The sequence below is a fragment of the Acidovorax sp. sic0104 genome, assembly GCF_019219095.1.
In the GTDB taxonomy this organism is placed as follows: domain Bacteria; phylum Pseudomonadota; class Gammaproteobacteria; order Burkholderiales; family Burkholderiaceae_C; genus Acidovorax.
In genome coordinates, this window is the sequence record NZ_JAHUWH010000026.1 from 1 (window position 1) to 55,615 (window position 55,615).

Here is a 55,615-nt window from a genome sequence, read left to right on the forward strand (position 1 = left end):
CATTGGCTGCAGTGGTGAAGGTGACGTTGCTGCCCGCGACAAAGGTGTTGATGTTGCTGGCCGAACCGGTCAGTGTCAGGGCCGTGGCTGTGCCGCCCACGGTCACACCGCCGCCGCTGGTGGCCGCCAGCGTGCCGCCGGACACCGACAGCGTGGCAGTCACGCTGCTGCTGCCCGCATCCACATCCGAGAAGCTGATGCCGGTCAAGGCGGTGGCCACATCTTCCGTGACGGAAATGGTCGCAGGCACTGTGGCCACAGGGGCGTCGTTGGAGGGCGCCACCGACACCGTGGACGCGATGCTCAGCGATGTGGAGTTGTTGCTGGCCCCGTCGTCAGTGACCTGGGTGATCGTCACCACGCGGTTGGCGCTGCCCGGGTTGTCGCTGGTATTGCCATAGGTGATGCCGTCAATCAGCGTACCCATCTGGGTTGCATCACGGCCCATGCCAGCCACGGTGACGGTGGCCGTGCCAGCGGCCACCGCAACACTGTAAGTGCCGCCCCCGGCCAATGACCCTGAGTTGTTATGGCTCAGCCCCACGCTGGTGCCACCGATGGTGAGGCTTTCCGCCGCGCCATTGCTGACGCCGCTTACCGTGAACGTGACGCTCGTGAAGGTTTGGCCGCTGTCGTTGGCGTTGGCCGTGACGCCATTGAACACATCGACAGCGCTGCCGTTTTCGGTGAAGGCCGGGTTGACGGCGGTGGCCGAGAGGCTGGGAGCGACGGCGGGGATGGGCGCGAAGTCGAGGTTGTCGAGTTCAATAACCAACTCGGTTCCTGAGAAGGTGAAGCTCGTGATGCCCTGCGCCGCCGCATTGCCGGTCCCATTGAACTGGACGATAAAACCACCGTTTGTGGGTGAATATGTCCCGATCGTTTCACCCCGGTTGTTCGTCAAGGTGACGTTGGAAGACGGGGCAGGTCCGCCGATGGCGGCACCGTTGTAGATCATGAAACTGATGCCCGCGAGGCTGAACGGGCTGCCATCGACCGCCGAGATGGTGAGGCTGGACAGCCCGTACTGGCTGTTGTTACCTGCATCCATGTCGAGAATCAGTTCGTTGGTGCTGGTGCCCTGGGGGTTGCTGAGCGTGCTTCCCTTAACGATCTTGCTGCTGTAGGAACCACTGCCCACCAGCACATAGCGAAGCCCGTCCAGATCGAAGGTGTTACCGGACAAGACCAGATCCGTCGCGTTGTCGTCGAAATTCTCATCCATCGGAATGGCCATGGTGTACACCTCTTCATCTGTAAAAAATGGGCTTTTCAGCTTATCCAGCCATCGCGGAAAGCTACTGAATTCATAGCTACAAAGAGCCTGTTCAATCGCAGCACGCACCATATGTGTGCCTCGGACACCAACGCTTTTATCAGACCGTTGCCAAATGTTAATAAAAATTTGCGCTGCTCGGCATTTGATAGCTCCGGCCTATTGATTGATTTGCATGCAAATCAGTCACAACTCAAGCACCCGGATAAGCAGATTCGCTTACTAGGGTTTTTACCGGCCTCGTCCTACAATCGCGGACCCTTACAAAGCTGACAACCCGCCGCAGCCCGCTGCAGCACGGTTTTTTGCCCCCATCCTGACGACCGACCGAGTTGGAGACCTTGAATGCCCGAGAACACCACGGCCCAGAACAACAACAACGAATCCGACAAGCGCGCGCAGTTGCGCCGTGCCGCTCTCGAGTACCACGAGTTTCCCAAGCCCGGCAAGATCGCCATCGCAGCCACCAAGCAGATGGTCAACCAGCACGACCTGGCGCTGGCCTACTCGCCCGGCGTGGCTGCCCCCTGCGAGGAAATCGTCAAGGACCCGGCCAACGCCTTCCGCTACACGGCGCGCGGCAATCTGGTGGCCGTGATCACCAACGGCACCGCCGTGCTGGGCCTGGGCGACATCGGCGCGCTGGCCTCCAAGCCGGTGATGGAAGGCAAGGGCGTCCTGTTCAAGAAGTTCGCGGGCGTGGACGTGTTCGACATCGAGATCGACGAGAAGGACCCCGCCAAGCTGGTGGATGTGATCGCAGCGCTGGAGCCCACCTTCGGTGCCGTCAACCTCGAAGACATCAAGGCACCTGACTGCTTCTATGTGGAGCGCGAGCTGCGCAAGCGCATGAAGATCCCCGTCTTCCACGACGACCAGCACGGTACGGCCATCACCGTGGCGGCAGCCATGGTCAACGCCCTCAAGGTGGCGGGCAAGAAGATCGAGGACGTGAAGCTGGTCACCAGCGGCGCGGGCGCGGCGGCGCTGGCCTGCCTGAACCTGCTGCTCAAGGTGGGCGTGCAGCGCAAGAACGTGTTCGTCACCGACCTGGCGGGCGTGGTGTATGAAGGCCGCGAAGAGCTGATGGACGACGACAAGCGCCAGTTCATGCAGAAGACCGACGCGCGCAAGCTGGCCGAAGTGATTGCCGGCGCCGACGTGTTCCTGGGCCTGTCGGCCAGCAACGTGCTCAAGCCCGAGATGGTGGCCACCATGGCCGAGCGCCCTGTGATCTTCGCGCTGGCCAATCCCAACCCCGAAATCATGCCCGAGCTCGCTCACAGCGTGCGCAGCGACATCATCATGGCCACGGGCCGCTCGGACTACCCCAACCAGGTCAACAACGTCCTGTGCTTTCCGTACATCTTCCGCGGCGCGCTGGACAGCGGCGCCACGACCATCACCGATGAGATGGAAATCGCCGCGGTGCACGCGATTGCCGAGCTGGCCCAGGCCGAGCAAAGCGAAGTGGTGGCCGCAGCGTACGTGGGCGAGAAGCTGTCGTTCGGGCCCGAGTACCTGATCCCCAAGCCGTTCGATCCGCGCCTGATGATGAAGATCGCCCCGGCCGTGGCCCAGGCAGCTGCCGACAGCGGCGTGGCGCAGCGCCCCATCTCCGACATGGACGCGTACCGCGACCGTCTGCAGGCCTTCGTCTACGCTTCCGGCACGACGATGAAGCCCATCTTCGACGCGGCCCGCACCGCCGCACGCAAGCGCGTCGCGTATGCCGAGGGCGAGGAAGAGCGCGTGCTGCGCGCCGCGCAGATCGTTGTGGACGAGCGCGTGGCGCGCCCCACGCTGATCGGCCGCCCGGCCATCATCGCCCAGCGCATCGAGAAGTTCGGCCTGCGCCTTAAGGAAGGCGTGGACTACGACGTGGTCAACACCGACTTCGACCACCGCTACCGCGACTTCTGGCAGACCTACCACCGCATGACCGAGCGCAAGGGCATCACCCAGCAGGTCGCCAAGATCGAGATGCGCCGTCGCCTCACGCTGATCGGCGCGATGATGCTTCACAAGGGCGAGGTGGACGGACTGATCTGCGGCACCTGGGGCACCACGGCCAACCACCTGCTGTACATCGACCAGGTGATCGGCAAGCACGCGGGCGGTGCCGACAGCACCGAGCAGGACGTGCCGGTGTACGCCTGCATGAACGGCCTGATGCTGCCCGGCCGCCAGGTGTTCCTGGTGGACACGCACGTGAACTACGATCCCACGCCCCAGGAGCTGGCCGAGATCACCGCGCTGGCCGCCGAGGAGATGATGCGCTTTGGCTTCAAGCCCAAGGCCGCGCTGCTGTCGCACTCCAACTTCGGCACCAGCAACAACCCCAGCGCCGTCAAGATGCGCCAGACGCTGGAATTGCTGCGCCAGCAGGCGCCGTGGCTGGAAGTGGACGGCGAAATGCACGGCGACGTGGCGCTGGACGGCAAGGCCCGCGCGGCCGTCATGCCCGGCAGCGAACTGACCGGCGATGCCAACCTGCTGGTGTTCCCCAACATCGATGCCGCCAACATTGCCTACAACCTGCTCAAGACGGCGGCGGGCGGCGGTATCGCCATCGGCCCGGTGTTGCTGGGCGCCGCCAAGCCGGTCCATATCCTGACGCCGAGCGCCACCGTGCGCCGTATTGTGAACATGACGGCGCTGACCGTCGCCGATGCCAACGCGTTGCGATAAGTCACGAAACGATAGCAAGCGCTAACTCATTGCGCTTGCCACCCCCTTTAGCGTCTGCCCAATCTTTGTGCAGACGCTTGCTTTTTGGGGGCTGTTGAGTCACACTAGCGGGTCGAAATTTCGGGTTAACCCGTAGTTTCTGAAAGGTTTCGTTGATGCTGAAGGCTGTAGGCACCCGGGCGCGCAAAGCAGGGGTTTTGTGTGTGTTGGGTGTTGTGTTCGTGCTGTCCCCGGTTGCGGGGCACGCCCGGAAATCCCCGTCCACAGACGGGTCCATCACCCCCATTGCACTGGCCGAGCTGCCGCCCCAAGGGCGCGCAACCTATGCGCTGATCCATGAGGGCGGGCCGTTTCCGTACGACAAGGATGGATCGGTCTTCGGCAATCGCGAGCGGCTGTTGCCCGCCCACAAGCGGGGCTACTACCGCGAGTACACCGTCAGAACGCCAGGATCGCGCGACCGGGGAGCCCGGCGCATAGTGTGTGGCGGCGCGCCCCGAACCCCGGATGCGTGCTACTACACCAGCGACCACTACGCCAGTTTCCGCGAGATCGCCAAATGACCCCCGTTGCGGCGCACGCCTGCCAAATGAAACTTGGCAACCTGCACCGTATCCCATTGAATTCCCCCATCGCAGGCCGGCCCTCGCAGCCCCGCGAAATGCCAGAAGTTTGTGGACTTTATAAAGAAAGAGTAGCGGAGATGCAGACGCCACTTCGTAAAGACCTGGAAACGCCACTGCGTGGCGTGCGCACCAACATCGTGCAGTCGATCCGCGCCTTCCGCGTGCAGGATCTGCAGGATGCAGCCACCTCCATGGGACACCATTTCTTGTACGCCAACCTGGCCCACGCGCAGTCCAAGCAGGATGTGCTGGATCTGATTGCCGGGCAATTCACCTTTCCGTCGCACTTTGGCAAGAACTTTGATGCGCTGTACGACTGCATGACGGACCCGTTGCACAAATCGGGCCCGCAGCCGGGCTTCATCGTGGTGCTGGAGCAGATCCCCGCCACGGGCAAGTTCGACAAGGAAGCGCGCGAGCAATTGCTCGACATCTTCCGCGACGCAGCCGACTACTGGGGCGACCGCAAGATCCCCTTCCGGTGTTTCTATTCTTTTCTGTAGCCCGTTCTGCATCCACCAGCCAAGCAGAACGGGCGAATGAGGCTACCGATACCGCCAGCGGCGTCGAAGGCATCGAGATCACGGCTGCCGCCGACGCGACGGCCGAGAAGATGCCCACGGACAAACTCGTGGACGTCTCGCCCATGGCCTTGCGCATGAGCAGCCCCTTCAATTCGGGGTACTGGCTCAGCGCAGCCTGAATCCGGTACATCCCCCGGAGGCGCTGCGCCTCGGTGCGTCCGCCAGAGGCGGCCGCTCTTCGTGGCCGTCCAACCCTGCGCAGGCAGGCATGGAGCCTGCGGCCTCAGCCCCTTCTCTCGAACGGCTGCGCCGTTCGGGAAGGGGGACGACACCGGTGGACTGGCAAAGTCAGATCCACGGTGTCACTTGTCTGGGGCAGCGCCAGTTGCGGGGTCAGTGACGGTTCGAATCGGCAGGAGTGATTGCAGCGTGGCCTGATTCAGACCTGTCGATGCGCGAGCGACGGGTGATGGCAACCCGGCATTTCGCACTTGGCACGTTGCATCGCCTCGGGAAAACGCAACGCGGGCCAGTCTTCCCTCCGCTCGGCACGCGGGCCGCTTGAGGCGCCCAGACTCTCCCCAATACTGATCAAATTGGCCGCTATTGCTTTCCCAGCAAGCACCAGCAGCTATCAATCTAAGAGCACGCCTGTGCCAGAGCCACGTACTCGGCCACGGGCACTTCCTCGGCCCGGCGCTGGGTGTCGAAAGTACCGGCGAACTGGCGGGCTTCGAGCCAGCGGCCCAGCGTGTGGCGCAGCAGCTTGCGGCGCTGGCTGAAGGCGACCTGCACCAGTTCTTCCAGCAAAGGCACCGACAGTGGCGCGGGCTCGGCGTGGGGAACCATGCGCACCACGGCGCTGTCCACGCGCGGGGGCGGATCGAAACTTTCGGGCGGCACGAACAGCACGTTCTCCATGGCGTAGCGCCACTGCAGCATCACCGACAACCGGCCGTAGTCTCCCGTGGCGGGGCTGGCCACCATGCGGTCGATCACTTCCTTTTGCAGCATGAAGTGCTGGTCCTCGATGACCTGCACGTGCTCGAGCAGGTGGAACAGGATGGGCGTAGAGATGTTGTAGGGCAGGTTGCCCACCACGCGCAGGCGCAGGTCGGCTCGGCCAGCCTTGGCGCGGAACTCCTCTGCCAACTGCGTGAAGTCGACCTTGAGCACGTCGGACTCGATCACGTCGAGCTGTCCGTGCAGCCGAAGGCGCAGGGCCAGGTCGCGGTCGAGCTCGATCACGGTCAGCCGGCCCAGACGCTCCACCAGCGGCTGCGTGAGCGCGGCGAGGCCCGGCCCGATCTCGACCATCGGGTCGCCCGGCCGCGGGGCGATGGCATCGACGATGCCGTCGATGATGCCGTGGTCGGACAGAAAGTGCTGCCCGAAGCGCTTGCGGGGTATGTGTTTCATTGCCACAGCCGCATCACTGGGGCGGCTCGCGGTACTCGACGTAGGCGCGGCCACGCAGCTCCTGCGCCCAGGTGGCGTAGGCCTCGTCGAGCTTCTTCTCGCGCACGGTGTCGCGCGCCATCTCGCGCTGTTCGCGCTGGGTGAGCTTGGCCTCGCGGCGCTCCAGCAGCTGGATCAGGTGCACGCCGAAGCGCGAGACCAGCGGCTCGCTGATGTCGCCGGGCTTCAGGGCATTCATGGCCTGCTCGAATTCGGGGACGTAGCGGCCGGGGTTGGCCCAGCCCAGGTCGCCGCCTTCCTTGGAGCTGCCGTCCTGCGAATGCTCACGCGCCAGAGCCGCGAAGTCGGCCTGCCCCGCCAGCACGCGGCGGCGGTAGTCGGCCAGCCGCGCGGCGGCCGCGGCTTCGGTCAGCTGGGGGCTGGTGCGCAGCAGGATGTGGCGGGCATGGCTTTGCGTCACGGTGGTGGGAACGCCTGCGGTGACGCGTTCGACGACCTTGAGCACGTGAAAGCCCGCGGGCGAGCGCACGGGCCCGACGATGCCGCCCACCGGCACGGCCAAGGTGGAGTTCACGAACAGCTCGGGGTAGCGATCGGCCGGGCGCAGGCCCAGCAGGCCGTTGTTGCGCTGGCCTTCGGGGGCATCCGAGAGCTCGCGCGCCACGGCGGCGAAGTCCTCGCCGGCGCGCACGCGGTCGGCGGCGCGCTGGGCACGTGCCTGGCGCTCCGCCACCTGCACGGGGCTGGCGTTCTCGGGCACGACGACCAGCACGTGGCCCAGGTTGATTTCCATGGATGCGACGTCCGTGCCCTTTTGCTGGTCGCGCAGGTACTGATCGATGTCCAGGTCGGTGACCTTCACGCGGGCTTCCACCTCGCGCTCACGCAGGCGCTGCTGCAACAGCTGGTTGCGCAGTTCTTCGCGGAAACGGTCGCGGCCCATGCCGTCACGGCCGAGGCGTCGGTACAGCTCGTCGGTGGTCATGTTGTTCTGTCGGGCCACGCCCTGCTCGGCCTGCGAGACGGCGAAGTCGTCGACCTTGATGCCGGACTCCTTGGCCTGCTGAAGCTGTGCACGCTCGACGATGAGGCGCTCGAGCACCTCGCGCGCCAGCACGTCGCGCGGGGGCACGTTGCCGCCCTGCTGCGCCAATTGCGCCTCCGCACGGGCCAGGCGGGAGCGCACTTCGTTGTTGGTGATGGGCTCGGAGTTCACCACCGCGACGATGTAGTCGGCCGCCCGCGTACCGGCGCTGGCGGTGCTGCCTTCCGGCGGCAGGGTCACCGAGGGCGCCGCCGAAGGGCGCGACAGCCCCATGCCCGCAGGCGCGGCACCCGAAGGCCGCAGGCCCTGCGCGGCGGCGCCTTGCGCCATGAGGGAAACCAGGGCGGCCGCCAAGGCCAGTGCAAATGCTCGTTGGTTCATGGTGTGGAGCGTGTGAGGTACCAGGCGCCGACAGCGCCTAGTCGTAGTTGGTGAAACGGCTGGGCGTACTGACCTGCTCGCGCAGGTACTGATAACGCGGCACATGTTGCTTGAAGGTCTCGAGCGGGCTGGAGCCCAGGCTCAGGCGGGAGAAGCCCACGAATTCCACCTGGAAGAGCAGGCGGGTGTTGGCCGTGGCCACGCCGCTTTGCAGGCGTTCGAGCACCACACGGCCGATCCAGCAGCAGCTGTCGTATTCCAGGCCCACCACGGTGTCCACGAGTTTGCGGTCCTGCAGGCTGTAGTTCAGTCGGCCCACGGTGTACCAGCGCCCGCCGCCCTGGCCTCGGCCCGGGCCCAGGTCCTTGCCTTTGTCGCCCCACAGGTCGTTCAACGGCCACTGCCAGCCGATGTCGATCTGCTCGCTGGTGCCGCGCTGCAGGCGATAGGCCGCACTCACGGTGCGGTAGTTGCCTGGGCTGTAGCGCGCGCCGATGGTCGAGCGGATGGAGCGGCCGGTCTTGGGGTTGTACTGCACGGTGGAGTCAAAGCCCCACTGCGGCGTCCAGGTGATACCCGCACCCAGCAGCACGTCCGAAAGACGCTCGCTCACGGGCGCAACCCCCGGCAGCGTCACCTGCTGGTCGGAGAAGCGCACACGCTGCGCGATGCCGAAGCGCGCGGCCTCGGCGCCGGAGTTGGGGTCCAGCAGGCGGGTGCTCACGCCCAGCGTGAGCAGGTTGTTGTCCGCGATGCGGTCGTTGCCACCGAAGGCGTTCTCGGTGTAGATGGTGGCGAAGTTGAAGTCGTTGGCGGCCGTGTCGTACACCGGCAGGCGGCTCTGATCGCGGTAAGGCGTGTAGGTATAGAAAGCGCGTGGCTCCAGCGTCTGCAGGAAGGCACGGCCGAAATACGAGGTGTCGCGCTCGAACACCAGACCGCTGTCCAGGCTGAAGGTGGGCAACGTGCGGCTGGCAGAGCGACTGCCGTTGGTCAGCGCGGTGTCGAACTGGTACGTGGTGGCGTGCAGCTGCAGGCGCGGCGTGACGAAGCCTCCGGGCGCGAGGAACGGCCGGCTGATCTGCGCCATGGCGTACGCACGGTCGGCGTTGGGCTGATTGGTCAGCGCGCGGGCCGCTTGAAAGCGCGTGGTATCGAGTTCGACCGTGGCGTCGAAGCCGCCGCCCAGCTGCGAGGGCATGTAGCGCCACTGCATCTGGGGCATGCGGTCATACGGCGGCACGATGGGCGAATTCACGTCCTGCAGCGTCTGCCACTTGAGGGTGCGCACCGCGGCACTCATGTCGTTCGCCGCCCAGGACAGGCTGGCATCGCCGGGAAGCAGGCGCTGGCGCAGCGGCTCGGAGGCCCGGCCAAAGTCGCGCCAGTAGTTGTCATCGCTCACGCGGTTGACATTGATGTTGAGCCCCACGCCGCCGATACCCGTGTCCAGCAGCCCCTGGTGCTGGCCCGAAAAGCTCCAGCGCATGCGGTCACGCAGGCGGTCGCCGGGCATCACGTCGCCGCTGATCTGCCCATGGTAGGTGGGCTCCAGGTAACGGAACTCGCCGCCCAGGTTGGCGCCGCGCTTGGTCATCAGGGCCGCACGCAGCGTGGCGTCGCGGTTGGGGGCGATGTTCCAGTAATAAGGCTGCGAATAGGCCACGCCATCGCGGCTGTCCAGGCCGATGGTGGGCGGCAGCAGACCCGACTTGCGCTTGTCCGACAGCGGGAAGGTGATGTACGGGATGGGGAGCAGGGAGACGCCCTTGAACTCCAGCACCGCATCCTCGGCCGTGCCCACGGACTCTTCGTTGTCGATGCGGATGGTGGCGGCCCGCAGCACCCAGTCGGGCTGCCAGTTGGCCTCGTCGTCGCGCTGGCAGGTGGTGTACGTGGCGTTGTGAACCACCGCGCGGTCCTTGTCGATGAAGTCCACGCGGGTGGATTCGCCGTGCGCCTGGGTGGCCAGGAAGCGGTAGCGCGCGTCGCTGAAGAAGCCTTCGAACGCATCCACACGCAGCTCCAGCGCCGTGCCCTCGTACACATTGCCCGCGCGGTTGATGCGCACCTGGCCCCGGGCCTTGGCCAGGTCCTGGGGCACGTCGTAGTCCAGCCGGTCGGCGCGAATCACGGTGTCCCCGCGGCGCAGCTCGGCATTGCCTTCGATGACCGCATTCAGGTCGGTCTGGCCACTGATGTGGTCGCCGCGCACGAACACCGGCAGCTGTGTGCGCACGGCGTCCGGGATCTTTTCCTGCAGCAGGGGCGAGCTGCGCAGCGCGGGTGGTTCGTCCCAGGCGCTGGGCGATGCGGCCGTGCCCGCCTGCGCCAGCGCTGAAAACGGCAGCCCGCACCAGGCAAGGGCCACACCGTAGGCGAGGGCGCGGGGGACGGGCGGACGCAGTCGTGCGGCCTTTGCCGTGGCGGGCCGGGTCCGGATGGAAGGGGTCTGCACGGAAGGGGGCTGGCTGCGTGGCACGGAGGGGCGGTGGGCAGAGGGCTGTGAAAGAAGGCCGCTCCAGGCAGACCTGGGAGCGGTTTGTAAAATCGGATTATCCATGAGCCACCCATCCTCTTCATTGCCCGCCGCCGCCGCTGCCTCTGCAGCCGGCCCGGCCCCCGCTGCCTTTGCCGTGACATGGCCCGATGCGGCCCGCCAGGCGGCCTTCGAGGCCTGGCTTGCGCCGCTGGCAGGAACCCACCAGTTGCTGCCCCATACCCTGCGCCCCGCTTCGGCGGACGCCAGCTTTCGGCGCTACCTGCGCATCGACAGCGCCACCGGTGCCAGCCGCATCGTCATGGACGCACCGCCCGACAAGGAGAATTGCAGCCCCTTCGTCCACGTCCAGGGCCTGCTGGCCGCCGCGGGCCTGCACGTGCCGCAGATCCTGGCCTGGGACGAGCCCGGCGGCTTCATGCTGCTGTCCGACCTCGGCCACCAAACCCTGATCGAACTGCTGGACCCCGCCCGACCCGACCAGGCCTTTGCGTGGTACCAGCAGGCCACCGATGTGCTGCTGGACTGGCAGATGGCCTCGCGGCCCGGCGTGCTGCCCGCCTACGACGAAGCCCTGCTGCGCCGCGAGCTGGCGCTGTTCCCGGACTGGTACCTGGCCCGGCACCGCGGCGTCACGCTGGACGCCACACAGCAGGCCACTTTGCAGGCAGCGTTCGATGCCATCGTGGCGCATAACCTTGCCGCGCCCAGCGTGTACGTGCACCGCGACTTCATGCCCCGCAACTTCATGGCTCCCCCGGGTGCGCAGGGGCAACTCGCGGGCAGCCTCGCCACACCTGCAGACGGCCCCCTGGGCGTGCTGGACTTCCAGGACGCGGTCTACGGCCCCATCACCTACGACATCGCCAGCCTGCTGCGCGACGCCTTCATCAGCTGGGAAGAAGAGTTTGTCATCGACATTACCGTGCGTTACTGGGAAAAGGCGCGCAAGGCCGGCCTGATGGGCGCCAACAGCGCCAGCGGCTGGGGCAATGACTTCGGCGAGTTCTACCGCAGCGTGGAATGGATGGGCCTGCAGCGTCACCTGAAGGTCGCGGGTATCTTTGCGCGACTGACCCTGCGCGACGGCAAGCCCAAGTACCTGGCCGACACGCCGCGCTTCATGGCCTACATCCGCGCCACGGCCAACCGCTACCGCCAGCTGGGGCCTCTGCTCAAGATGCTCGACCAGATCGAGGGCACGGAGCCGGCTGTCGGGTTCGCCTACGGGCGCATGTAGGCTGGCCGAGCACCCCGAACAAGCATCAAATCAGCCTTTGGCGCTTACACAGCAAGCGCAAGAAGCTACCAAATAGATAGCATATGCCCCGCTTTCACTGCCCGGAAGCCCTGATCACCGGGGCCGAACTGGACCTGCCCCCCGGCGCCGCGCGACACGTGCAGGTGCTGCGCCTGCAGCCGGGGGACGGCATCACGCTGTTCCACGGCGGCCAGCGCGCGCAAGACCCGGGCGGCGAATTCGACGCCACCGTGCTACGCATGGGACGCAGCGATGTGCGCGTGGTGGTGGGCGCCCACCACGCCATCGAGCGCGAGGCGCCGCGCGCGGTGCACCTGCTGGCGGGCATCACCGCCAACGACCGCATGGACTGGCTGGTGGAAAAGGCCACCGAACTGGGCGTGGCCAGCATCACCCCGCTGACGGCCGAGCGCAGTGTGCTCAAGCTCAAGGGCGAGCGCGCCGACAAGAAGATCGCCCACTGGCAGGCCGTGGCCGTGGCCGCGTGCGAACAATGCGGGCGCAACCGCGTGCCCGTGGTGCACGATGCGGTCGACCTGGCCGGATGGGTGCGTGCGCAGGGCCTGACGGCAGGCGTGCCGGATGCCTCTGCCAGTGCGCCACAGCGGCTGCTGCTGTCCCTGCGCGCCGGCACGGCACCGCTTCGCAGCGCGGTGGAGCCTCATGGTGAACGGGCGGTGGTCTTCCTTTCGGGTCCGGAAGGCGGGCTGAGCGCCGCCGAGGAAGAGCTTGCGCTGCAGCACGGATTCGCGCCCACCACGCTGGGCCCGCGCGTGCTGCGCGCCGAGACAGCTCCGCTGGCCGCCCTGGCCGCGCTCACGCTGTAGGCCTGAACGCGCACCCTGCGTCATCCTGCCCTGCGGGCCTGTACGCCCCGCAGGCCGGGGCCTAGAATGAACCGGCAACGAACCCGCCGCAGGCACTGATCCTCTCCGGACTGTTTGTTGCACCGTGCCTGGCGCGGTCCTTGGGTCCTGTCAGGAGCTTCGATTTGCGCGCACCGTCACGCTGGAAACGCTTGAGGGATGTGGTTCTCTCCACCGACCCCCGTCGCCGCACGCTGATGAGCGTTGCCCTGCTCGCGCTGGTGCTGATGGGCGCCAGCTCGGGCGTGATGCTGCTGGTGGCAGCTGCCAGCGACTCGGCGAACGCGTCCGCCGTGCGATGGTGGGCAGCCATCTCGGTCGGAGGACTTGCCGTGATGACGGGCTTCATCCGATCCGGCCAAACCTCTCGCCTGGCCGACCCGTCCCTGACAGTGCCGCAGATGGTCTGGACCATCACCAGCGGCGCCGTGGCGTATGTGCTGGCAGGCGAAGCGCGCGGCATCGTGCCCAGCGTGCTGGCGATGATTCTGTTCTTCGGCACCTTCGGCTTGACAGTCGCCGAGGTGATCGGCATTGGCGTGTATGCGCTGCTGGCCTTCAGCTGCGCCGTGGCGGCCACCACGCGGTTCAGCACCTCGCCGTTCGGCTACCTGGACACCGCCTATGCGCTCATGGTGCTCATCGTGCTGGGCGGCAGCATCGCGCTGAACCTGCGCATCCAGCGCATCCGGGCGCGGCTGAGCGAGCAGCGGCAGGCCCTGGCCCAGGCACTGGCCGTGAACCGCGAGCTGGCCACCCGGGACGATCTCACCGGCCTGCCCAACCGCCGCGCCATGCAGGACCTGATGAACCTGGAGCACCGCCGCAGCCTGCGCAGCGGCCGCCCGCTGCTGATCGCGGAGCTGGACATCGACCACTTCAAGCGCATCAACGACAGCCACGGCCACGCCACCGGCGACCGGGCTCTGCAGGCCTTCGCCGGCGTGGTGCGCGCCAGCGTGCGCGACACCGACGTGCTCGGCCGCTGGGGCGGCGAGGAATTCCTGCTGATGCTCTCGGACACCGACCCCGACGACGCGCGCGAGCTGCTGGAGCGTGTGCGCCTGGCCGTGGCCGCGATGGAGATCCCGCACCCGGAGGGCAGCCTGCACATGACGCTCTCGGCAGGCCTCGCACTGCACCTGCCGGGCGACACGGTGGAGCTCACGCTTGAGCGCGCCGACCAGGCGCTGTACACCGCCAAGTCGCTCGGGCGCAACCGCATCGTCGTAGCCCCCGCAGGCTCGCGTCTGGGCAAGGGCCCCGGGCAGGCGCACGGCGTGCGCGCCTGAGGGCACCGGGAGGCCACGCCTCATTCTTCTCTCTCGTCGAGCCTGTTCTGCGCTGTCAGGCCAGGCGCGCGGCGCCGCCCGCATCTGCTGCGGCGTCGTGAAGAATGCCGCCAGCTCGCTGCGCCCCTCCCGCGCCCGGCGCAGCGCGCGGCCCCCGGTCCAGAGAGCGGCCGGCCCATGGCCTCGGTCAGCGGCGCTTGGTCAAGAGGGGTCAGGCACGTGCCCGGCTCGTCGACCTGCAGCGTGGGCAGAAAGAGGTTCCACAAAACTTCCTCCCGGGCATGCGCCTTGAGGTCCTGCAGGAGCGGCGGGGGCAATCGCCCGCTTGTGCGCAGGCATGCGCCAGGACGGCACCCTGCCGCAGTTGCCTTCTCAAGCTACGATTTTCATAGCTGACAGCGCTTGAACGACGAGCGGTAGACGGCATTTTCATGACCAGACCATCGGGCGCCCGGTACCATTGCGCCATGAGCACGCACTACGAAACCCTGCACCCCGCCGACACTTACCGCGAGGCGTTTGCAGTGGAGCCCCCCGCCGCACCGGGCGAGCGCCATCTGTGGCCGCGCAAGCCGGGCGGTTTCATCGTCCATGCGGCCACAGCAGCAGCGATTGCGAACCCGCCGGCTGCGGCTGCACCGGAGCAGCCTGCGCCGGCCCTGGACGGACGCGGTGTTGGCGAAGGAGAACGTGCGGGTGGCACCGAAGAGCGCGCCCCCACGGCCCGCGTCTTCGTACCCGCGCAATGGGGCCTGGTGCCCCACTGGGTCAAATCGGCATCGGACGCGAAGCTGCGCGCCCCCAAGCTCGCGCACGCCAAGTCCGACCTTGCCTCCACCGGCACCGCCTTCCGAGACGCATGGCTGAACGGCCAGCGCTGCATCGTGCCCCTGCAGGCGTTCTTCGAGGACGACTGGCGCAGCGGCAAGGCAGTGCCCACGCGCATCGCCCGCGTGGATGGCAGGCCCATGGGCCTGGCGGGCCTCTGGGCGCGCTGGCAGGGCGCCGACGGCGAAGTCATCGTGAGCTACTGCCTGCTCACGCTGAACGCCAACAACCATGCGCTGCTCAACCGCTACGGGCCTCCAGGCGGCGAGAAGAGCATGCCCGCCATCCTGAACGAAGGCGCCTACGACGCCTGGCTCACCGCCCGCCACGACAAGGCCAAGGAGTTCATGCGCCAGTACGCCGCACAGAAGCTCACGGCCAACCCCGTGGAGAAGAAGGCCGACAAGGTGCCCAAGGGGTGGCTGGGCTAGGGCCTGTTCAGCGGGGCCCACGCGGCGGGGTCCTGATGGAGCTGGAGCAGGTGTCGGATGAAGGAAAGGCGGTGGTGGTGACGCGCTCTTCGCCGTGTGCCGCGGGCACCGTTGAGGCACGGCGTGCGGCGGGGTGGCCCGAGCCTCCCTGCTCCAGGCCCGGGCGGCCCCACCAGTAGCCGTCGCAGGGCAGGTCGGGCATGAGGGGCTGCATGCGCTGCACGTAGTCCTCTGCGGCGCCCGGCACCGCAGTGTCGTCCCGCTGGGCACGCCGCGCCCCGTCGAACAGCGCGATGATCTCGGCCATGTGCTGCGCCTGCGGGCTCAGGCGCACCACGTCCACGCCGCTGGTGCGCAGGCCCGCCATGTCGTTGGCCAGGTTGTAGACGCGGGCCGACTGCGTCTGCGTGCCGTTGAGCACGAGGAAGCCCTCGCTCTCGCGCGTGCGCAGCGGCAGGCCGTCGGCATGCTGCAGGCAGCTGAACTGGCAGTCGTCCTTGGGCAGGTTGCGGTGGCGCGCGGTGAAGCAGCGGGCCGAGTACGCCAGCGGCATGCGGCCGTAGGCGAACACCTCGGTCTCCAGCCCCTCGGGCCGCTGTGCGAGCACCGCGGACAGGGCCTGTCGCGACATCTCCAAAGGCATCACCCAGCGGGTGGCGCCGAACTGCGCCATCCACTGCAGCGAGTGTGCGTTGTACAGGTTCAGGTGCGGACCGGCGACGAAGGCTTGTGGACCGGTGTCTGTGCGCGAGAGGCAGTGCACCGCCCCCATATCGTTGGCCTCGACCATGAAATCGCCGTTGGCCGTGATCTTGTGCAGCAGGCTCACGTCGACGCTGGACTCGATGAGCACCTGCGTGGACAGCACGGCCTGCTTGCCGGCGCCCTGCAGCATGCGCGCCAGGGCCTGCCAGTCAGCCAGGCGCACCTCGTGGCGCCGTGTGCACACGGTCTCGCCCAGGTAAACCACGTCAAGCGCCGTGGCGGCCATGGCCTCGTAGAACGCGAACACGGCCTCGCGCGGCCAGTAGTACAGCAGGGGACCGAGGGAGAGTTTCATGACGAAAAGTCCAGATGTGATTCGCGGGCGCTGTTCGCATGGCGGGCCACCACGGCTGCGCAAGGGCGTCCGCCCCGTCCCGCCCGTTCGGGCGGAGCCTGTCGCAGCCGTGTGCAGGACCTAGGCAGGCTCCGCGTGATCGGTTGGAATGGGTGCATGGCAAGTGAAGAACGGGCCGCAGCGCACGCGTGGGTAGGTGATCGCAATGCCTTCGCATCCAGGGCCGGTGGCAGGCCCCGAGCGTGTGCTGCTGGCCCTCGGCCACCAGGTCCAGCCGGGACATCCAGCGGGTCTTGCGCGCATGGCGCAGCGGGCTGGCCAGGCAGTGGTCGATGGCTTCGCGCCAGACCTGGGTGACCTGGGCCACGCAGGCGGGGCTGCGCCGGCGGCCTTCGATCCTGATGGCGCGCACGCCCATCTTCAGCAGCTCGGGCAGCAGCTCCGGGGGGTTGAGGCTGGTGGGCTCTTGCAGCGCGCAGTAGTTCTCGTCGCCGCCCACGTCGCGCCGGCCCTTGCACAGCGTGGGGGTGGCCCGCGTTCTCGGCGGCACCGCAGCGGTCGATGAGGATGCCGTTCGGGCGCGACTCCAGGCCGCGCGGCGTTTCCTTCCAGCGCACGTCCTTCGCCGGCAAGCACGCGCCATGGGTGTTGGACGACCCGCCAGTGGCGTACGAAGGCAGCGCGCATCGCGCAGGCCCAGGCAAACGCAAGGGGCGCCGTTGTCGACCGCTGCACTGAGCGCGGGCAGGCAGCCGGCGGGGCACACGAGTTCGAGGGCCGGTGCGGCCGCTGCGGGTTTGCGGAGGTCCATCACTCAGGTTCCAAGGCAGGCTCCGCTGCGGAGCCCAAGCACTGGCACGCACCATACCCACGGCGCTCCGCGCGCCGGCTGATCTTCATCAACCGGCGTGCACAATGCCAGAGCAATGCGCTCGGGCGTTGATCCGATCCCGCCCGAAGCCCCGCCCGTCCCCTCACCCCCATCACCGCCCCCTGTCACCGTGAACAAGAACCTGTGGCTGCTGGCCCTGTGCCAGGGTCTTTTTCTGACCAACAACGTCGTCTTTATCGCCATCAACGGCCTGGTGGGGCTGCAACTGTCACCCTTTGGCTGGATGGCGACGCTGCCCGTGATGGGCTACGTGGTGGGCGCAGCCCTCTCGACCCCGCTGGTGGCGCGCACGCAGGCGCGCTGGGGGCGGCAGGCGTCGTTCCAGATCGGGCTGGCGGTGGCCATCGCGTCGTGCGCGCTGTGCGCCTGGGCGGCCTTCAGCGCCAATTTCTGGCTGCTGTGCGCCGCCACCTTGCTGGCCGGCTACTACAGCGCCAACGGCAGCCTGTACCGCTTTGCCGCTGCCGAGCTGACCGCTCCGGACTACCGCGAGAAAGCCGTGTCGCTGGTGCTGGCGGGCGGCCTGCTGGGCGCCGTGGCCGGGCCCAACCTTGCCAGCGCCACGCGCACGCTGTTCCCGGTGCCGTTCGCGGGTGCGTACATGGCCCTGATGGGGGTGGCGCTGCTGTCCATGCTGTGCATGGCGGCGATACGGTTCGAGCCCGCCGCGCCGCGCGCGGCCGCAGGCCAGGCCCCTGCGGGCCGCCCGCTCGCCGAACTGATGCGCCAGCCCGTGTTCGTGATCTCCATCCTGGCCGCTGCGCTGAGCTATGGCGTGATGAACCTGCTGATGGCCGCCACGCCGCTGGCCATGCAGGTGTGCGGCTTTGACTTCAATGCGTCTGCCCTGGTGCTGGAGTGGCATGTGATAGGCATGTTCGCGCCGGGCTTCGTCACCGGCCACCTGATCAAGCGCCTGGGCGTGCTGCCCGTCATGGGCGCCGGGGTGCTGCTCAACTTCGCCTGCGTGGCCGTGGCGCTGATGGGCATCGCGCTGCACCACTTCGGCATCGCGCTCTTCCTGCTGGGCGTGGGCTGGAACTTTCTCTTCACCGGCGCGACCACGCTGTCGATGACGGCCTACCGGCCCGAGGAGAAGGACCGCGCGCAGGCTGCCATCAATTTCTGCGTGTTCGGCACGCTGGCGATGAGCTCGTTCGCATCCGGCGTGCTGGTCACCACGCAGGGCTGGGCGCTGCTCAATGCCGGCTCGCTCGTGCCCATCGTGGTCACGGGCCTGGCGCTGGCCTGGCTGGCAGTGCAGCGGCGGCGCGCTGCGCGGGCAGGCCGCCTTGGCTCTGCACCGCAGCCGTGAGCCACTGCACGAACGCATCCACCGCCGGGTCTTCGCGGCGGTCGGGCGCGACAAACAGGCTGTAGCCCCGCGCATCGCTGCCCTGGTGCGGGTGGGCCAGCACCAGCTCGCCAGATTGCAGTTCGCGCTCCACGAAGTAGTGCGGCACCAGGCCCACGCCCAGGTCTGCGCGCACGGCCTCGACGAGCATGGAGAACAGGTCGAAACGGTGGCCACCCAGGCTGTGCGCGGGCACGCGCGTGATGCCGGCGCGGCTGAACCAAGCGTCCCACGCGCCCAGGCGGGAGCTCAGCTGCAGCAGCGGCACGGCGCGAAAGTCGCCGCGCTCCATCGCCCGGCGGTGGCGCGACGCGGGCGCGCACACGGCCACGCAGACCTCACTCATCAGCGGCAGGGGCGCCACGCCGGGCCAGGCCGCGTCGTTGTACTGCACAGCCACGTCAAACGGGATCTCGGCCATGTAGATCTGCGTGGGGTAGACCTGCAGGTGCACGCTGCAGCCCTTGTGCGCGGCCAGGAAGGCTGGCAGGCGCGGCAGCAGCCAGCGCTCGGCGAACACGGGCACGCAGCCCACCAGCAGGCGCGTGCCGTCGGGCCGCTGGGCCATGGCTTCGAGCGTGTGGTTCTGCAGGCGCAGCAGGTCGCCCACGATCTGCGCGTGGTAGCGGCGGCCCACGTCGGTGAGTGTGGAGCCGCGCGCGCCGCGCTGCACCAGCTGAAGGCCGAGCTGGCTCTCCAGCAGGCGCAGCTGCTGGCTCACGGCGCTGTGGGTCAGGCACAGCTCTTCGGCGGCCTTGCTCACGCCGTGGTGGCGCGCCACGGCATCGAAAACAAGCAGAGCACGGGTACTGGGGATGTGGTGGCGCACGGAATCAGGTGTTAGAAAAACTGTCGGCTCGGCAGATTAAAGCAGAACTCCCGCAGCCGAAACGGCCCAACAATTGCATTGCCTTCGGGGCTGAAAGCCGCGCCCGTGCTCCCTATCCGGTGGTCTTGGGCCGTGCGGCAACCGCACCCGTGTCTCTGCAGGCTTCGGCCCTTTTCGCACACCTTTCGTTTTTTCTGACCATGACGCATCCTGCCCGCACACTCCGACTCACCCCTCTGGCCAGCGCCGCAGTCCTGGCGGCCGCCGCCCTGCTGGGCCATGCAGCCCATGCCCAGGGCGCCGTGGCGCCCACCCCCACCACGCTGCGTCCGGCGGTGGACAAGGCCTACACCCAGCTCATGGCCGCGCCGCAGATCGCGCGCCTGCTCGAGGCCGTCAAGGCCGACCATGACCGCGCGACCGAGGACCTCAGGATGCTCACCGAGATCGAGGCGCCTCCCTTCAAGGAGCAAAAGCGTGCCGAGGCGTTCCTTGCACGCCTGAAGGCCCTGGGCCTGGCCAGCGCCGCCATCGATGCCGAAGGCAACGTGGTGGGCATCCGCAAGGGCACGGGCAACGGCCCCAAGCTCGTGATCTCGGCCCACCTGGACACCGTGTTCCCCGCAGGCACCGACGTGAAGGTCAAGGAACGCGACGGCAGGCTGTACGCACCCGGCATCTCGGACAACACGCGCGGCCTGGCCGTGCTGCTGTCGTGGCTCAAGGTACTGAACGACCAGAAGATTTCCACCGTGGGCGACCTGGTGTTCGTCGGCAATGTGGGCGAGGAAGAGCTGGGCAACCTGCGAGGCATGAAGCATTTGTTCAAGGAGCACCTCGATATCGACGGCATGGTGGCGCTGGAGCCCGCGCCCGACGGCACGGTGCTGGTACTGGGCACTGGCAGCCACCGCCACGAGGTGACCTTCAAGGGCCCGGGCGGCCACAGCTACGCGGCTTTCGGCCAGGTGCCCAGCGCCATCCACGGCATGGGCCGCGCGATCGCCAAGATCGCCGAGATCCGCACGCCCACCACGCCCAAGACCACCTTCACCGTGGGCACGGTGGGCGGGGGCACGTCGGTGAACACCATCGCGCCCGATGCGCGCATGGCGGTGGACATCCGCTCCGACGAGATGGCGCCGCTGCTGGCCACCGAAAAGCAGGTGCTGTCGGCCATCGATGCCGCCGTGGCCGAAGAAAACGCGCGCTGGAGCGTGAACACGCTCACCGCATCGACCAAGCTCATCGGCGACAGGCCCGGTGGCCGCACGGCGGCGGACTCGGTGATCGTGGAGGCTGCCGTGCGCGCCAACACCGCGTTCGGTCGCACCACGGTGCTGGGCGGTGCAAGCACCGACGCCAATGTGCCGATGTCGCTGGGCATCCCGGCCATTGTGATCGGGGGCGGCGGCAAGACCGGCGGCTTCCATGCGCTGTCGGAGTGGATCGACCTGACCGACGCCTGGAAGGGTGCGCAGACCTCGCTGGTCACGGTGCTGGGCCTGGTGGGTGTGCAAGGCGTGAGCGAACCGCTTTTGGAAAAGCGCCAGAGAAAGTAACCCCCTGAGCGGCTTCGCCGCTTCCCCCAAAGGGGGACGCCGCCAGCGGGGCGGGGCGGCCCTTGCGCGGCGGCACTGGCTTGGGCCGCGCCGGTGTCGACGGGCGTGCGCGGACAGGGGTGCCGCCGTTGTGTTGCTGAACCAACGCAACCCGTTCGGGCTGAGCCTGTCGAAGCCAGGGCGCGGCGCCGCCAGCCATGCAGGGCGAGGGAGCGCTGAATTCACCTTTGTTGACACAGGGCGCCCGCTCAACTGCGTAACATCTGTCTTTTGTTTTTCTTGCGCAGGAGATCGCCATGGGCTTGCTCGATTCCGTCTTGGGTGCCGTCATCAACAACGCGTCGCAGGGCGGCGCACAGGGCCACGGGGGCGAAGGCGCGGCCGGTGGGCTGGGCGGGCTGATCAGCCTGGCCGCGCAGAACCCGCAGCTGGTGCAGGCCGTGATGTCCCTGATCAGCAACGACGGGCCCGTGGGTGGGCTGCCGGGCCTGATGGCCAGGTTTCAGCAGGCGGGCCTGGGCAACGTGATCGCCTCGTGGCTCAGTGCCGGACCCAACCAGGCTATATCGGGTGAGCAGCTGTCCCAGGTGCTGGGCAGCGGGCCGCTGTCGCAGATCGCGGCTCAGCTGGGCGTGGGCTCGGGCGCTGCCGCCGGCCAGCTGGCCCAGGTGCTGCCGGGGCTGGTGGACCAGCTCAGCCCCCAGGGCCATGCACCGCAGGGCGGGTTCGGCAATGCCAACGACCTGTTCGGCATGCTGGGCGGTTTGCTTCAAAAATAATAGCTGCCAGCGCTTTCCAGCAGGGCGCTAGAGGCCATTTTTCTCAGATTTTCTTTGGCGGATGGCCTTGCACCAGCCACTGCTGCAGGCGCTCCAACACGGGCTCGGCCAGTTCCGGGCTCTCGTTGAACAGCTCGTGGTAGAGCGGCTCGAAGCAGTGCGGCTGCACCACGGCCTTGGGTGCGGCGGCGGCGAATGCACGGCTGCCGGCGGGGTTGACCAGCCTGTCGCTGCCTGCCCATATCAGCAGCGTGGGCACGCTCCACTGAGCGGCGCGGGCCACGGTGGCCGCGCCGCCTTCGGCAATGAAGCGCGCCAGGCGCGCGCTGATGCGGTCGTGGCACAGCGGGTCGGCCAGGTACGCCGCCACCACGGCGGGGTCGTGCGAGAGGTACTGCGCATCGAGCCCGTTGCCCACGCGCAGGTTGGGTGCGATGCGCGGCAGCGTGGCAAGCAGCAGTTTTTGCACCGCGTTCAGGCCCGCATCCAGCGCCGGTGACGACAGCACCAGCGCATCCACCGGCCGCACGTTCAGAGACACGAAACGCGCCGCGACCAGGCCGCCCATGCTGTGGCCCAGCAGCACCAGCGGCTGGCCGGCAGGCATGCGGGCGCGGGTGGCGTCCACCATGTCGGCCAGGTCATCGAGCAGGCGCGTGTCGCTGGTCAGCCCGCCGCGCGGCCCGCCCGATTCGCCATGGCCGTACTGGTCGTAGCCGCGCACCGCAAATCCCCAGGCGTTGAGCCGTCGCGCCACATGGTCGTAGCGCCCCACATGCTCGCCCAGGCCGTGCACCAGCAGCACGGTGCCGCGGCAGGGCTCGCCCGGCTCCAGCGGCCAGTCCTGGATGGCCAGGTTCTCGCCATCGGCGGCGGTGAAGGTGCACAGGGTCGAGGCGGCGAGTTCGGACATTCGGGAGCTGAGAAGATGAAGGCAAGGCACGGGGATGGGTGCAGCCGGGGTCCAAGCCTGTGCGGCGCTTCGACAGGCCCGGCGTGAACGGGTGGGTGTTCTCGATTCGCGTGGTATCAGGCCGATGCCACCGGCAAGGCCGCGATCACCTGCGCCACCGCCGCCGTGAGCTTCTTGGCGTAGGGCACGTGCAGGAACTCATTGGGGCCGTGCGCGTTGCTCTTGGGGCCGAGCACGCCACAGACCATCATCTGCGCGGCAGGAAAACCTTCGCTGAGCATGTTCATGAGTGGAATGGTGCCGCCCTGGCCGATGTAGCCGCAGGGTGCGCCAAAGTGCGCCTGCGAGGCGTCGTTGAGCGCCTGCTCGAACCAGGGCGTGGTGCTGGGCGCATTCCAGCCCGTGGCGCCGCTCGTGCCCTGGAAGGTGACCCTGGCCTGGTACGGCGCGTTGTCTTCCAGCAGCGCCTTGAGCTCCTGCACAGCCTGGCCGGCATCGACCAGGGGCGGCAGGCGCAGGCTGAGCTTGAAGGCGGTGTAGGGGCGCAGCACATTGCCCGCGTCCTGCAGGGCTGGGAAGCCTTCGGCGCCGGTCACGGACAGCGTGGGCTCCCAGGTGCGCTTGAGCAGGGCCTGCACCGGGTCGGTGGTGGTGGGCAGCGCGAAGGTGGTGGCACCGCCGCAGTCATAGTGCGCCCACGGGAACCGCTTGTAGACCTCGTCGCCGAGGATGGCGGCCGTGGCGCGGGCCTGGCCCAGGCGGTCGGCGGGCACTTCGCAGTGGAAGCTCTGGGGCAGCAGCCGGCCGGTGGCACTGTCTTCCAGCCGGTCGAGCACCTGGCGCATGATGCGGAACGACGAAGGCACCAGGCCCGAGGCGTCGCCGGAGTGGATGCCTTCGGTCAGGATCTCGACCTTGAGCGTGCCCGTGGCCATGCCGCGCAGGCTGGTGGTGAGCCACAGCTGGTCGTAGTTGCCCGCCCCCGAATCCAGGCAGACCACCAGCGCGACGTTGCCCATGCGGGGCTTCAAGGCCTCGATGTAGGGCAGCAGGTCGCGCGAGCCGCTTTCCTCGCAGGTCTCGATCAGGCCCACGATACGCGGGTGGGGCACGTTCTGGCGCTTGAGTTCCTGCACGGCGGCGATGCTGGCGTAGACCGCGTAGCCGTCGTCGGCGCCGCCGCGGCCGTAGAGCTTGCCGTCCTCGTACTTGGGCGTCCAGGGGCCCAGGTCGTTGCGCCAGCCGCTGAACTCGGGCTGCTTGTCCAGGTGGCCGTACATGAGCACGGTGTCGGTGGCGCCCGCCTGGGTGGCGTCGATTTCAAAGAAGAGCACCGGCGTGCGGCCCGGGAGGCGCACCACTTCGAGTTTCAGGCCGGCGACCTTCTGCGATTCGACCCACGCGGCGGCGTTGCGCACCACGGTGTCCAGCAGGCCCTGTTCCGCCCAGTCGGGCGAGAACATGGGCGACTTGGCAGGGATGGCGATGTAGTCGGTGAGCTGGCGAACAATGTCGTCGTCCCACGCCTGGCTGACTCTTTCCAGGGCCAGGGCGGGTTGCAGGGCGTGGGCGGGAATGCGGGCGTTCATGGGGCGGCTCTCCTCGGCAAATGGGATGTCGGTCTCGTGGACCCAAACCCCCATTCCAACACAACCCCCTCACGGGCGCCATCCTGAAAATGCATGCCCCTGAAGTGCCCCGGCAGGCGGCGGGGCGCCGCACCGGCGATGGGCTGCCAGCGTCAGTACCGGGAGGCCGGATGGGTGTCGGGGTTGCTGCGCGGCCCCTGGTCTGCCGGGCGGCGCAGCGTGGTGGCCACCTCCACGCGGTTGCGCCCCTTTTCCTTGGCCTGGTAGAGCGCACGGTCGGCCGCCGCAATCAGCATGTCCCAGCTGTCGCCCGGCTCCAGCCGGCCGCCGAACACGCCGATGCTGACCGTGACCGCGATGTTCACACCTTCGCTGGCCTGCGTGCCGTCGGCCGAGCGGATGCGGCAGCGCGAGTCCGCCACCTCGCGGCACAGTTCGCGCGCCAGCTGTTCGGCGCCCAGCAGGGTGGTGTCGGGCAGCAACACCATGAACTCTTCGCCACCGTAGCGGCCCACCAGGTCCTGCGCCCGCACGCGGGCGCGCAGCACGTTGACGACGTTGCACAGCACCTGGTCGCCGGCGGGGTGGCCATGGCGGTCGTTCACGCGCTTGAAGTGGTCGATGTCCACCATCATCAGCGCTATGGGCTCTCGCGTGCGCACGGCGCGCGAGACGTCGCGGTCCAGCGCGGCGATCAGCGAGCGGCGGTTGGCCACCCCGGTGAGCGGGTCGACCGCGGCCATGATGCGGTTGTTCTCGTCGGCGCGGTCGCGCGCCATGAACACGAAACCCATGGAGCTGATCAGCACCACCGCGAAGGTGCCCATGAAGGTAAGCGTCTGCAGCACGCTGCCCTGCAGGATGCTGGTCGCCACGGCGCTGCCGCTGAGCGCCAGCAGGGCCCGCCCGCCGAGCACCGCTGCCTCCAGCCCCAGACCGGCCACCAGCAGCCACTGCCCGCGCCCCACGGTGGCGTGGCGGCGCTCAAGCGCCGCCGCCAGTGTCCACACAGCCTGCAGGCCGATCAACAGACTCACGAAGCTCACGCGCGCCGCGAAGTTGTCCACGAAGAACAGCACCACCACGGCAACCACCAACGGTGGCGCCAGCAGAAGCACCCAGCGCACCGCACGGCCCTGGAACTGGTAGATCGCCGCGATCATCCCGACGAACACGCAGGACAGCAGCACGTTGCCCACCACCACCGACAGGAGGTCGGGCGCCAGGCCGCGCAGCGCGATGAGGGTGTGCCCGATGGCATTGACCAGCAGAGCAGCCGCCCAGCGCGCCAGGCCGTCGCGCCGCCGCCCCCAGCCCACCACGGCCATGGAGGCCGCCATCATCAGCGAGCTGACGATGATCATTGCCAGCATGGTGGGAACGTGGGCGGCCATGAGTGCTGGAGCGGTATGTGGGAAAGCGATGACCAGCCCAGCATAAACGAAGGTTCACAGCTCTGGAAACGGCAAATGTGCGGGGACACGCAGTGTGCGGGACTGCCAGCCCCGCCAACGGGCGCCGCTACCGGGGTGCCTGTGCGGCGCGCTCCAGCGCGCGATCGCGCCAGCCCAGGCCCTGCGTGGTGCCGGCTGCAGGCCGGTACTCGCAGCCCACCCAGCCGCCGTAGCCCAGGGCATCGAGGGTGTCGAACAGGTACGGGTAGTTCAGTTCACCCGTGTCCGGCTCATGCCGGCCCGGAACGCCAGCCACCTGGACATGTGCCACGCGGCCGGTGGGCAGGTAGCGTTGCAGCTTGGTGGCGACATCGCCTTCGACGATCTGGCAGTGGTAGAGGTCCATCTGCACCTTGAGGTTGCCGGCCTGCACGGCGTCGAGCAGTTCGTGCGCGTGGTCCTGCCGGTTCAGGAAGTAGCGCGGCACGTCGCGCAGGTTGATGGGCTCGATGAGGATCTCGCGGCCCGCGCGGGCGGCCTCGTCGGCGGCCCAGCGCAGGTTGCCCGCGCACAGGGCCTTGAGCGACTCGCGCTCCACACCCGGCGGCACGATGCCCGAGAGCACGTGGATGCGCGGGCAGCCCAGCGCATCGGCGTAGCGCAGGGCCTCCTGCACCCCGGCGCGGAACTCCGCCTCGCGCCCGGGCAGTGCCGCCGTGCCGCGCGCGCCCTGGTCCCAGGCTGCGGCCATGGCCGCAGGGTCGGCACCGCCGGCCGGGGCGTTGAACAGCACCAGCTGCAGGGCGTTGTCCTGCAGCCGCGCCGCGATGTCGGCCGGGGCCCACGCATACGGGAACTGGAACTCCACGGCCCGGAAGCCGTCACGCGCCGCGGCGGCAAAGCGGTCCAGGAAAGGCAGCTCGGTGTACATCAGCGTCAGGTTGGCGGCAAACTGGGGCATGGCGGCGGGGGCAGTGGCGTTCAGGACCCGGCAGCTTATCGTGCAGCGCTCGGGCTGCTGCGCGTCCCCAGGCGTATACAAGCAAAATTAGCCTCTATCGGCCTATGGACGAGCGCCAGCAGCTCACAAATTTATAGCATTACCATTTCCAGTCACCGTGAAGGACCCTTGATGCGCATCGGAGAACTTGCCCAACGCACCGGCACCACGCCCAAGGCCGTCCGCCTGTACGAGGCGCGCGGCCTGATGGGCGCCGTGGCCCGCGCAGGCAGCTACCGCGACTATGGCGAGGCCGATGTGGCGCGGGTGCTGCTGATCCGGCGCGCGCAGGCGCTGGGGTTCCGGCTGGCGCAACTGGGCAGCCTGCCCGCGCTCGACTCCGCCACGGGCTGGGATGCCGTGGGCGCGCTCATTGCCGACCGCCGCGCGGCCGTGGCCGCAGAGCGCGCGCGCCTGAAGACGCTGGACAACGAGCTGGCGCAGCTGGAGTCGGAGCTGCTGCACTGCGACGCCCAGGCCTTGCCCGCGAGCGCTGCCGCCTGCGCGGCCGAACCCGTCTCGCCACCGTCCAGGCGCACCGCCAGGCCTGCACCCACCACACCGCCGCGCGGCTTTGTCGCCCGGGTTTGATCCTGCTGCTTGACTCTGCCCCGTGGGGCAGGGTGACCATGCCTGCATCAACAACGACGCCTTGCAGGCGAATGGAGGTTTTGTGGCAAAGCTGCAGCGGATTCTGGTCATCCTGGGCCACCCGGACGCCGAGAGCCTGTGCGCCGGCATGGCGCACGCATATGCCGATGGCGCGCGCCATGCGGGCGCCGAGGTGCGGTTTCTCGACGTAGGACAGCTCGCGTTCGACCCGCTGTTCCAGGGCTACGGCGCGGCCCAGCCGCTGGAGCCCGACCTGGCGGCCGCACAGGCGGACATCGCCTGGGCAGGCCATCTTGTGTGGGTCTACCCGATCTGGTTGGGCGCGATGCCCGCACTGCTCAAGGGCTTCATCGACCGCGCGTTTGTGCCGGGCTATGCGTTCAAGTACCGCACGGGGTCGTCGCTGTGGGACAAGCTGCTGAGCGGCCGTTCGGCCGAGCTGCTCGTGACCATGGACTCGCCACCCTGGTACTTCCGCTTTGTCACGCGCATGCCGGGGCACCACCAGATGAAGAAGGCCATCCTGGAGTTCTGCGGCATCCGGCCGGTGCGCGTGCACAGCTTCGGCCCGGTGCGCGGCGCCAGCCGGGAGCGCCTGGCGCAGTGGGTGGAAGCAGCGCGCCAGCTGGGGGCGCGGCAGGCGCGCCGCGCGGCGCAGCCCGGCCACGGCGTGGCGCCAGGCGTGCCGTCTGCGGCTACCGCTTCGTCGGCGAAGCGGTAAAGGCCTGCACCGCCGCGCGGCCCACGGCCGGGTCGTCGGTGAAGAAGCCGTCGATGCCGGCGCGCAGGTAGGCGCCGATCTCGGCCACGCTGTCGCCGCGCTGCGTGCCGTCGGTGGCGGGCGCCTTCTTCAGGCCCGCAGGCAGAAAGGCGTTTTCGGGCCGCAGGGTCCAGATGTGCACGGCCAGGCCGGCGGCGCGGGCGCGCTCCACCAGGCCCGTGGGTTCGCCGGGCAGGCCGTCCTTCACCGGCACCACCAGGGTCTTGAACGGGCCGATGGCGTTGGCGTACGCAGCCACCTGCTGCAAGCCGCCCGGCGTGAGCAGGTCGGCATAGCTGCGCGTATTGGCCGCGCCCTGAGACACGAAGTCGTAGGGCCGGCCCGACGGCGCGACCAGTTGCACCAGGCGCACGGTGCTGAGCTTGCGAATGGCCTGCAGGTTGGCCACTTCGAAGGACTGCACGAACACGGGTGCGTCCTGGTGGTTCCAGCCGTTCTTCTCCAGCACCGCCAGCAGCGGCGCCTCCAGCGGCAGGCCGATGGACTGGAAGTAGGTGGGGTGCTTGGTCTCGGGGTAGATGCCGATGGTGCGGCCCGTCTTCGCGCTCTGGGCCCGGGCCAGGTCGATCACCTCCTGCAGCGTGGGCACCTCGAACTGGCCGTTGTAGGCCACATTGGCGGGGCGCTGCGCGGGGATGCGCTCGCGGGCGCGCAGGGTCTTCAGTTCGGCCAGCGTGAAGTCTTCGGTGAACCAGCCGGTGATGGCCTGGCCGTCGATGGTCTTGGTGGCCTTGCGCGCGGCGAACTCGGGGCGGTCGGCCACGTCGGTGGTGGCTTCCTTGATGGCACCGTCGGTGCCCACGATGGCGATGGCGTTCTCGTGCCGGGCGACCAGCACGCCGTCCTTGGTGATCACCAGGTCGGGCTCGATGATGTCGGCGCCGTCGTCGATGGCCTTCTGGTAGGCGGCCAGCGTGTGCTCGGGCCTGAGGGCCGAGGCGCCCCGGTGGGCGATGACGGTGGGTGTGGGAGGCCAGGCTTGCTGCGCTGTGGCGTTCAGGGCTCCCACAGCCAAAACGGCTGAGACAAAAATTTTCAGAGGGGCGAGAGGCATTGGATCTCCAGGGCAGAGGTTGCCATGCGCACGATAGCCGGGTCGCGTGACACGTGCATGGCGTCTAACAAGCGCGCGGCCCCAGCCAGCGACCGCCGCGCTGGCGGTGTCCCGCTTCCCGAATTGCATCGCAATTCGAGAGAAGGGGGAAGGCGCGAAGCGACTCAGGGGGTTGTGCCCGATCTATGCGTGTTCAAAATGGAACACCGCCGTGCTGGCGCGCGCGTTGGGCAGCCAGCGCACCTCCTGCCCGTCCTGCAGGCCGAAGGACTCCAGGATGCGCAGGCTGTTCTTGGTGGCCAGCACCTCGAAGTCCTTGTAGGTGCCCACGCGGATGTTGGGCGTGTCGTACCACTGGTAGGGCAGCCGCCGCGTGACGGGCATGCGCCCGCGCAGGATGGACATGCGGTTGGGCCAGTGCGCGAAGTTGGGAAACGCCACCACGCCCGTGCGGCCCACACGCGCCGTTTCGCGCAGCATGACCTCGGCATTGCGCAGGTGCTGCAGCGTGTCGATCTGCAGCACCACGTCGAAGCTGTTGTCGCCGAACATGGCCAGGCCCTCGTCCAGGTTGAGCTGGATCACGTCGACGCCGCGCTGCACGCAGGCCAGCACGTTGGCATCGTCGATCTCCACGCCGTAGCCGCTGCAGCCTCTGCTGCGTTGCAGGTAGTCCAGCATCGCGCCGTTGCCGCAGCCCAGGTCGAGCACGCGGCTGCCTTGGGGCACCAGGCGCGCCAGGGCCTCCATCGCTGCTTTGTCGGTCATGGCTGCTGCTCCTTGAAAATGCTATCGAAATATGAGCGCATTACGCCCATGTAGCGGGCGTCATCGAGCAAAAAGGCATCGTGCCCGTGCGGCGCGTCGATCTCGGCGTAGCTCACGCTGCGGCGGTTGTCGAGCAGGGCCTTGACGATCTCGCGGCTGCGCTGGGGCGAGAAGCGCCAGTCGGTGGTGAAGCTGACCAGCAGGAACCTGGCCTGCGCACGCGCCAGCGCCCGCGTGAGGTTGCCGGCATGCGAACGGGCAGGATCGAAGTAGTCGAGCGCGCGGGTGATGAGCAGGTAGGTGTTGGCGTCGAAGTAGTCGCTGAACTTGTCGCCCTGGTAGCGCAGGTAGCTTTCGATCTGGAACTCGATGTCCTGGGTGCTGTATTTCAAGTCCAGGCCTTCGCGCAGCTGCCGCCCGAATTTCTCGTTCATCACGTCATCAGACAGGTACGTGATGTGGCCAATCATGCGGGCGATGCGCAGGCCGCGCTTGGGGATCACGCCGTGGCGGTAGAAGTGGCCGCCGTGAAAGTCCGGGTCGGTCACGATGGCGCGGCGCGCCACCTCATTGAAGGCGATGTTCTCGGCCGTGAGGTTGGGCGCGCTGGCCACGACCACGGCATGGCGCATGCGCTCGGGGTATTGCAGCGTCCAGCTCAAGGCCTGCATGCCGCCCAGGCTGCCGCCCAGCACGGCGGCCAGTTGCTGGATGCCCAGGCGGTCGAGCAGACGGGCCTGGGCGTTGACCCAGTCTTCCACCGTGACCACCGGGAAGTCCGCACCGTAGACCTCGCCCGTGTCGGGGTGCTGGTGCATGGGGCCGGTGGAGCCGAAGCACGAGCCGAGATTGTTCACGCCGATGACGAAAAAGCGGTCGGTGTCCACGGGCTTGCCCGGGCCGATCATGTTGTCCCACCAGCCTTCGCTCTTGTCCTGCCCCGCGTAGACGCCCGCCACGTGGTGCGAGGCATTGAGGGCATGGCACACGAGCACGGCGTTGGAGCGGTCGGCGTTCAGCGTGCCGTAGGTCTCGTAGGCCAGGTCGAAGGCGCGGATGGACGCACCGCTTTGCAGCGGCAGCACCTCCGGGAAATGCATGGTCTGGGGTGTGGCGATGAACGACATAGTTGGAACTGGTAAGCCCTCACGTTCCACCGCTTGCATTCGCCGCAGCTCCTGGCGGGAGCCGATGTCGCCGAGGGCCAGCAAGAAGGCCCACGGCAAAAAAATACCCGGCGTCGCTAAAAACGAGGCCGGGCAGGTACGTCGGACGGGTCTTTAGCAGAATTTATAAAGCGCCCGCAAGCTGTGGCAAATCGGCGCGTCTGGCAAATATACCAAAGCGCCCGCCACTTCGTCCATCCGTCACGCGCCGGCCGGCACGAAGATCGCCAGGCCGCCGAGCACCAGGAAGATCACGGCCGACACGATGTGCACCGCGCGGATCGGCACGCGGCGCGTGATGCGCTCGCCCAGCCACACCACAGGTGCGTTGGCGATCATCATCCCGAGCGTGGTGCCGGCCACCACCCACAGGTAGGCGTTGTACTGCGCGGCCAGCATGACGGTGGCGATCTGCGTCTTGTCGCCCATCTCGGCCAGGAAGAAGGCGATCAGCGTGGTGCCGAACACGCCCCAGCGCGGCGAGCCGTCGGCCTCGCCCTCATCGAGCTTGTCGGGGATCAGCATCCACACGGCCATCGCGATGAACGACGCCGCAAGGATCCAGCGCAGCACCTGCGGGCCCACGAAGGTGGTGACCCACGAGCCGACGGCGCCGGCCAGGCCGTGATTGACCAGCGTGGCGACCAGGATGCCCAGCACGATGGGCCAGGGTTTGCGGAAACGCGCTGCGAGCACGAGCGCCAGCAGCTGCGTCTTGTCGCCCATTTCAGCGAGCGCGACGATGGCGGTGGAGATGAAAAACGGTTCCATGTGGGGTCCTATCCGGCCGGATGTAGTTCGAAACGCATTGACTGCACCCCGACTCCGGCCATTTGGATCGGCATACAGTCAATGGTCTCGCCCAGCTCAAGAACCGCATACGCCATAGGTTCACAGAACCCAAGTTTGTTGACGCATGCCCCCGGCGCGTTGCACACCGGGCGGGCTACTCCCCAAAGACCCGCAAATTGTAGCCGATCCCCACTCTGGAGAGCCCGGGAGGGCTCCAGCACCCGCTGCCATGCGCATGTCACCCCCGGGTTTCCCCGTAAATAAAGGGCCAAAACGAGCCAAAAATGGCCCAAAACCCTTGCAAACCCTTGCTTTTCTGCGGATTAGACGACACAGGGGCCAAAAAACATCCACAGCCCACATAAAGTGATTGATAATGGATTCGCCCACCTGCTTGCAGGGGGCAAATTAGCTTAGCGGTGTATGGTCAGTTTCGCGTCTTTGAAGTCGTCACAGGTTTGTTGATTGCGTCGGGCTCCATCGCGTTTTCATGTTTTTTCAGGAGTCCTTCATGGGCAACAAACTCTACGTGGGCAACCTGCCCTATTCGTTCCGCGACCAAGATCTGGAACAAACCTTCAGCCAATTCGGCTCCGTCGGCAGCGCCAAGGTCATGATGGAACGTGACACCGGCCGCTCGAAGGGCTTCGGCTTTGTGGAAATGGGCAGCGATGCAGAAGCCCAAGCCGCCATCCAAGGCGTGCATGGTCAAAACTTCGGCGGCCGTGATCTGGTGGTCAACGAAGCCCGTCCCATGGAGCCCCGTGCTCCCCGTAGCGGCGGCTTCGGCGGCGGCAATGGTGGTGGCGGCGGTTACGGCGGTGGCCGTAGCGGCGGTGGTGGTGGCTACGGCGGCGGCGGTTACGGCGGTGGCCGTGAAGGCGGCGGTGGTGGCTACGGCGGCGGCCGCGGCAGCTACTAAGCCCTCAAAAAGACCTGGTCGGCGCACACCCTTCGGTGGGTGCCGCCCAAGGCAGACAAGGAGCCTCAGGGCTCCTTTTTTCATGGCTCAACCGATGCTGCACGGCTGGCGGGTGCCGGCCCGGCCCTGCCGCCTGGTCAGTCTCGGGCCCGGTTTTGCAAACCCGTGCTGCAGACTCGCTACAGCGCGCAACAGCTCTTGCTTTTTCCGCAAAAGTGTGGCGCATAATGAGTTGGCGGGGCATGTCTCCGCTCCACAAGTCTGCGGTGTCCGTCAGTTTCGCGCTAAGAACGTCATTGAGATTAGCTGGCTGCGTTTTCGGGACTCCATCGCTTTATTCATGTGTTTTTGAGGAGTCCCTCGATGGGCAACAAACTGTATGTCGGCAATCTGCCGTACTCGGTGCGCGACAGCGATCTGGAACAAGCCTTCGGCCAATTCGGTGCTGTGACCAGCGCCAAGGTCATGATGGAGCGTGACACGGGCCGCTCCAAAGGCTTCGGGTTTGTGGAGATGGGCAGCGATGCAGAAGCCCAGTCGGCCATCAACGGCATGAACGGCCAGCCATTGGGCGGTCGCTCCATCGTGGTGAATGAAGCCCGTCCGATGGAACCCCGCCCACCCCGCAGTGGTGGTTTTGGCGGTGGTGGCGGCGGCTTTGGCGGTGGTGGCCGCAGCGGTGGCGGCGGCTACGGAGGTGGCCGTGAGGGCGGCGGCGGCGGTGGCTATGGTGGTGGCCGCGATGGCGGCGGTGGTGGTTACGGCGGCGGCGGCCGTGGCGAAGGCGGCTTTCGCAGCCCCTACGGCTCGGGGTCGCGCAACGGCGGGGGTGGCCGCAATGGTGGTGGCGGCGGTTACGGCGGCGGCAACAGCGGCTACTGAACCCCTGGCCCCGGCCCACAACGACAAAGCCCCTGCGGGGGCTTTTTTCATGCCCGGCGCAACGGACTTGAACGCCCTCATTCGGTGCCAGCGGCGCAAGTACAAACAACCGATGGCCCCGGGCAAGCGCCTCGTCGTGAGCGTACCCCTTGGCGTGACGGCCCGCAGCGCCTCGGCGGGGCTACTCGTTCATCCGGCGCTTGCGTGGACGACCTGCTAAGACCTTGTCGAACAACATATTGGGCAGCAGGCGCAGCAGCTTGGCGACAACGCCCATCTGCCAGGGTATGACGCGGTAGCTCACGCCCGCCACGATGGCGCGGAAGGCGCGGTCGGCGAAGTCGCCCGGCTGCATGAGGAAGGGCATGCCGTAGCGATTCTGCTGCGTGAGCGGCGTGTCGATGTAGCCCGGGGAGATGGTGACAACGCGCACCCCATGGGGGCGCATCTCGCCGCGCAGGCTTTCGCAGTAGCTGATGACCGCCGCCTTGCTGGCACAGTAGGCGCCATGTCCCGGCAGGCCACGGATGCCCGCCACGCTGCCGATGCCCACCAGCGTACCGTTGCCGCGCTGCACCATGGCGTCGACGAAAGGGTGGAAGGTGGCGGCCAGCCCCAGGTTGTTGGTGGCGAAGGTGCGGGCCATCACATCCAGGTCATCGCGCACGGCGGTGTCCATGCCCACGCTGATGCCGGCGTTGGCGATGACCACGTCGGGCACGCCCTGGCGCTGCAGGCAATCGCGTCCTGCGGCGACGATGCTGTCGGTCACGGACACATCGGCGCTATATATTTCATAGCTATCGGCGCTTACCCCATGCGTGCTAGCCCAGGCTTTTACTTCAGAGGTGCGGCGAGCGACCAGCGCCAGCCGGTAGCCGGCACGGTGATAGCGTAACGCCAGCGCCTGGCCGATTCCGCTGGAGGCACCGGTGATGAAGACAAGTGGGGTGGTCATGCGGGGCTCCGGCGGGCGAGGGCAGGGATGGATGGGACAGAGCAGCCCGGACTGAGCTGCTACTTGGCGTTGCCGGGCTGCAGCACGCCGCGCACACGGCCTCGCAGCTGCATCACCTGGTCGAGGTTGTCATAGTCCATGCCGTCGGCGGTGAATCGGTCATTGCCGCGCGTGAGGACGACGGGCTTGTCCGAGCGCACACGCTCGGTGCCGGTGTAGGCGTGCAGGAATTCGCTGCGGAACTCCAGCCGGGGTTCGGCCGGCTTGCCCGGCTTGGGGGGCAGGGGCTCGCGGGTGACGATGGCGTTGCCAAAGAGCTGCACCTCGGAGCCGTCCGCGTTGGACAGCGCCCGATCGGCAGTGGCCACGGTCACGCGGCCCTCGGGGGTGACGGAGCGCATGTGTACCTTGTCGATCTCCAGCGTGTCGGTGTCAGGGTAGTGCCGCCCGACTTCGCCCCGTACCTCGCTCTGCAGGCGGCCGCTGGCGTCGAAGCTTTTTACCGAGAACCCTTTCATGAAGTAGTCCGGCTGATGGCCTGGCGTGCGCTCGATCGCTGGCAGCAGCGGGGCCGGCGCATTGCGTACCAGCCACCAAGTGCCCAACGCAAGCAGGCCCATGAGCACGACGGGCAAGTACAGCGAGAACTGGTCCCAGCTCTGGCGCACCATGCGGTTCACAGGCTCACCTCCACAGGCGTCCCACGGGGGCCATGCGGCCACAGGCTCATCGGTGCATGGCTCATGCGGTGTATTCCGCCAGCAACGCCGCATAGCGGCCCGACGCCACCAGCAGCAGGTCGCACAGCTCGCGCGCCGCGCCGTCGCCGCCGCGCGCCTGGGTGACGAAGTGCGCCGCGTGGCGCACTTCCGCCTGTGCGTTGGCGGGTGCACACGCGAACGCGCTGCGGCGCATCACGGGCAGGTCGGGCCAGTCGTCCCCCATGGCGGCTGCCTGCGCCCAGGTGAGCCCCAGCCGGGCCAGGATGTCCTCGGCCGCAGGGCGCTTGTCCTCGGTGCCGAACACGGCGTGCTCCACGCCCAGCGCCTTCAGGCGCACACGCAGCGGCGCAGAGTCGCGCCCCGTGATCACGGCGGGCGTGATCCCGGCTTTCTGCAGCAGCTTCAGGCCATGCCCGTCCAGCGTGTTGAAGCGCTTGATCGTCTCGCCCGCCTCGCTGAAGTACAGGCTGCCATCGGTCAGCACGCCGTCGACGTCGAAGAACGCCACGCGCACATCCTGGGCACGCAGCAGCAGCTCGGGCGGAAATTGCAGCACAGGAAAGGTCACGTCAGAGGTCATCACACAGCGTTTGAACAGGCACGGCGCACACCAGCGCACCCGTGGAACCGGCTTAGCCGGGCCACCGGGTGCGTCCCCCTTGGGGGAAGGCGCGAAGCGACACAGGGGGTCATATAACTTTCGCGCGCATCAGGTCACCAATGTGAACCACCCCCACCAGCAGGCCGGCGGTATCCACCACCAGCACGCTCGTGATGGCGTGCGCTTCCATCAGCTCGGCCGCGTCCACGGCCAGCGCGTCGGGTGCAATGCGGCGCGGCCCGGCGTGCATCACCTGTGCGGCGGTGGCGGTGCGCAAGTCGGCGCCGGCTTCGATGCGGCGGCGCAGGTCGCCGTCTGTGAAGATGCCCAGCACTTGGCCTGCCGGGTCGACGATGGCCGAGGCACCCAAGCCTTTGGCGCTCATCTCGCGCATGAGATCACTGAACGAGGCCTCGGGCGCGACGCGCGGGATCTCGCTGCCGGTGCGCATCACGTCGCTCACGTGGGTGAGCAGCTTGCGGCCCAGTGCGCCGCCAGGGTGCGAGCGGGCGAAGTCTTCGGGGCGAAAGCCCCGGGCGTCCAGCAGGGCCACGGCCAGCGCGTCGCCCATGGCCAGCTGGGCGGTGGTGCTGGCTGTGGGGGCCAGATTGAGGGGGCAGGCTTCGCGCTCCACGCTGGTGTCCAGCACCAGTTCGGCGTGGCGCGCCAGGGTGGAATCCAGCCCGCCGGTCATGGCGATCAGCGGCGCGCCCAGGCGGCGCAGCACGGGCAGGATGGCGGTGAGCTCGCCGCTCTCGCCGCTGTTGGAGATGGCCAGCACCAGATCTTCGCCGGTGACCATGCCCAGGTCGCCATGGCTGGCCTCGGCCGGGTGCACGAAGAACGCCGGCGTGCCGGTGGAGGCGAGGGTGGCGGCGATCTTGCGACCCACGTGTCCGCTCTTTCCCATGCCCATGACCACCACACGGCCCCGCGTTTGCAGCGCCATCAGCACGGCCTGCGCAAACACGCCGTCGACGCGCGCCGACAGGCCGTTCAGGGCGGCGGCCTCGATGTCGAAGGTCTCGCGGGCCAGGCGCAAGGCCTGTTCGGCATCGAAGGGGGGCAGCGCGGCAGGGGCGGGAGTCATCCGGCGATTCTATCGAGCGGGGCATGTCCGGCTGCGGCGACAGCATTTTGTCCTTCGGTGGCACGGCGCATGCTTTCAGGTCCGAAAAAACTGTAACCACGTGCCAAGCGTCGGATAGCATCGAAACCATGTCTTCGCTCGCCCTCACACTGCTGTATTTGCTGGCCGCCGTGCTGGGGGTGGTGACCTGCCGCAGCCTCAAGCTGCCGCCCATGCTGGGCTATCTGGCGGCAGGTGTGCTGATCGGGCCGCACGCGCTGGCGCTGGCGCAAAACTCCGAAGGCGTGCGCCACCTGGGCGAGTTTGGCGTGGTGTTTCTGATGTTCGCCATCGGCCTCGAATTCAGCCTGCCCAAGCTGCGCGCCATGCGGCGGCAGGTATTCGGCCTGGGGCTGATGCAGGTGGTCCTGACCATGGCCGTGGTTTCGGCGGCCGCACTGCTGCTGTCGCGCTCGGTGGGCGGTGTGTGGGACATGGGCTGGCAGACGGCGCTGGCGCTGTCCGGCGTGATCGCCATGAGCAGCACCGCCATCGTCGTCAAGCTGATGGCCGAGCGCGCCGAGCTGGAGAGTGAGCATGGCCGCCGTGTGATGGGCATCCTGTTGTTCCAGGACCTGGCCGTGGTTCCGCTGCTGGTGCTGATACCGGCGCTGGGATCGTCCCCCGACCAGCTGCTCACGGCCCTGGGCTGGGCGCTGATCAAGGCCACGGTGCTGGTGGGCCTGCTGCTCACCGGCGGTCAGCGGGTGATGCGCTGGTGGCTCACACTGGTGGCAAGGCGCAAGAGCGACGAACTGTTCATGCTCAACCTGCTGCTGATCACGCTGGGACTGGCCTGGCTGACGGAGGTGGCGGGCCTGAGCCTGGCCCTGGGGGCTTTCATCGCGGGGGTGCTGGTGTCCGAAACGGAGTACAAGCACCAGGTGGGCACGGACATCCGGCCCTTCCACGACGTGCTGCTGGGCCTATTTTTCATCACCATCGGCATGATGCTGGACTGGCACATCCTGGTCGACCGCTGGGCCATGGTGCTGGGACTGCTGGCCGTGCCGCTGGTGCTCAAGCTGGTGATCATCCTGGTACTGGCGCGTGGCATGGGGGCCACCACCGGCATTTCGCTGCGCACCGGGCTGTACCTGGCGCAGGCGGGCGAGTTCGGCTTCGTGCTGTTGTCTCTCACGCAGGCCAACGGCCTGGTGCAGCCCGCGCTGATGAACCCCATCCTCGCGGCCATGGTGCTGTCGATGCTGGCCACGCCGTTCCTCATCATGTACAGCAACCGCATCGTGATGAAGCTGGTGGCCAGCGACTGGCTGCAGCAGTCGCTGCAGATGACGAGCATCGCACGCAAGTCCATCAACACCAGCAAGCACGTGATCATCTGCGGCTATGGCCGCTGCGGCCAGAACCTGGCGCGCATGCTGGAGCACGAAGGCATCCCGTACATGGCGCTCGACCTGGACCCGGACCGCGTGCGCCAGGCTGCCGCGGCCGGCGACTCGGTGGTGTATGGCGACGCTACCCGGCTGCAGGCACTGATGGCCGCCGGTCTGGTGCGGGCCAGCGCGGTGGCCGTGACCTACATCGATGTGCCTGCGGCCCTCAAGGTGCTGGCGAACGCACGATCGCATGCGCCGCAGGTGCCGGTGGTGGTGCGCACGCAGGACGACGCCCACCTGGACAAGCTGCAGGCAGCCGGTGCCACCGAGGTGGTGCCCGAGGCCATCGAGGGCTCGCTGATGCTGGCCAGCCACGCGCTGGCGCTGGTGGGCGTGCCCATGCGCCGCGTGCTGCGCCTGGTGCAGGACCAGCGCGACGCCCGCTACAACCTGCTGCGCGGGTACTTCCACGGCGCCGACGACGACACCGCCAACGAACGCGACCAGGAGCGCCTGTCCACCATCAACCTGCCACCGGGCTCCACGGCACTGGGCCAGAGCCTGGGGCAGCTGGCGCTGTCCGCCATGGGCGTGCGCGTGGTGAACCTGCGGCGCAGCAGCGGCCACATGAGCTCGGCCGTGGACGACGCCCTGCTGGCGGCGGGCGACACGCTGGTGCTGTCGGGGCACCCGGCGGCACTGTCGCTGGCCGAAGAAAAGCTGCTCAAAGGATAAGCAAGAGGTGCATCCCCCTGAGGCGCTTCGCGCCTTCCCCCTTCTCTCGAACGGCTGCGCCATTCGGGAAGGGGGACACCGCCAGCGCGGCGGGGCGGCCCTTGCGCGGCGGTCGCTGGCCGGGGGCGTGCCTGTCTTGCCCGCTGTGGCGAATTGATGGCAAAAACAGCCTCTGGCGCTTGCTTATCAAGCGCCAATAGCTATCTTTTATATAGCAATCACAACAATTCTGCCGGTCCGGGCCGACCAAAGAAGTAGCCCTGGAAGCGCTGGCATCCGTTGCGCAGCAAAAAGTCGCGCTGGCCTTCGGTTTCCACGCCTTCGGCGACCACGTCCAGGCCCAGGCTGTGGGCCAGGGTGATGATGGTGCAGGCGATGGTGGCGTCGTTGGGGTCCGTGAGCACGTCGCGCACGAAGCTCTGATCGATCTTGAGCTGATCAAGCGGCAGGCGCTTGAGGTAGGACAGGGACGAGTAGCCGGTGCCAAAGTCGTCCAGCGAGAACCCCACGCCCAGCGTGCGCAGCGCCTGCATCTTGGAGATGCTGTCCTCCACGTCCTGCAGCAGCAGGCTTTCGGTGAGTTCCAGCTTGAGCTTGCGCGGGTCGGCGCCCGAGCTGTGCAACACGGCCAGCACCTCCCGCACGAAGTCGGCCTGGCGGAATTCTTGCGCGCTCACGTTCACGGCCACGCTCCATTCGGCCGTGTGCGGCGTGCCCGCCCAGCGCGCCAGCTGCGCGCAGGCCATGCCCAGCACCTGCCGGCCCAGCGGCAGGATGAGGCCGGTCTGTTCGGCCAGCGAGATGAATTCCCCCGGCGGCACCATGCCGCGCTGCGGGTGGTTCCAGCGCACCAGGGCCTCGGCGCCCAGCACCTGGCCGGACTCGTTCACCACGGGCTGGTAGTGCAGCACGAACTCGTTGCGCAGGATGCCCTGTCGGATGTCGCCCTCCAGCGCCGAACGCGCCGACGCTGCGGCCTGCATGGCGGGGTCGAAGAAGCACAGTGTGTTGCGGCCCTGGGCCTTGGCCTGGTACATGGCCAGGTCGGCGCGCTTGAGCAGTTCCTGCACCGGCAGCTCCACATCGCGGAACAGCGCGATGCCGATGCTGGGCGTGCTGTGCACCTCGCTGCCCTGCACCATGTAGGGCTGGTTGAGCGAGGCCAGCACCTTCTGCGCCACGGCCTCGGCTTCGGCGGCGGCTTCGTCCGCGTGGGCGTGCAGGCCCTGGATCACCACCACGAACTCGTCACCGCCCAGGCGCGCCACGGTGTCGGTGGCACGCACGCAGGCAGAGATGCGGTGGCCTACCTGCACCAGCAGCCGGTCGCCCCACTCATGGCCCATGGTGTCGTTGACGCCTTTGAAGTTGTCGAGGTCCAGGAACAGCAGCGCGCCGTGGCAGCCGTCGCGCGCACAGGCCGTGACGGCGCGTTCCAGCCGGTCCATCAGCAGGCGCCGGTTGGGCAGGGCGGTGAGTTCGTCGTAGAAGGCCAGGCGCTGGATCTCGGCCTCGGCCATCTTGCGCTCGGTAATGTCGCGCGCCACGCCGCGGTAGCCGGTGAAGCGGCCCTCGATGTCGAAGATGGGCTCGCCGCTGATCGACACCCACACCTGTTTGCCGTCTTCCGTCAGGCGGTGCATCTCGAAGTCGTGGAACACCTCGTGGGCTTCCAGCTTTTCGCGGTGCTCTCGCCATTGCCCGTCCGTCACGAAGGTGTTGGGCAGCTCCCAGCGCGTGCGGCCATAGTGCATTTCATCGGGAACCCCGGCCTCGCGATACGGGTTGCCGTCCAGCCGCACGAAGCGGAACTGCGCGTCCTGTTCCCAGTACCAGTCCGACGACAGCTGCGTGAGACTGCGCCAGCGCGCCTCGCTCAGGCGCAGGGCCTCCAGGGTGCTGAGGTAGTCGGTGACGTCGGTGAACGTGCGCACGCGCCCACCTTGCTCCAGGCCGCGCGTGCGCACCTCGATGTAGCGGCCGGTGTGTGTGCGCCGCACGTAGGTGGACGGCATCGTGACGTTGCCATCGGGTGGATCGGATTGCGCCGACACATAGCTGCGCGCCATGGGCTCGATGAACTGGAAGCCCGGACCAAAGTCGCCACGCTCGGTCTGGAAGCGCACCACCTCTTCGAACCGCGGCTGCGTGGCCAGCAGTTCCTCGGGCAGGTCCAGCAGCTCCAGGTAGCGGCGGTTGTAGACCCGAATGCGGCCCTCGGCATCCACGTTGGTGATGCCCTGGGAGACGCTGGCCAGCGTGGACTCCAGCGCACGGGTCTTGTCCACCAGCAGGGCGCTGGTGCGCTCCAGTTCGGCCTCGACCTGGCGGCGGGCCAGCTCGGCGCGGCGGGCGGTCTCCAGCTGGCCGATGGTGTTGAGCAGGGGCTGCAGAAAATCCACATCGGCCTGCGAATAGCCCTCTTCGCGGTTGGCCAGCCCGACCATGGCGACCAGCTCGCCCGCCGCGCGGATCGGCAAGCCCAGGTAGGTGCGCAGGCTAGGGTGGCCCGGCGGCGTGCCGGTGCTGCGCGGGTCATTGCACGCGTCGTTGGTGAGCACGGGCTCGCCGGACAGCAACGCTGCGCCCAGCAGCGAAAGCGGTTTGTCGAACACCATGCCGTCCTCGGCGTGCTGGGCGTAGAGGGCGCGGGAGGCGTCGTCCCAGCTGATGTCCGTCATGGCATGCACGCGCAGGAACGGATGGCCGTCCTCGGCATGCACCACCTGCCCCACCAGGCCGAAGGCGCTGTGCGTGAGCGACATCAGCTCCTTGAGCAGCGCATCGAACGCGGCGCGCGGCCCTGAGCTTGCGATGAACATGGCCTGCGCGCGCGAGATGGCCTGCAGCAGGCGGTGCTGTCGGGCCAGCATGGCTTCGGCCACGTCGCGGGCGCGTGCGCTGGAGCAGCGCTCGAGCACCGTGTCGATCTGCGCGGGCAGGGTCAGCAGGTAGTCGAGCGCAGGATCCTGCACAGCGAAGTCTTCGAAGCCATAGCGCATGGCCTGCGCCGCGTGCGTCTCGGCCCCTGCGCGCACCAGGATCATGGCAGGAATGCCGTCCAGTGACTGCAGCAGGTCAAAGGCGGAGCCACCCACGGTGCGCTGCGCCGCCAGAACGATGTCGGGACGCTTGTGTCCCAGGTAGTTCACCGCGTCCGCCTGCGAGGCCACCACATCCACCTGCCACCCCGACCAGGGGTCCGCCAAGGCATCCGCGACCGCCTGCCCGTGGGAGTGGTCACTTTCGATCAGCAGGACGGTGATGGGCATGTGCCTATCTTCGTTTAAGGAACGTACCGCAGAGAATGCCGGCAGGATGTTGTAACAACAAGGAAACATTATGGCGGTTGACAGCCCCGCATGCGATCTGTATCGCGCGGCGGTGATGCATGTTTACACTCCTGCCTCGTCCAACGGCCTACCGTGCCACGTGTGCGCGCTACGCGCGCAGCCGACACCTGGGAACGGCAGATGACCGCCCTTCCCCCCGCACTGTTTCCAACATCCCGCCCGCCATGCAACCACTCAGCGTCAACGACTACCTTCGCCAGCACATCCGCACCGTGCCCGACTGGCCGGCTCCGGGCGTGCAGTTTCGCGACATCACGCCATTGCTGCAGGATCCCAAGGTGTTTCGCGTGCTCATCGACGCGTTCGTTCACCGCTACATGGACAAGGCCCTGCGGCCCGATGTCGTGGCAGGGCTGGACGCGCGCGGCTTCATCCTGGGCGCCGTGGTGGCGTACGAGCTCAACGTGGGGTTCGTGCCCATCCGCAAGAAGGGCAAGCTGCCTTTCACCACCGTGGAGGAAACCTACGAGCTCGAGTACGGCAGCGCCACCGTGGAGCTGCACACCGACGCCGTGAAAGCGGGCGACCGCGTGCTTCTGATCGATGACCTGATCGCCACGGGCGGCACGATGATGGCGGGCAAGAAGCTGCTGGAGAAGCTCGGTGCCACCGTCACCGAAGGCGCCGCCATCGTGGACCTGCCGGAGCTGGGCGGATCGCAGCGCCTGCGCGATGGCGGGCTGCCGCTCTACACGCTGGTGGATTTCGCCGGGCATTGAGACCGTCCGGGCCGGACGGCATGGGGATGGTTTTGCGTTTGAGCATCCGCCACCTTGCAAGCAAGGGCTGCGGGCTCGACCGTGAAGCTCCCCTGGCGCACGGCGCCCCGCGTACGCGCAGCCTGAGGCCTGTCCAAGGCATTGCAGCTTGGGGGTTGATTTTCGTCCGGAGCGGGGCCCCCGCTGCCCCCGGGTCAGTTCAGCTCGCCGTACTGGGTACTGCTCAAGTCGGGCGCGGGGCTGTCCGAACCAGGCATCTCGGTATCTTCGAAACCTGTGTGGTGTGACGGGGGCAGCAGCGGACCCGAGCGCACCGGAACACCCGGCCTGGCAGCTGCGGCGGTAGCGGCAGGCGCCGCGGTGCCAGCGCCTGCCGCATTGGCCAGTGCGCGCTTGAAGGCCGCCACCTCATCCGCCTCGATAGGCTCAAAGCGTGGCGATGTGCGCGCCACCGGGGCGGGAGCTGCAGGAAGCAGGGGTGCAGGGGCCGTGGCCTGCGCCGGGAGTGTGGGTGCCGCCGGCCGCGGCGCCGCCACTGCAGCTTGTACGGGCGCTGCGGCGGGGGGCACAGCCGGCGCTGTGCTGGTTGCTGCGGCTGGCGCTACCGGCACTGCGCCCGCGCCACGTGCCAGCGTGGGCGCTGGCAGCGGCGGTTGGGTGGAGGTGATCACCGGGGCTGGCCGGCGCGCTCCTGGGGCGGGGGCAGCCTGCAGCGAGGCACCCAGCGGCGCCACGCCTTTTTGCGGTATGCCGACAGCCACGTGGTCGTTGATGCGCCAATACACCGCCGTCACGAGGATGTCATAGCGGGTCTTTGCGGTCTGGGCAATCAGCGCTTCGATCTCGGACAGGCGAACGGTCTCGCCGCCGTATTCACGGGCCAGGTCCATCATCACCAGAAACTGTCGGCCTCGCTGGTCCAGCGAAAGCACCTTGAACTTGTAGCTGGCAGACAGCACGCCGGCGCGCACCATGGCATCGCGCACAACGGTGTACAGCAACTCGCGCCGTTCCATGCGTTCGTTCTTGCGGTTGGCCGCGTGGTCTGCGGGCTGGGGATCCAGCAGTGGCTTGCCCTGGCGTCCCGGGGACAGGGGCACGGTGGCATCGGCATTGAGCAGACCCGAGGGCTCGGCGACCGGGCGGGGCTTGGGAGGAGCAGGTTTGCGGCTGAACCAGCTGAACAGGGACATGACTTGCTTTCTACAGAGGGCGCCCGGGAAAAACCAAATTGAGTGTAACGCGCTGTACACGCGCCCCGGCTTCGCAAAACCCCGTATGCCGCGCTCGCACCTGTACCGCTGTCAGGTAGCTGCAACGCGGCGGCGGCGGTTGCCCAGCCGCTTGGCCAGCACAGCCCCGGCCGCCATCGCCAGGCCCAGCGCAATGGCGGGCTGGCGGTTGGTGAGTTCCGTAAAACGAATGGCGGGAAGGCTCCACAGCTTGCAGGGCGCGCTGGCCTGCACTGTGGCGCTGCGCGTGCGGTGCGAGAAGAATGCGCCTTCACCCACCACGGAGCCAGCCCCCACTATGGCCAGCCGCAGCCGCTCCTTCTCGTCTTGGTAATGAACACTCAGGCTGCCGCTTTCCACGAGGTACAGCGTTCGGTCCGTCGCTCCCTGGGAGAACAGCACCTGCCCGGCAGGCATCACCACGGGCAGCAGGTACGACGACAGAATGTCCCACTGCGCCTGGGTCAAGGGGTTGGTCATGCTGTCATCGGCGCTGGCCTGCGCGATGGCGTCGATCAGGCCCTGCAGATCAACCTTGGGAGCCAGTGGAGAAGAAACGTTCATGGAGCGCGAAGCTACCCTTGTTACAGATGGGAGACAAGCGCTGTTTACGTCCGTTTACAACATTGGCGACAAGCGGTGGCTTGGGGTTGTTCTACGGAACGACGCAGGCGCGCGGCAGTCTTTCGCACCCTCTGTTCCGAATGCCCGAGCCCGTACCAATCCGAGCGCCGATGCGCCTTCTTCACTTCCCGATGCAGAAGCTGGAGAAGATCACGCCCAGCAAGTCGTCCGACGTGAACTCTCCGGTGATCGCGCTCAGTGCGTTCTGTGCCAGGCGCAGTTCTTCGGCCAGCAGGTCCAGAGCAGGACCTTGCGCGGCCAGTTGGCCCGCAGCCTCCTGCAGGTGCAGGCCCACGGCCTGCAGCGCTTCGACGTGCCGGGCGCGGGCGATGTAGATGCCTTCGGGCGCGGACTGCCAGCCCGCCACGTCCAGCAGGATGCGCCGCAGGCCGTCCAGCCCCTCGCCGGTGCGCGCCGACAGGCGCACTCCCGGCCGGGTATCGCCGCCCGCCGGGTGGACGGCCGCTTGCGGCGCGCTATCAAGCTTGTTCCAGACGTCGATGACCGGGATCGAATCAGGCAGTTTTCGGGCCAGCGCGCTTGCTATGCCTACGTCTGCTGCTATGTATTCAGTAGCATTCATGCGCTGCAGGTCGTGCAGGAAGAGCACGGCATCAGCCCCGGCGATCTCATCCCACGCGCGGGCGATGCCGATGCGCTCCACCTCGTCGTCGCTGTCCCGCAGGCCTGCGGTGTCGATGATGTGCAGCGGCACGCCCTCGATCTGGATGGTCTGCTGGACCTTGTCGCGCGTGGTGCCCGCAATTGGCGTGACGATGGCCAGCTCGGCCCCGGCCAGCGCGTTGAGCAGCGAGCTCTTGCCTGCATTGGGCTGGCCGGCGATGACCACCTTGATGCCCTCGCGCAGCAGCGCGCCCTGGCGTGCGCGCTGCATCACCGACGCCAGCGTCTGCTGCAGATTCGATAGCTGCCCGTGCGCGTCGGCCTTGCGCAGGAAGTCGATTTCTTCTTCCGGAAAGTCGAGCGTGGCCTCCACCAGCATGCGCAGGTGGATGAGCGCGTCGCGCAGGCCATGGATCTCCGCCGAGAACGCGCCCGTCAGCGACCGGCTGGCGCTGCGGGCCGCCGCCTCGGTGCTCGCGTCGATCAGGTCGGCGATGGCCTCGGCCTGGGCCAGGTCGATCTTGTCGTTCAGGAAGGCGCGTTCGGTGAACTCGCCCGGTTGCGCCACGCGCAGGCCGGGCAGGCAAGGCTGGCCGGTGGCGGCGTTGGTCGCGCTACCCGCCTGCAGGCAGCGGGCCAGCAGCAGCTGAAGCACCACGGGGCCGCCGTGGGCCTGCAGCTCCAGCACGTCCTCGCCGGTGTAGCTGTGCGGGCCGGGAAAGTACAGCGCCAGCCCCTGGTCGATGGCCTGCCCCTGTGCATCCCGAAAGGGCAGGTAGGTGGCCTCGCGGGGCTTGAGCGCCCGGCCGCACAGCGCCTGCACCAGCCCACCGATGGCGCGGCCCGACACCCGCACGATGCCGACGGCACCCCGGCCCGGAGCGGTGGCGATGGCGACGATGGGGTCCTGGTGGCGGGCAAGCATGGGGGCGACTTTACAAGGGTGGGGTGCGGGTGGAATGAAAAAGGCCGCTTGCGCGGCCTTCGGGGTTCGTGCTGTCTCAGCGACTCAAGGTCACTTGAAGCTAGGCAAGTTAAATTGCGGCGGCACGCCCATGCGGGTGTTGATAAGCCACTGCTGCGCGATCGACAAGATGTTGTTGGTCAGCCAGTACAGCACCAGGCCGGCCGGGAAGAAGAAGAACATCACACTGAAGATCAGCGGCATGAACCACATCATCTTGGCCTGCAGCGGGTCTGGCGGCGCAGGGTTCAGGGCTGTCTGCAGCAGCGACGACAGCGTCATCAGGAGCGGCAGGATGAAGAACGGGTCGGGTGCCGACAGGTCGTGGATCCAGCCGATCCACGGCGCGTTGCGCATTTCCACGCTGGACAGAAGCACCCAGTACAGGGCGATGAACACGGGGATCTGGACCATGATGGGGAAGCAGCCGCCCATGGGGTTGACCTTCTCCTCGCGGTAGATGCGCATCATCTCCTGCTGCATCTGCTGCGGCTTGTCCTTCAGGCGCTCGCGCATCTCCATGATCTTGGGATTGATGGCCTTCATCTTGGCCATGCTGGCGTAGGCCTTCGCATTGAGCCAGTAGAACGCGATCTTGAGCAGCAGCACCAGCGCCACGATGGACCAGCCCCAGTTGTTCAAGAGCTTGTGCAGCTGGTCCAGCAGCCAGTACAGCGGCTTGGACAAGATGGTCAGCCAGCCGTAGTCCTTGACCAGCTCCAGGCCGGGGTACAGCTTTTCCATCATGGTCTCGACCTGCGGGCCGGCGAACAGGCGCGCGTCCACGGTCTTGCTCGCGCCGGGCTCGATGGCGCCCAGCGACGTGAGCATGCCCACGGAGTACAGGTTGGTGTCGACCTTGCGGGTGAACAGCTCGCGCTGCGTGCCGTCGGCCAGCAGCCAGGCCGTGGCAAAGTAGTGCTGCACCATGGCCACGTAGCCGTTGGGCGAATCCTTGGGGATGTCGACCTTGCCGTTCTCGATGTCCTTGAACTCGATCTTCTGGTACTTCTTGGCTTCGGTGTAGACCGCTGGGCCGGTGAAGGTGGAGTAGAACGACGACTCGCCCGGCGGCTTGTTGCCGTCACGCACCAGCTGGAAGTACAGCTGCGGCGACACGGCCGCAGTGCCGGTGTTGACCACCTCGTGCTTGACGGCGATGTCGTAGACACCGCGCTTGATCGTCCAGGTCTTGGCCAGCTTCAGGCCGCCCAGGTCGGGCGATTCGAAGCGGATGCTGAGTTCGTCCTGGCCGTCCTTGAGCTCGCGCGGGCCGGGCACCACCGTCATCGGGGTCTTGTGCGTGGGGAAGTTGCCGCCGATCAGGCCCGTCTGCGCCACGTAGACGCGCTGTGCGCTCTCGTCCAGCAGCAGGAAGTTGCGGGCCTTGTCCGCCATGTCGGCGTGCTTGAGCAGCTCGGCATGGGTGAGCGAGCCGCCTTCGCTGTCGAACGTCAGGCGGTACACATCGGTGGTCACCTGCACGCGTTCACGCGCTGCCGGGGCGGCCGCTGGAGCGGGCTGGCCCGGCACCGACGATGCGCCCTGGGCAGCGGCAGCCGCCACAGGAACGCTGGACGACGACGGCACGCTGGCCGCGCCAGCCGCGCTGGATGCACCGCCGGCCGGTGCGGGTGCCGTCACCTCCGTGGCGCTCGGGAAAAACGTGGCCTTGTTGCCGTTGTGCAGTTGCCACTTGTCCCACAGCAGAACCATGGAAAAGCCAAAAATCACCCACAGGATGGTGCGGCGAATGTCGTTCATGAAGACTTCTTTGGTGAGGATGGTTGGGTGTTGGAATCAGAAAGCCGCGAAAAAAGCCGCTCCTGGCGCGGCACATCGTGCTGCGCGACTGGAGGAACCGGATCGTGCCCCCCGTCGCACCAGGGGTGGCAGCGTACCAGTCTGCGCACCGTGAGGTAACTTCCCATGGCGGCACCGTGGCGCTCCAGCGCCTCGAGGGAATACACCGAACAGGTCGGTTCGAACCGGCAGGCAGACCCCAGCCACGGACTGAGAAACAGCCGATAGCCCTTGACCACGCCGATGAGCAGCGCCCGCATCATGGGGCAACCGCCGACACCCGCGGCTCGCTGGGGGTTTTTCCGCCTTTGCCGCTTCCCGGGCCGCCAGCAACCTGGGCACCCGCGCCCGGCCGCTTCGCCGCATGGCCGAACAGCTGCAGCAACTCGGCACGCACCGCCTGCCTGAGCTGGTCGGACGTGGCACTGACGAACTGTTTTCGGTCGAACGTGCTGCGCAGGCGCACCACATGGGCGGACTGCGGCGCGACCTGGGCGAGCCGCTCCTCGAAAGTCGCGCCTACGGTGTAGATCTGCCGCTTGATGGTGTTGCGCGTGACAGCACGGCGAGCCCAGCGCTTGGGCACCATGGCACCCAACCACACGCCGGACAACACAAACAGGGCCTGCGGCGAGGCGCCGGGCCCTGTCGGCAAGCGAGCTGCTGTTGCAGCCACAGCCTGCGCGTTCGGAGCCGCTTCCAACCCGGCAACGGATGACGTGCCGGGGCCAGACGCAACAACGGCACGGCCATCGGTGGCAGTGCCGTCAGCGCCCAGCACCAGGCGGTGCAGCGCAAAATGGGCGGTACGGGACACAGTGCCCCCCGCCATGGCGGCCTGGAACTGCGGACGGGTTTTCAACCGTTGCATGCTGCATGCACCCCGTTTGGTACCTGGCGGTGCAAACCGGGGCAGCGAAATGCAGGCCCAGACCTGGCCGGCCTTAGACGGCCAGACGCTTGCGGCCCTTGGCGCGGCGTGCGTTGATGACGGCACGGCCGCCGCGGGTCTTCATGCGGACGAGGAAACCGTGGGTGCGCGCGCGGCGCGTCTTGGAGGGCTGGTAAGTACGTTTCATGGTGCTATTCCTTGAGGTTCAGTTCCGGACTGCTGCTCTTGAACCCCCTGCAGCCTGCCCGTGGCGTACTGACTGAAACAGCACGTCGGCGGCAGACCCACGGGGCAGAAATAACGGCGCGCCGGGTCAAATCACCCTGAACACATTCAGGGAAACCCAAAATTATCGCAGGCTTGGGCTGAGCTGGCAATGCCTTTCGGCTTGGCGGGCCTTGGCGGCTGCTTCTGGTGCAGCGCTTCCACGCGCCGCCCGGACACAGCAAGGCTGCCGTCCGGCGGCCTGCAGCGAGCCAGGCAAAGGGGACGAACAGCACACCCGAGGCCGAAACTCAACCCCGGGGATCACCCGGCTGCAGTCCCGCCGCAAATTGTGGATAACTCCTTGACAAGCTACAATCCCCCGCCCAGCCCCGTTCCTCCTATCCACAACAAGAATTCCCCTGAAATGACCGAGGAACCCTCCCGCAGCCCCCACCCGTCGACCAGCGCCGATGCCGGCCAGGGCCTGTGGCAAGCCTGCATCGAACAACTGGCGCAAGACCTGCCCGAGCAGCAGTTCAACACCTGGATCAAGCCCCTCGTCGCCCAGGTGGCCGAGGACTTCTCCAAAGTCACCCTGCTCGTGGCCAACCGTTTCAAGCTTGACTGGATTCGTGCGCAATACGCAGGCCGCATCGCATCGTTGCTCGAGGGCCTGTACGGCCAGCCCGTCACTCTGGAGTTAGCACTCGCTCAGCGAGAATCCGTTGCCCGCACTTACGTTCGACCAGCGTCTGCAGAACCATCGAATACGCCGCAGCCCGCGGAATCGCCCGCCGCCAGCAGCGACGACGCCTCCTCCGGCGCCTTCCGCAACCGGCTGAACGCCGCCCTCACGTTCGAAACCCTGGTGGAGGGCACGGCCAACCGCATGGCGCGCTCGGCCGCCATGCACGTGGCGGGCATGCCAGGACACCTCTACAACCCGCTGTTCATCTACGGCGGCGTGGGCCTGGGCAAGACCCACCTGGTGCACGCAGTGGGTAACCGCCTGCTGCAGGACAAGCCCGACGCCAAAGTTCTCTACATCCACGCCGAGCAGTTCGTGTCGGATGTGGTTAAGGCCTACCAGCGCCGCACCTTCGACGAGTTCAAGGAGCGCTATCACTCGCTCGACCTGTTGCTCATCGACGACGTGCAGTTCTTCGCCAACAAGGACCGCACGCAGGAAGAATTCTTCAACGCGTTCGAGGCCCTGCTGGCCAAGAAGTCGCACATCGTGATGACGTCGGACACCTACCCCAAGGGCCTGGCCAACATCCACGAGCGGCTGGTCTCGCGCTTCGATTCGGGCCTGACGGTGGCCATCGAGCCGCCCGAGCTCGAGATGCGCGTGGCCATTCTGATCAACAAGGCCCGCGTCGAAGGCACGGAGATGCCCGAGGAAGTCGCCTTCTTCGTCGCCAAGAACGTGCGCTCCAACGTGCGCGAACTCGAAGGCGCGCTGCGCAAGATCCTCGCGTACTCGCGCTTCAACCAAAAAGAGATTTCCATCCAGCTGGCCCGCGAGGCGCTGCGCGATCTGCTGTCCATCCAGAACCGTCAGATTTCTGTGGAAAACATCCAGAAGACGGTGGCCGACTACTACAAGATCAAGGTCGCCGACATGTACAGCAAGAAGCGTCCGGCCAGCATTGCCCGCCCGCGCCAGATTGCGATGTACCTGGCCAAGGAGTTGACGCAAAAGAGCCTTCCCGAAATCGGAGAATTGTTCGGCGGGCGCGACCACACCACCGTTTTGCATGCCGTTCGCAAGATTTCGGGCGAACGCCAGCAGCTGACCGAGTTGAACCAGCAGCTGCACGTGCTGGAGCAGACCCTGAAAGGCTGAAACCCCGTGCGCTCCGGTAAGCCCGCTTCTGTAAGAACTTGTTCGTCGCTCCCGCGAGGGAACAAACACGTTCTTACAGGGCAAAATGACGGATTGGGCAGCAGGGGGGGCACCACCCGTGCCGCTGCCAATGCACCGGTTTAGAAAATCCACAAGAGGTTGAAGACATGATCGTCCTGAAGGCAACACAAGACAAGGTTCTCGCGGTACTGCAGTCCGTGGCTGGCATCGTCGAGCGCCGGCACACGCTGCCCATCCTGGCCAATGTGCTGATCCGCAAGACGGGCAATGCCCTGCAGCTGACGACCAGCGACCTCGAAATCCAGATCCGGACCACCGCCGAGCTGGGCGGCGACACCGGCGACTTCACCACCACCGTGGGCGCGCGCAAGCTCATCGACATCCTGCGCACCATGCCCGGCGACCAGACCGTGAGCCTGGAGTCGCAACAGTCCAAGCTGGTCTTGAAAGGTGGCAAGAGCCGCTTCACGCTGCAGAGCCTGCCCGCCGAAGACTTCCCGCTGGTGCAGGAGTCGGCCGCCTTTGGCCCCGTGTTCGCCGTGCCGCAAAAAACGCTGAAGGACCTGCTGAGCCAAGTGTCGTTCGCGATGGCCGTGCAGGACATCCGCTACTACCTCAACGGCATCCTGTTCGTGGCCGAGGGCAAGACCCTCTCCCTCGTGGCCACCGACGGCCACCGCCTGGCCTTTGCCAGCGCCACGCTGGACGTCGAAGTGCCCAAGCAGGAAGTCATCCTGCCGCGCAAGACCGTGATCGAGCTGCAGCGCCTGCTGAGTGACGCGGGCGGCGAGAACCAGCCCCACATCGAGATGCAGTTCGCCAACAACCAGGCGAAGTTCACCTTCGGCGGCATGGAGTTCGTCACGAAGCTGGTCGAGGGCAAATTCCCCGACTACAACCGCGTGATCCCCAAGAACCACAAGAACAGCATCACCCTGGGCCGCGCCCCCCTGCTGGCCAGCCTGCAGCGCACGGCCATCATGACCAGCGACAAGTTCAAGGGCGTGCGCCTGAACCTGGAGCCCGGCACCCTGCGCGTCGCGTCCAACAACGCCGAGCAGGAAGAGGCCGTGGACGAGCTCGACATCGACTACGGTGGCGACACCATCGAGATCGGCTTCAACGTCACCTACCTGATCGACGCCCTGGCCAACATGGGCCAGGACATGGTGAAGGTGGAGCTTTCGGACGGCAACAGCTCCGCGCTGATGACCATCCCCGACAACGACAGCTTCAAGTACGTGGTGATGCCCATGCGCATCTGAGGCGGCCCCTCTCACCTGCCGCACAGCCACGCAGCTGCACCCTGTTTACTATCGTATTGATAGCTACTAGCGCTTACTGGATAGGCGGTAGAGCCCAATTTGACCATTGAAACTATTGGAAACCCACCGGTTTCCGCGGACCCCAAGGCCCACCATGACCGCTGACAACAACCTGCCCGAGCAAGAACCTACCGGCACGGGTGAGCCTGTTCCCAACAAGATCGACACCAACCAGGCCGGGGCGAGCGAGAGCTACGGCGAAGGCTCCATCACCATCCTCGAAGGCCTGGAGGCCGTGCGCAAGCGCCCCGGCATGTACATCGGCGACACGTCGGACGGCACCGGCCTGCACCACCTGGTGTTCGAGGTGGTGGACAACTCCATCGACGAAGCCCTGGCCGGCCACTGCGACGACATCGTCGTCACCATCCACACCGACAACTCCATCAGCGTCACCGACAACGGCCGCGGCATCCCCACCGGGGTGAAGATGGACGACAAGCACGAGCCCAAGCGCAGTGCTGCCGAGATCGCGCTGACCGAGCTGCATGCGGGCGGCAAGTTCAATCAGAACAGCTACAAGGTATCGGGCGGCCTGCACGGCGTGGGCGTGAGCTGCGTGAACGCATTGAGCAAATGGCTGCGCCTGACCGTGCGCCGCGAAGGCAAGGTGCACCAGATCGAGTTTGCCCGCGGCTTTGTGCAGGACCGCCTGCTCGACACCGTGGACGGCTTTGAAGTCAGCCCCATGAAGGTGACTGGCGAAACCGAAAAGCGCGGCACCGAAGTGCACTTTTTGCCCGACACCGAGATCTTCAAGGAAAACTACGACTTCCACTACGAGATCCTGGCCAAGCGCCTGCGCGAGCTGTCCTTCCTGAACAACGGCGTGCGCATCCGCCTGAAGGACGAGCGCAGCGGCAAGGAAGACGACTTCTCGGGCGCCGGTGGCGTGCGCGGCTTTGTCGAGTTCATCAACAAGGGCAAGACCGTCCTGCACCCCACCTCGTTCTACGCTGCAGGCGAGCGCCCGGCCGAAACGTATGGCGGCATCCCCGGCACGCACATTGGCGTGGAAGTGGCCATGCAGTGGAACAGCGCGTACACCGAGCAGGTGCTGTGCTTCACCAACAACATTCCCCAGCGTGACGGCGGCACCCACCTGACCGGCCTGCGCGCAGCGATGACCCGCGTCATCAACAAGTACATCGAAGAAAACGAGCTGGCCAAGAAGGCCAAGGTCGAAGTCACCGGCGACGACATGCGCGAAGGCCTGTGCTGCGTTCTCTCAGTGAAGGTGCCCGAGCCCAAGTTCAGCAGCCAGACCAAGGACAAGCTGGTGTCGAGCGAAGTGCGCGCCCCCGTGGAAGACATCGTGGGCAAGCTGCTCACCGACTATCTGCAAGAGAAACCCAACGACGCCAAGATCATCTGCGGCAAGATCGTCGAAGCCGCCCGCGCCCGCGAAGCCGCTCGCAAGGCCCGCGAAATGACCCGCCGCAAGGGCGTGCTCGACGGCATGGGCCTGCCCGGCAAACTGGCCGACTGCCAGGAAAAAGACCCGGCCATGTGCGAGATCTACATCGTCGAGGGTGACTCCGCCGGCGGCTCCGCCAAGCAAGGCCGTGACCGCAAGTTCCAGGCCATCCTGCCCCTGCGCGGCAAGATCCTGAACGTGGAAAAGGCGCGCTACGAAAAGCTGCTCACCAGCAACGAAATCCTGACGCTGATCACCGCCCTGGGCACCGGCATCGGCAAGGCCGGCGGCACCACCGGGGGCGATGACTTCGACGTGGCCAAGCTGCGTTACCACCGCATCATCATCATGACCGACGCCGACGTCGACGGCGCCCACATCCGCACCCTGCTGCTGACCTTCTTCTACCGCCAGATGCCCGAGCTGGTCGAGCGCGGCCACATCTACATCGCGCAGCCACCGCTGTACAAGGTCAAGGCCGGCAAGGAAGAGCTGTACCTCAAGGACGGCCCCGCGCTCGACGGCTTCCTGCTGCGCATTGCACTGAACCACGCCAGCGTGAGCACCGGTGGCGCCAACCCGCAAGTGCTGGCCGGCGACACCCTGGCCGAACTGGCGCGCAAGCACCAGGTCGCAGAAAGCGTGATCCACCGCCTGTCCAACTTCATGGACGCCGAAGCCCTGCGCGCCGTGGCCGACGGCGTGAGCCTGAAACTCGACACCGTGGCCGAAGCCGAAGCCAGCGCCGTGGCCCTGCAGATCAAGCTGCGCGAACTGAACACCACCGGCACGCCCGCCGAAGTGGCCGGCGAATTCGACGTGCGCACCGACAAACCCATCCTGCGCATCAGCCGCCGCCACCATGGCAACGTCAAGAGCAGCGTCATCACGCAGGACTTCGTGCACGGCGCCGACTACGCCGCCCTGTCCGAAGCCGCCGAAACCTTCCGCGGCCTGCTGGGCGAGGGCGCCAAGGCCCTGCGGGGCGAAGGCGAGAAGCAGAAGGAAGAAAAAGTGGGCGACTTCCGCCAGGCCATGAAGTGGCTGATTTCCGAAGCCGAACGCACCACCAGCCGCCAGCGCTACAAGGGTCTGGGCGAAATGAACCCCGAGCAGCTGTGGGAAACGACGATGGACCCGAATGTGCGGCGCTTGCTGCGGGTGCAAATCGACGATGCGATCGAGGCGGACCGCGTGTTCACGATGCTGATGGGGGATGAGGTGGAGCCACGGCGGGACTTCATTGAGACGAATGCGCTGCGGGCGGGGAATATTGATGTGTGAGCCAGTGTAGGTTCTCATTGATCTTGCAAATATTCTCAGTACTTGCAAACCGTGCGGCCGCGGGCTGACCGAGATGTAAGACGCACTATTACGGACCTGTCAAATGACAGAGAAAATGCAAACTTTGCCAAGTTAGTGCAAAAGTACAGTCAGAGAAAATGAAAAAAGGCACTCATCTGGAGTGCCTTTTTTTATTGCGGTGACCCGTCCTGCCCAGCGTTGACACCTTTCCATGCTCGAAAGGAAGAAACGCCATGGATACAGGCATCAAGAGAACGCAGCGTGACTACACGATGGCCTTCAAACTGGCCGTTGTTGAACAAGTGG

Annotated in this window: 46 protein-coding genes, 1 pseudogene and 1 riboswitch; of the genes and pseudogenes, 20 read left to right on the forward strand and 27 right to left on the reverse strand. The window is 67.0% G+C overall.

The features are described from left to right. The coding region (locus KW835_RS24960; protein WP_218387419.1) for a hypothetical protein at positions 1-1,348 on the reverse strand (1,348 nt) is incomplete at its 3' end. A 273-nt stretch (positions 1,349-1,621) separates the two neighbouring features. Here KW835_RS24960 and KW835_RS24965 point away from each other — a divergent pair. The 4 genes from KW835_RS24965 to KW835_RS24980 all read left to right on the forward strand — a co-directional run bounded on the left by KW835_RS24965 (position 1,622) and on the right by KW835_RS24980 (position 5,296). Then, a complete protein-coding gene (locus KW835_RS24965) occupies positions 1,622-3,967 on the forward strand; it encodes an NADP-dependent malic enzyme (protein WP_218387421.1) in 2,346 nt (781 codons plus the stop codon). Positions 3,968-4,122: 155 nt separating this feature from the next. Then, a complete protein-coding gene (locus KW835_RS24970) occupies positions 4,123-4,530 on the forward strand; it encodes a ribonuclease domain-containing protein (protein WP_218387422.1) in 408 nt (135 codons plus the stop codon). A gap of 140 nt (positions 4,531-4,670) precedes the next feature. Continuing rightward, the gene (locus KW835_RS24975; RefSeq protein WP_010464776.1) at positions 4,671-5,096 is read left to right on the forward strand and encodes a barstar family protein; all 426 of its coding nucleotides are present in this window, start codon (positions 4,671-4,673) and stop codon (positions 5,094-5,096) included. After that, positions 5,075-5,296 carry a hypothetical protein gene (locus tag KW835_RS24980; protein WP_218387424.1) on the forward strand — a complete coding sequence of 74 codons (222 nt, stop codon included), beginning with the start codon at positions 5,075-5,077 and terminating at the stop codon, positions 5,294-5,296. The genes KW835_RS24975 and KW835_RS24980 overlap by 22 nt, the downstream gene beginning before the upstream one ends. Positions 5,297-5,756: 460 nt before the next feature. Here the strand turns inward: KW835_RS24980 and rsmA are convergent, their stop codons facing one another. From rsmA to KW835_RS24995, 3 genes are read right to left on the reverse strand one after another with little or no spacing between them, the layout of a single operon-like run. Continuing rightward, a complete protein-coding gene (gene rsmA / locus KW835_RS24985) occupies positions 5,757-6,536 on the reverse strand; it encodes a 16S rRNA (adenine(1518)-N(6)/adenine(1519)-N(6))-dimethyltransferase RsmA (protein ID WP_218387426.1) in 780 nt (259 codons plus the stop codon). A 13-nt stretch (positions 6,537-6,549) separates the two neighbouring features. Beyond that, positions 6,550-7,962, reverse strand: coding sequence for a peptidylprolyl isomerase (locus KW835_RS24990; protein WP_218387428.1), 1,413 nt, complete (start codon positions 7,960-7,962; stop codon positions 6,550-6,552). 37 nt (positions 7,963-7,999) lie between these two features. Beyond that, on the reverse strand, positions 8,000-10,525 hold the full coding sequence (locus tag KW835_RS24995; protein ID WP_370633688.1) for an LPS-assembly protein LptD: 2,526 nt from the start codon (positions 10,523-10,525) through the stop codon (positions 8,000-8,002). Here KW835_RS24995 and KW835_RS25000 point away from each other — a divergent pair. From KW835_RS25000 to KW835_RS25015, 4 genes are all read left to right on the forward strand, one after another. Continuing rightward, entirely contained in the window at positions 10,524-11,702 is a 1,179-nt protein-coding gene (locus tag KW835_RS25000; RefSeq protein ID WP_218387430.1) for an aminoglycoside phosphotransferase family protein, read from the forward strand. The two genes, KW835_RS24995 and KW835_RS25000, sit on opposite strands and share 2 nt — an antisense overlap. Before the next feature lie 83 nt (positions 11,703-11,785). Then, positions 11,786-12,550 (forward strand): 16S rRNA (uracil(1498)-N(3))-methyltransferase, encoded by a 765-nt coding sequence (locus KW835_RS25005; RefSeq protein ID WP_218387432.1) that lies wholly within the window; start codon positions 11,786-11,788, stop codon positions 12,548-12,550. A 236-nt stretch (positions 12,551-12,786) separates the two neighbouring features. After that, positions 12,787-13,881, forward strand: coding sequence for a diguanylate cyclase domain-containing protein (locus tag KW835_RS25010; protein WP_218387434.1), 1,095 nt, complete (start codon positions 12,787-12,789; stop codon positions 13,879-13,881). Positions 13,882-14,348: 467 nt separating this feature from the next. Continuing rightward, entirely contained in the window at positions 14,349-15,140 is a 792-nt protein-coding gene (locus KW835_RS25015; RefSeq protein WP_218387441.1) for an SOS response-associated peptidase, read from the forward strand. 7 nt (positions 15,141-15,147) lie between these two features. Here the strand turns inward: KW835_RS25015 and KW835_RS25020 are convergent, their stop codons facing one another. Together KW835_RS25020 and KW835_RS27005 are read right to left on the reverse strand one after the other, a co-directional pair. Beyond that, positions 15,148-16,200 carry a U32 family peptidase gene (locus tag KW835_RS25020; protein WP_218387443.1) on the reverse strand — a complete coding sequence of 351 codons (1,053 nt, stop codon included), beginning with the start codon at positions 16,198-16,200 and terminating at the stop codon, positions 15,148-15,150. Positions 16,201-16,417: 217 nt separating this feature from the next. Next, positions 16,418-16,889 (reverse strand): annotated as a pseudogene (locus KW835_RS27005) (peptidase U32 family protein); the annotation flags it as partial. 312 nt (positions 16,890-17,201) lie between these two features. Here KW835_RS27005 and KW835_RS25030 point away from each other — a divergent pair. After that, a complete protein-coding gene (locus tag KW835_RS25030; protein ID WP_218387445.1) occupies positions 17,202-18,407 on the forward strand; it encodes an MFS transporter in 1,206 nt (401 codons plus the stop codon). On the opposite strand, the gene KW835_RS25035 is transcribed toward KW835_RS25030, so the two are convergent. Then, on the reverse strand, positions 18,322-19,275 hold the full coding sequence (locus KW835_RS25035) for a LysR substrate-binding domain-containing protein (RefSeq protein WP_218387447.1): 954 nt from the start codon (positions 19,273-19,275) through the stop codon (positions 18,322-18,324). The genes KW835_RS25030 and KW835_RS25035 overlap by 86 nt on opposite strands. 200 nt (positions 19,276-19,475) lie before the next feature. Here KW835_RS25035 and KW835_RS25040 point away from each other — a divergent pair, with 200 nt between their 5' ends. Beyond that, positions 19,476-20,837, forward strand: coding sequence for a M20/M25/M40 family metallo-hydrolase (locus KW835_RS25040; protein ID WP_218387449.1), 1,362 nt, complete (start codon positions 19,476-19,478; stop codon positions 20,835-20,837). A gap of 296 nt (positions 20,838-21,133) precedes the next feature. Beyond that, complete coding sequence (locus KW835_RS25045) at positions 21,134-21,616, forward strand: YidB family protein (RefSeq protein ID WP_218387451.1); 483 nt, start codon at positions 21,134-21,136, stop codon at positions 21,614-21,616. A 43-nt stretch (positions 21,617-21,659) separates the two neighbouring features. On the opposite strand, the gene KW835_RS25050 is transcribed toward KW835_RS25045, so the two are convergent. The 4 genes from KW835_RS25050 to otnI all read right to left on the reverse strand — a co-directional run bounded on the left by KW835_RS25050 (position 21,660) and on the right by otnI (position 26,473). Then, positions 21,660-22,529, reverse strand: a complete 870-nt coding sequence (locus KW835_RS25050) for an alpha/beta hydrolase (RefSeq protein WP_218387452.1) — start codon at positions 22,527-22,529, stop codon at positions 21,660-21,662. Positions 22,530-22,645: 116 nt separating this feature from the next. Further along, complete coding sequence (locus tag KW835_RS25055; RefSeq protein WP_218387454.1) at positions 22,646-24,118, reverse strand: M20 family metallopeptidase; 1,473 nt, start codon at positions 24,116-24,118, stop codon at positions 22,646-22,648. 152 nt (positions 24,119-24,270) lie between these two features. Beyond that, positions 24,271-25,512, reverse strand: a complete 1,242-nt coding sequence (locus tag KW835_RS25060; RefSeq protein ID WP_218387456.1) for a GGDEF domain-containing protein — start codon at positions 25,510-25,512, stop codon at positions 24,271-24,273. 127 nt (positions 25,513-25,639) lie between these two features. Continuing rightward, positions 25,640-26,473, reverse strand: a complete 834-nt coding sequence (otnI, locus tag KW835_RS25065; RefSeq protein WP_218387458.1) for a 2-oxo-tetronate isomerase — start codon at positions 26,471-26,473, stop codon at positions 25,640-25,642. A gap of 171 nt (positions 26,474-26,644) precedes the next feature. On the opposite strand from otnI, the gene KW835_RS25070 reads away from it, so the two are divergent. Both KW835_RS25070 and KW835_RS25075 read left to right on the forward strand, forming a co-directional pair. Further along, positions 26,645-27,103: a MerR family transcriptional regulator gene (locus KW835_RS25070; RefSeq protein WP_218387460.1), complete on the forward strand. Its 459-nt coding sequence runs from the start codon at positions 26,645-26,647 to the stop codon at positions 27,101-27,103. An 82-nt stretch (positions 27,104-27,185) separates the two neighbouring features. Then, positions 27,186-27,845: an NAD(P)H-dependent oxidoreductase gene (locus tag KW835_RS25075; RefSeq protein WP_218387462.1), complete on the forward strand. Its 660-nt coding sequence runs from the start codon at positions 27,186-27,188 to the stop codon at positions 27,843-27,845. On the opposite strand, the gene KW835_RS25080 is transcribed toward KW835_RS25075, so the two are convergent. The 4 genes from KW835_RS25080 to KW835_RS25095 form a co-directional block, all read right to left on the reverse strand. After that, positions 27,820-28,959, reverse strand: coding sequence for a glycerophosphodiester phosphodiesterase (locus KW835_RS25080; RefSeq protein ID WP_218387463.1), 1,140 nt, complete (start codon positions 28,957-28,959; stop codon positions 27,820-27,822). The genes KW835_RS25075 and KW835_RS25080 overlap by 26 nt on opposite strands. Before the next feature lie 183 nt (positions 28,960-29,142). Continuing rightward, positions 29,143-29,727: a methionine biosynthesis protein MetW gene (metW, locus tag KW835_RS25085; protein ID WP_218387464.1), complete on the reverse strand. Its 585-nt coding sequence runs from the start codon at positions 29,725-29,727 to the stop codon at positions 29,143-29,145. Then, on the reverse strand, positions 29,724-30,854 hold the full coding sequence (locus tag KW835_RS25090; RefSeq protein WP_218387466.1) for a homoserine O-acetyltransferase: 1,131 nt from the start codon (positions 30,852-30,854) through the stop codon (positions 29,724-29,726). The genes metW and KW835_RS25090 overlap by 4 nt, the downstream gene beginning before the upstream one ends. A gap of 240 nt (positions 30,855-31,094) precedes the next feature. After that, positions 31,095-31,664 carry a TMEM165/GDT1 family protein gene (locus tag KW835_RS25095; protein ID WP_218387467.1) on the reverse strand — a complete coding sequence of 190 codons (570 nt, stop codon included), beginning with the start codon at positions 31,662-31,664 and terminating at the stop codon, positions 31,095-31,097. A 4-nt stretch (positions 31,665-31,668) separates the two neighbouring features. Next, positions 31,669-31,860, reverse strand: a riboswitch (yybP-ykoY riboswitch). Between the two features lie 336 nt (positions 31,861-32,196). Between KW835_RS25095 and KW835_RS25100 the strand changes: the two genes are divergently transcribed. Both KW835_RS25100 and KW835_RS25105 read left to right on the forward strand, forming a co-directional pair. Further along, positions 32,197-32,607, forward strand: a complete 411-nt coding sequence (locus KW835_RS25100) for an RNA-binding protein (RefSeq protein WP_218387469.1) — start codon at positions 32,197-32,199, stop codon at positions 32,605-32,607. A gap of 363 nt (positions 32,608-32,970) precedes the next feature. Then, positions 32,971-33,489 (forward strand): RNA-binding protein, encoded by a 519-nt coding sequence (locus KW835_RS25105; RefSeq protein ID WP_218387470.1) that lies wholly within the window; start codon positions 32,971-32,973, stop codon positions 33,487-33,489. 181 nt (positions 33,490-33,670) lie between these two features. Here the strand turns inward: KW835_RS25105 and KW835_RS25110 are convergent, their stop codons facing one another. From KW835_RS25110 to KW835_RS25125, 4 genes are all read right to left on the reverse strand, one after another. After that, positions 33,671-34,447 carry an SDR family oxidoreductase gene (locus tag KW835_RS25110; RefSeq protein WP_218387472.1) on the reverse strand — a complete coding sequence of 259 codons (777 nt, stop codon included), beginning with the start codon at positions 34,445-34,447 and terminating at the stop codon, positions 33,671-33,673. A 59-nt stretch (positions 34,448-34,506) separates the two neighbouring features. Beyond that, a complete protein-coding gene (gene lptC, locus KW835_RS25115) occupies positions 34,507-35,118 on the reverse strand; it encodes an LPS export ABC transporter periplasmic protein LptC (protein ID WP_255593938.1) in 612 nt (203 codons plus the stop codon). A 70-nt stretch (positions 35,119-35,188) separates the two neighbouring features. Further along, positions 35,189-35,749 carry an HAD family hydrolase gene (locus KW835_RS25120; protein ID WP_218387474.1) on the reverse strand — a complete coding sequence of 187 codons (561 nt, stop codon included), beginning with the start codon at positions 35,747-35,749 and terminating at the stop codon, positions 35,189-35,191. Positions 35,750-35,858: 109 nt separating this feature from the next. Continuing rightward, complete coding sequence (locus tag KW835_RS25125; protein ID WP_218387476.1) at positions 35,859-36,860, reverse strand: SIS domain-containing protein; 1,002 nt, start codon at positions 36,858-36,860, stop codon at positions 35,859-35,861. A 128-nt stretch (positions 36,861-36,988) separates the two neighbouring features. Between KW835_RS25125 and KW835_RS25130 the strand changes: the two genes are divergently transcribed. Beyond that, on the forward strand, positions 36,989-38,974 hold the full coding sequence (locus KW835_RS25130) for a monovalent cation:proton antiporter-2 (CPA2) family protein (RefSeq protein ID WP_218387477.1): 1,986 nt from the start codon (positions 36,989-36,991) through the stop codon (positions 38,972-38,974). Between the two features lie 218 nt (positions 38,975-39,192). On the opposite strand, the gene KW835_RS25135 is transcribed toward KW835_RS25130, so the two are convergent. Continuing rightward, positions 39,193-42,246, reverse strand: a complete 3,054-nt coding sequence (locus tag KW835_RS25135) for an EAL domain-containing protein (RefSeq protein ID WP_218387478.1) — start codon at positions 42,244-42,246, stop codon at positions 39,193-39,195. A gap of 245 nt (positions 42,247-42,491) precedes the next feature. Between KW835_RS25135 and KW835_RS25140 the strand changes: the two genes are divergently transcribed. Then, a complete protein-coding gene (locus tag KW835_RS25140) occupies positions 42,492-43,046 on the forward strand; it encodes an adenine phosphoribosyltransferase (RefSeq protein WP_218387480.1) in 555 nt (184 codons plus the stop codon). A gap of 194 nt (positions 43,047-43,240) precedes the next feature. On the opposite strand, the gene KW835_RS25145 is transcribed toward KW835_RS25140, so the two are convergent. From KW835_RS25145 to rpmH, 7 genes are all read right to left on the reverse strand, one after another. Continuing rightward, complete coding sequence (locus KW835_RS25145; protein ID WP_218387482.1) at positions 43,241-44,239, reverse strand: hypothetical protein; 999 nt, start codon at positions 44,237-44,239, stop codon at positions 43,241-43,243. Positions 44,240-44,350: 111 nt separating this feature from the next. Beyond that, a complete protein-coding gene (locus KW835_RS25150) occupies positions 44,351-44,842 on the reverse strand; it encodes a Crp/Fnr family transcriptional regulator (RefSeq protein ID WP_218387484.1) in 492 nt (163 codons plus the stop codon). 181 nt (positions 44,843-45,023) lie between these two features. Then, on the reverse strand, positions 45,024-46,451 hold the full coding sequence (mnmE, locus tag KW835_RS25155; RefSeq protein ID WP_218387486.1) for a tRNA uridine-5-carboxymethylaminomethyl(34) synthesis GTPase MnmE: 1,428 nt from the start codon (positions 46,449-46,451) through the stop codon (positions 45,024-45,026). A gap of 90 nt (positions 46,452-46,541) precedes the next feature. Further along, a complete protein-coding gene (gene yidC / locus KW835_RS25160; protein ID WP_218387488.1) occupies positions 46,542-48,254 on the reverse strand; it encodes a membrane protein insertase YidC in 1,713 nt (570 codons plus the stop codon). Continuing rightward, entirely contained in the window at positions 48,251-48,556 is a 306-nt protein-coding gene (gene yidD / locus KW835_RS25165) for a membrane protein insertion efficiency factor YidD (RefSeq protein WP_218387490.1), read from the reverse strand. Before yidD ends, yidC begins: the two co-directional genes overlap by 4 nt. Then, complete coding sequence (locus KW835_RS25170) at positions 48,553-49,164, reverse strand: ribonuclease P protein component (RefSeq protein WP_218387491.1); 612 nt, start codon at positions 49,162-49,164, stop codon at positions 48,553-48,555. The genes yidD and KW835_RS25170 overlap by 4 nt, the downstream gene beginning before the upstream one ends. Positions 49,165-49,237: 73 nt before the next feature. Then, positions 49,238-49,372, reverse strand: a complete 135-nt coding sequence (gene rpmH / locus KW835_RS25175; protein ID WP_005798102.1) for a 50S ribosomal protein L34 — start codon at positions 49,370-49,372, stop codon at positions 49,238-49,240. A gap of 444 nt (positions 49,373-49,816) precedes the next feature. Here rpmH and dnaA point away from each other — a divergent pair, with 444 nt between their 5' ends. The 3 genes from dnaA to gyrB all read left to right on the forward strand — a co-directional run bounded on the left by dnaA (position 49,817) and on the right by gyrB (position 55,288). After that, a complete protein-coding gene (gene dnaA, locus KW835_RS25180; RefSeq protein WP_218387492.1) occupies positions 49,817-51,241 on the forward strand; it encodes a chromosomal replication initiator protein DnaA in 1,425 nt (474 codons plus the stop codon). Between the two features lie 167 nt (positions 51,242-51,408). Then, positions 51,409-52,527 carry a DNA polymerase III subunit beta gene (gene dnaN / locus KW835_RS25185; protein WP_218387493.1) on the forward strand — a complete coding sequence of 373 codons (1,119 nt, stop codon included), beginning with the start codon at positions 51,409-51,411 and terminating at the stop codon, positions 52,525-52,527. Positions 52,528-52,681: 154 nt separating this feature from the next. Continuing rightward, entirely contained in the window at positions 52,682-55,288 is a 2,607-nt protein-coding gene (gene gyrB, locus KW835_RS25190) for a DNA topoisomerase (ATP-hydrolyzing) subunit B (protein WP_218387494.1), read from the forward strand. Positions 55,289-55,615 lie beyond the last annotated feature (327 nt).

Bases quoted from the DNA above. Each gene is read 5' to 3' on its own strand.
- KW835_RS24965 (WP_218387421.1), top strand. From the start codon at position 1,622: ATGCCCGAGAACACCACGGCCCAGAACAACAACAACGAATCCGACAAG.
- KW835_RS24970 (WP_218387422.1), top strand. From the start codon at position 4,123: ATGCTGAAGGCTGTAGGCACCCGGGCGCGCAAAGCAGGGGTTTTGTGT.
- KW835_RS24975 (WP_010464776.1), top strand. From the start codon at position 4,671: ATGCAGACGCCACTTCGTAAAGACCTGGAAACGCCACTGCGTGGCGTG.
- rsmA (WP_218387426.1), bottom strand. From the start codon at position 6,536: ATGAAACACATACCCCGCAAGCGCTTCGGGCAGCACTTTCTGTCCGAC.
- KW835_RS24990 (WP_218387428.1), bottom strand. From the start codon at position 7,962: ATGAACCAACGAGCATTTGCACTGGCCTTGGCGGCCGCCCTGGTTTCC.
- KW835_RS25000 (WP_218387430.1), top strand. From the start codon at position 10,524: ATGAGCCACCCATCCTCTTCATTGCCCGCCGCCGCCGCTGCCTCTGCA.
- KW835_RS24995 (WP_370633688.1), bottom strand. From the start codon at position 10,525: ATGGATAATCCGATTTTACAAACCGCTCCCAGGTCTGCCTGGAGCGGC.
- KW835_RS25005 (WP_218387432.1), top strand. From the start codon at position 11,786: ATGCCCCGCTTTCACTGCCCGGAAGCCCTGATCACCGGGGCCGAACTG.
- KW835_RS25010 (WP_218387434.1), top strand. From the start codon at position 12,787: ATGAGCGTTGCCCTGCTCGCGCTGGTGCTGATGGGCGCCAGCTCGGGC.
- KW835_RS25015 (WP_218387441.1), top strand. From the start codon at position 14,349: ATGAGCACGCACTACGAAACCCTGCACCCCGCCGACACTTACCGCGAG.
- KW835_RS25020 (WP_218387443.1), bottom strand. From the start codon at position 16,200: ATGAAACTCTCCCTCGGTCCCCTGCTGTACTACTGGCCGCGCGAGGCC.
- KW835_RS25040 (WP_218387449.1), top strand. From the start codon at position 19,476: ATGACGCATCCTGCCCGCACACTCCGACTCACCCCTCTGGCCAGCGCC.
- KW835_RS25045 (WP_218387451.1), top strand. From the start codon at position 21,134: ATGGGCTTGCTCGATTCCGTCTTGGGTGCCGTCATCAACAACGCGTCG.
- KW835_RS25050 (WP_218387452.1), bottom strand. From the start codon at position 22,529: ATGTCCGAACTCGCCGCCTCGACCCTGTGCACCTTCACCGCCGCCGAT.
- KW835_RS25055 (WP_218387454.1), bottom strand. From the start codon at position 24,118: ATGAACGCCCGCATTCCCGCCCACGCCCTGCAACCCGCCCTGGCCCTG.
- KW835_RS25060 (WP_218387456.1), bottom strand. From the start codon at position 25,512: ATGGCCGCCCACGTTCCCACCATGCTGGCAATGATCATCGTCAGCTCG.
- otnI (WP_218387458.1), bottom strand. From the start codon at position 26,473: ATGCCCCAGTTTGCCGCCAACCTGACGCTGATGTACACCGAGCTGCCT.
- KW835_RS25070 (WP_218387460.1), top strand. From the start codon at position 26,645: ATGCGCATCGGAGAACTTGCCCAACGCACCGGCACCACGCCCAAGGCC.
- KW835_RS25080 (WP_218387463.1), bottom strand. From the start codon at position 28,959: ATGCCTCTCGCCCCTCTGAAAATTTTTGTCTCAGCCGTTTTGGCTGTG.
- metW (WP_218387464.1), bottom strand. From the start codon at position 29,727: ATGACCGACAAAGCAGCGATGGAGGCCCTGGCGCGCCTGGTGCCCCAA.
- KW835_RS25090 (WP_218387466.1), bottom strand. From the start codon at position 30,854: ATGTCGTTCATCGCCACACCCCAGACCATGCATTTCCCGGAGGTGCTG.
- KW835_RS25095 (WP_218387467.1), bottom strand. From the start codon at position 31,664: ATGGAACCGTTTTTCATCTCCACCGCCATCGTCGCGCTCGCTGAAATG.
- KW835_RS25100 (WP_218387469.1), top strand. From the start codon at position 32,197: ATGGGCAACAAACTCTACGTGGGCAACCTGCCCTATTCGTTCCGCGAC.
- KW835_RS25105 (WP_218387470.1), top strand. From the start codon at position 32,971: ATGGGCAACAAACTGTATGTCGGCAATCTGCCGTACTCGGTGCGCGAC.
- KW835_RS25110 (WP_218387472.1), bottom strand. From the start codon at position 34,447: ATGACCACCCCACTTGTCTTCATCACCGGTGCCTCCAGCGGAATCGGC.
- lptC (WP_255593938.1), bottom strand. From the start codon at position 35,118: ATGGTGCGCCAGAGCTGGGACCAGTTCTCGCTGTACTTGCCCGTCGTG.
- KW835_RS25120 (WP_218387474.1), bottom strand. From the start codon at position 35,749: ATGACCTCTGACGTGACCTTTCCTGTGCTGCAATTTCCGCCCGAGCTG.
- KW835_RS25125 (WP_218387476.1), bottom strand. From the start codon at position 36,860: ATGACTCCCGCCCCTGCCGCGCTGCCCCCCTTCGATGCCGAACAGGCC.
- KW835_RS25130 (WP_218387477.1), top strand. From the start codon at position 36,989: ATGTCTTCGCTCGCCCTCACACTGCTGTATTTGCTGGCCGCCGTGCTG.
- KW835_RS25135 (WP_218387478.1), bottom strand. From the start codon at position 42,246: ATGCCCATCACCGTCCTGCTGATCGAAAGTGACCACTCCCACGGGCAG.
- KW835_RS25140 (WP_218387480.1), top strand. From the start codon at position 42,492: ATGCAACCACTCAGCGTCAACGACTACCTTCGCCAGCACATCCGCACC.
- KW835_RS25145 (WP_218387482.1), bottom strand. From the start codon at position 44,239: ATGTCCCTGTTCAGCTGGTTCAGCCGCAAACCTGCTCCTCCCAAGCCC.
- KW835_RS25150 (WP_218387484.1), bottom strand. From the start codon at position 44,842: ATGAACGTTTCTTCTCCACTGGCTCCCAAGGTTGATCTGCAGGGCCTG.
- mnmE (WP_218387486.1), bottom strand. From the start codon at position 46,451: ATGCTTGCCCGCCACCAGGACCCCATCGTCGCCATCGCCACCGCTCCG.
- yidC (WP_218387488.1), bottom strand. From the start codon at position 48,254: ATGAACGACATTCGCCGCACCATCCTGTGGGTGATTTTTGGCTTTTCC.
- yidD (WP_218387490.1), bottom strand. From the start codon at position 48,556: ATGATGCGGGCGCTGCTCATCGGCGTGGTCAAGGGCTATCGGCTGTTT.
- KW835_RS25170 (WP_218387491.1), bottom strand. From the start codon at position 49,164: ATGCAACGGTTGAAAACCCGTCCGCAGTTCCAGGCCGCCATGGCGGGG.
- rpmH (WP_005798102.1), bottom strand. From the start codon at position 49,372: ATGAAACGTACTTACCAGCCCTCCAAGACGCGCCGCGCGCGCACCCAC.
- dnaA (WP_218387492.1), top strand. From the start codon at position 49,817: ATGACCGAGGAACCCTCCCGCAGCCCCCACCCGTCGACCAGCGCCGAT.
- dnaN (WP_218387493.1), top strand. From the start codon at position 51,409: ATGATCGTCCTGAAGGCAACACAAGACAAGGTTCTCGCGGTACTGCAG.
- gyrB (WP_218387494.1), top strand. From the start codon at position 52,682: ATGACCGCTGACAACAACCTGCCCGAGCAAGAACCTACCGGCACGGGT.